A 57,671-nucleotide genomic window follows, 5' to 3' on the forward strand; every position below is an offset into this window, starting at 1 on the left:
GTACACGGCTGCAGTTGGTATTGATCCAAACCGTGTTCTACCAATCGTGTTGGATGTTGGCACGAACAATCAGGCTTTGATTGCAGATCCTATGTATATCGGTAACAAATTCGCACGTGTCCGAGGTGATCGTTATGATCAATTCATTGATTTATTCGTTCAAACTACAAGAAAGTTCTTTCCAGAGGTTCTCATTCACTGGGAGGACCTTGGCAACGTCAATGCGCGAAAAATTATGGACAAATATGGTGACAAAATCCTTACCTTCAACGATGACATCCAGGGGACAGGTGCTGTTACTCTTGCTGCTATGATGTCTGCTTTGAAAGTAACAGGAGAATCCCTGAAGGACCAACGCATTGTTGTCTTTGGACCAGGGGCTGCCGGCATCGGTAACGCAGACCAAATGGCAGATGCCATGGTTCTAGAAGGATTAACAAGAGAAGAAGCATTAGATCGTTTCTGGGCTGTAGACTATCGGGGTCTACTAACAGATGAAACAGCAGATGTTCTGCACTTCCAGAAGCCTTATGCAAGAAAAGTAGATGAAGTTAAGGACTGGGATAAGGATGAGAAAGGGATCATTTCATTAATGGAAGTAGTTCAAAGGGTAAAGCCAACAATCCTGATTGGTACTTCTGGACAAGCCGGCGCGTTCACTGAAGAAATTATTAAAGAAATGGCCAAGCACGTTGAGCGTCCCATCATCTTGCCTATGTCCAACCCTACTGCATTGACTGAAGCAGTGCCGGAAAATCTGATTAAGTGGACCGATGGCAAGGCTCTAATTGCAACAGGCAGCCCGTTTGCCAATGTGGAATACAAAGGTGTTTCTTATGAAATTGGACAATCAAATAACGCATTTGTCTTCCCAGGCCTAGGATTGGGAGCGATTGTTGCAAAAGCTGAAGTGATCTCAAAAGGAATGTTTGCAGCGGCTGCTAATGCGGTTGCAAGTATGTCTGACACCAGTAAAGTTGGAGCATCCCTTCTGCCATCAATTGAAAAGCTTCATGAAGTCTCAAAATACGTAGCCATTGAAGTAGCCCATGCTGCAATACATGAAGGAATTGCAAAGATAGATATTCAAGATGTTGAAAATGCGATTGAAGAAGCAATGTGGAAACCTGAGTATAAAGAAATAAAAAGGGAAGCTTTAGAAGTATAGAAGTTACGGGTAATGCTAATAACAGTTAGTCCTTAATAATAAAACAGAGTCTAAATATTGGATAAAAATAAAGATGGAGCAAAGTTTTACGTTGACTCCATCTTTATTTCGTTACAATTGCATTCTTTAACCAATTGTGGCGGGGGAAATTTTACTAATAAGAGAGACTGCAAACCTCTTTCCAGAGAGCTTTGCGGTCTCTTAGTATGTAATGGATAAACCTTATTCATACTATAATTATGCAGATAACCTGGAGGAGAATATGAAAAAGGGCAGATTTAGTTTACAAGCCATCATCATTTTTTTTGTATGCCTTGTTGTCGCTTTGTCACTAGGTATAACCGATTTGCTAATCAGTAAAAGAATTACCTCCAGTGTAGAAGAGACACAGAAAGAAAAGGTACTTAATATTGCAAAGATCGTTTCTCTTAACCCGCAAGTGATTGGGTCTCTTGAAGGGAAAACAAATTCGACAGTAGTAGAGGTTATTGCTAATCAAATAAAAGATTTAACGCATGTTAACTTTATTGTCGTCATGGATATGAAAGGAATTCGGCTTTCCCATCCAGATCCCAGTGAAATTGGAAAGAGATTCAGGGGAGGAGATGAAGGCCCAGTCCTTCGAGGGAAAGAGTATGTATCTAACTCAAAGGGGATTCTCGGCCCTTCCATGCGGGCATTTACACCTATAAAGAATTCAAAAGGGAAACAAGTCGGCGCTGTTGCTGTAGGAATTTCTTTGGAAAACGTAACGAAGGCTGTACATAAAGGCCGGATGGGGATGCTGATTGGAACAATAATTGGAATATTAATCGGGGTAACCGGTGCGGTGGGTTTGGCCAGGTTTATCAAAAAAATCCTATTGGGCCTTGAGCCGTTCGCTATTGCCAGGCTGCTTGAAGAGCGGAGTTCCATGCTCCAATCTGTGCGTGAGGGAATTATAGCCATTGACCAAGAAGGAAAAATTACCCTTGTAAATAGGGCAGCCCAAAAGCTTTTTAAAAAAGCTGGCCTAGAAGGGAATCCAAAGGGACTCAAAATAGAAGATTATTTGCCTGAGACACGCTTAACCCGTATTTTGAAATCTGGAGAAACTGAGGTTGATCAGGAACAGGATTTGCATGGGGTTACTATTTTGGTAAACAGGGTACCGGTAGTGGTGGATAATCAACCGGTTGGAGCAATTGCGACATTCCGTGATAAAACGGAAGTTCAGTTATTGGCCGAACAGCTCACAGGTGTGAAGAATTATGCGGATGCCCTCCGTGCCCATGCCCATGAATTCATGAATAAGATGCATGTTATTCTTGGCCTTGTCCGTACTGAACAATATGATACACTTGCGAACTATGTGAGTGAAACGGTTAACCACCGGGAAATGGAAATGGGTTTTGTAACCAAGAATGTCCAGGATCCGGTTCTAGCAGGATTTTTGATTGGCAAGCTAAGCTTTGCAAGAGAATCAGGTGCATCACTAACATTTGATTGCTCCAATAAGATTCCCCAACCTGTGAACCCGGGAATCACCCAAGAACTAATAACGATTATTGGAAATCTCGTCGATAATGCAATGGAAGCGATAGCGAACAGTCCTGTCAAAAAAGTTGACTTAAAGCTTGATTACGCAGAGGATATTTTAACAATCGAAGTGAAGGATACAGGTATGGGAATGACGAATGCAATGCAAAATAAAATATTCGATAAAGGCTTCTCCACGAAAGGAGATAACCGCGGGGTCGGACTGTATCTTTTAGCTCAGAGTATTGAAAGACTTGAAGGGGACCTAATCATTTCTTCTAAGCCGGGAAAAGGAACGAATTTTGCGGTGTATATACCTTATAAAGCAGAGGATGAAAAGGCATGATCAATGTAATGATAGTTGAAGATGACCCTATGGTGGCGGAAATCAATAAACGATACCTTTCTAGGATTGGTGGTTTCCGTTTGATTACAGTAGCCAATTCAGTTGATGATGCGATCCTTTTGCTTGGAAAGGAAGAGATACAGCTTATACTTCTGGATATTTTTATGCCGGGCAAACAGGGGTTAGAGCTATTAACGTACCTCCGGAAAAATGAACTTGAAATTGATGTAATCATTATTTCGGCAGCATCGGATCTAGAGCGAATCAAAAAGGCATTAAGGTATGGTGTTGTCGATTATTTAATAAAGCCTTTTGAATTTGAACGGTTCAACGCTGCTCTTGTCAGCTATCAGCAAAAGACACGGTTTACCGATAAACTGGAAGCAGTTAGCCAACAGGAGCTTGATAATTATCTTTTTCACAGAGATGAAGCTGCAATAGTTGAAGAGCTCCCAAAAGGGTTGACTAAAGATACCTTAAAGCAAGTATGGGAAGCGATTCAGGAATTGAAAGAGGTGCCATTTTCCACCGAAGAAGTGGCAAATGTTGTGGGCATTTCAAGGGTATCAGCGAGAAAGTATCTGAACTTCTTAAAGGATTTAGGGATCCTTGATGTCAAGGTTATATATGGGACCATTGGAAGACCTGTTTACCAGCATGAATATAACCAAATTAAAGAGTACTTAATAAAAAACTTTCTGTAAGTGTTTATACCAATTTTAGTGTAGAAGCCGGTGGATCTCGCTTATTTATAATTTGCTTAAATAGATTAAATATTAAAAAGAACATGGTAGCGTGGGTGCTTGCGCTACCATTTTAGAGATTAACCATAATTTTAGTTATAAGAGAGGTGGCTCATCCTAAACGTCAGATGAGCTTTACTTCTAATAAAAAATAGCGCTGATTAAATCAGCGCTGCTCTAAATTCATACGTTTTGTTTACTCAGATTTCGCTGAGCTGCCATATAGCTTCCAATTATATTTTGATAACCTGGAAGATTACTAGCAAGCAAATTACCAAAACCTTCGACATCATTGCGCCAATCGCGTTGTAATTCGCACGCTACACTAAACCAGTTCAAAAGTTGCACGCCACTATGTGCCATACGCGTATTGGCCGCATCTGCAACTTGTTTGCTGAAAGTTCCTGAAGCATCAGTAACAGCAAATACTTCATACCCAGCATTTATAGCGGAAAGTGCCGGGAAAGCAACGCACACATCTGTAACTACACCCGCGATAATAAGTTGTTTTTTTCCAGTTTCTTCGATTGCTTTTACAAAATCATCATTATCCCAAGCGTTAATTTGTCCAGGACGAGCTATTTTTGGCGCGTTAGGAAAAAGATCAACTAATTCTTGCATTAATGGTCCATTAGGTCCGTTTTCAAAGCTTGTTGTTAAAATAACCGGTAAATCAAAAAACTTAGCAGTGTGAGCAAGAGCTAAAACATTGTTCTTGAATTCGTCAACACCATAATCACGAACTAGTCCAGCCATAAGACCAGTTTGATGATCCACTAAAAGAACGACAGCATCATCTTTATTAATACGAGAATAGAGATCAGACATTATGTATTCCTCCTAAAAATTAAGTAATCGAACAAAGTTTAAAACTGGAATATTATCATAAAATTCTTCGTTTGTGCACGTCAGTCAGTTTCTCAAAAATCAGAAAAAAATGCACTCCTTCTATTAATCTAAAACAGGAGTTTTATCTATCCAATTTATAAATTGTTGTAAATAACGATGAAGATAACGTTTTGTTTTTTCGTCAGTAAGTACTTTATGATCAGAATCAATCTTTTCATGTACTTGGGAAATCAGCATTTTTTGAAATGGAAGAACATGAGCTTGCATAGTTTCTAGTATTTCTCTGATTTGTATTTGAGCATAAACAGTACCTAGTCCTCCAGGAGTTGCACCAATTAAACCAACCGGTTTTCTACTAAGAACAGCAGATTCCCGAGGTCTTGATGCCCAGTCCAATGCATTCTTTAATACGCCTGGAATTCCAGAATTGTACTCTGGACTTACAATAATAATACCATCAACGTCTTTGATAGCAGACTTAAATGATGTCACTGCTTCTGGAACATCTGTTTCTAAATCTTCATTGAATAAAGGTAGTTCATTAATCTCGATCCAACGAAATTGATGGGAATCAGCCATCTCTGTTAATGATTGAGCAATGATTCGATTATAAGAGTTTTTTCGTAAACTACCACAAATAAGGCCTATTGTTTTAACCATAAACGCCCTCCTTTTGTCAAAATCATCCTAATATTACCATAATATACCATAATGGAAAATGTGGCTTTATACCTAATCTTTTGACTATTTTATTTCGATAAGTGTTTATCACAAAAAATCTAGGAACTAAGGGCAACAAGCTTATTGTTATGAAAGACAATTACCTAACTGTTAAAGAAATTAAAGGGATTCATCTCCATCACCTGATGGTACCAAGAATGGCTTATACAAATAAACTGTAATTTAAAATAGTAATTGATTTGATGTATTTGGAATAATTTTACAATTTTAATAGAAGGGAATATAATCATCTTATAAACATTTTGCAAAAAAATATTTTAATGTTTTGGAGTAAAAAGTTTTTTTCATCAGAGAAGCAAGGACATAGGTTTAATAATGAAAATTCATAGGAGGAAAATTAGATGGCAAAATTTACTGTAGGTAATGAAAATCATGCTCCAATTGAACTTTATTATGAGGACCATGGTTCAGGGAAACCTGTAGTCTTAATACATGGTTGGCCTTTAAGTGGACGCTCTTGGGAGTATCAGGTGCCAGCTCTTATTGAAGCAGGTTACAGAGTAATAACATATGATCGTCGAGGCTTTGGAAAATCATCTCAGCCGTGGGAAGGATATGAATATGATACATTTGCTTCTGATTTACATAAACTGTTAGAACATTTAGATCTTCAAAATGTCACACTTGTTGGTTTTTCTATGGGTGGAGGCGAGGTAGCTCGATATATTAGTACGTATGGTACAGATCGTATTGAAAAGGCTGTTTTTGCTGGTGCAGTTCCTCCTTATTTATACAAAACAGAGGATCATCCAGAAGGAGCATTTGATGATGCAACAATTGAAGAATTCAAAAGTGGCGTGATAAACGACCGCCTAGCATTTCTTGACAAATTTACGAAGGGATTTTTCGCGGCGGGTAATCAAACAGATTTAGTTAGTGAGCCATTCCGTATATATAATCGGGATATTGCAGCTAGTGCCTCACCTAGGGGAACACTGGATTGTATAACGGCCTTTAGTAAGACTGATTTTAGAAAGGACTTGGAAAAGTTCAATATACCTACTCTTATTATTCACGGTGACTCTGATGCAACTGTACCTTTTGAGTTAAGTGGAAAACGTACATATGATTCCATTCCTAATAGTAAGTTGGCTTTAATAAAAGGTGGTCCGCATGGATTAAACGCAACTCATCCAAAAGAATTTAATGAAATGTTATTAACATTTTTAAATGACTAATTAAAATAGTTTTTATATAAACGAAAACAAGCAGGTCCGCGATTATTAAGGGCCTGTTTATTTTAACGTAAAAGAGACTATAGAATATTATATTTAAAAATTCTTTTAGCCTCTTTTCTACATATATAAGTTTTTGATTAAGTTGTTGGATCCACTTCCTCGATAGAATGTTCCTCTTTCATTACACGGTTTTATGTTTTTTAATATATAGATTTAATTTCTTAGTTAGCAACTTGAACTGCATCTAGAGTGTTATCAAAATTTCTTTGACTTAATAAATTTACATATTTATTTTACGAATATGTTTATCTACGATTACTTTCTTATTAAAATAATTTACAGCAACAACCCCAAAGATAATAAGAAAACTACCGATTATATGATAATAGTGGAATGATTCTTTGAGATACAAAACACCTACTAAAATTGTAATAAGTGTAGATAGATTTTGAAATACACTTATCTGAAAAGTTGGTAATTTTGATAAAGCATAATTTGAAAGAAAGGATGTACCTAAAGAAGAAAAAATCCCTAAATATAATATAGCAATTATAAAATCATTGTGTTTAAGAGGCTGGATAAATTGTTGAATTGTTCCGTTCCTTAAATGCAAATATAGAGTAATTCCATTAAATACAATAAACCCAATAAGAGTAATGAAATATGTGATCGTAAATAATGAATATTGCTGAATGAGTTTTTTTGTTAAAACATTATATATTGAATTTGCAAGCGCTGATAGTAAGATTAGCATACTACCTACAATACTAGTATTAATGTTCTTAACTCCATTCATATACATAATATACATGACCCCAAGTACGGAAATGAATATCGCAATTTTTTGTACAATTGTTGATGATTCATTTAATAGTAAGCTGGCTAGTATCAAAGTAAATATTGGAACTGTTGCCTGTATAACACCTGCTTCAGAGGAGGTTGTCTGCATTAGTCCAAAAATTTGCAATGAGAAAAATAGTACTGGATAAAATGTGGCAAGAAATGAAATTTTAATTAAATCACCTTTCTTAATCCTGATACTTTCTTTTTTACAGATTAAAATGATCGTGGCAACAAGCCAAGCAATTGTAAAACGATGTGCTAAGGTATCAAGTGGTGATGCTATTGTTAACGTTTGTTTTACAAAAAGAAATGATAACCCAATGATTAATGAACAAATAGTAATCGCTAAATAAGCTTTTCTATTATCTGTCATAATGTTTTCCCCCTATTAATCAGAACTGTTAATGCTAATTTTATGTAAAAAAGTAACCCTTATCGAGGTAAATAATTTGTATCTGTATCGGTACAGGAGGATCCAACCATAAGGGAGAAAGGAGCAGGTTTAAAAAGCCTGCTCCTTCTTATTAATGAAAAGTAATAATTTTATTTAAATCAAAACGATGATGTTCATAACCATCTGAGTCTGGGCGGCCAAATGGTACCATTGCAGCAAAAGCTACATGCTCGGGAAGACCTAACAGTTCTTTAACTTTCGCTTGATCAAAACCCAACATTGGCACGCTTGAATAACCAAGACCTTGAATTGCTAGTAAAAGAAAACCAAGTGCAATATTTGCCTGTGTTAGACCCCATGCTATTTGTTCTCCTTTACTCATCTTTTCAAATACAGATGTAAGATTAGCTACTTCAATTTGTTTTCGATCTTCAGAAATACCAGGATGAATTGTTTCGGATAAACGGCTAATCGAATTCTCCATATCAACTGAAATAATTACAACTGCTGGAGCAGAGGTTACTTGTCTCTGACCATAAGCTGCTTCTTGAAGTTTTTCCTTAAGTTGAATATCCTTGATAATATGAAAATGCCATGGTTGAATATTCCATGCACTAGGTGTTAATCTAACAAGGTTGAAAATTTCTTGGATTTCTTCGTCTTGAATTGTTTCTTGAATAAATTTTCGAATACTACGACGTGATTCGATTGAATCTTTCAATGAAAGAGTTTGTTTTGATTTTTGAATTCGCAAAATACATCTCTCCCTATACTAAATTTTGAACCGGCCAATGCTTATATTTTATGTGCATTTTAAAATTGTAACGTTTAAAAATTAGACATCTGTACCGATACAGGAAAAATACAGGATCCTTTAAAGGAGTTATATAATGCTCAAATATGAATATGTATATCAATCTTTACTTACTCAAATTCAATCTGGAGAGTTAAAAGCGGGATCAAAGATTCCATCAATACGAAACTTAGCGAAACAATTTTCTTGTAGTAATAGTAGTATCCTTACTGCACTTGAGAAATTAGAAAATCAACACCTTATTTATGCAAGACCCAAAAGTGGTTTTTATGTAGTTGAGCATAAGATGTTTAAACAACCATTTAAAACGAGTAAAATTGATTTTGCGACTTCAGCTCCTAATTGGCATTCGTTTCCGTATCAAGATTTCCAACATTGTTTAAATAAAGCAGCTGATACGTTTCAAGCGGACTTATTTCGATACGGTACCGATAAGGGCTTACCGTCTTTAATAAATGAGGTTGAAAAATTATTAAAATCATATCAAGTATTTGCTCAAAAAAAACAAATATTTATTACTTCAGGCGTTCAGCAAGCTCTTTTTTTACTGAGTACTATGCCTTTTTCAAATAATAAAACTAAGATTTTAGTAGAGCAGCCAAGTTATCATTTATACATTGACTTAGTAAAACTATATAAATTACCTGTAATAGGGATAAAGCGAACAATAGAGGGGATTAATCTACAAGAACTCGAACAAATTTTCCGTGAGGGTGATATAAAATTTTTTTACACTATGCCTAGATTTCAAAACCCATTAGGAACTTCCTTTAATAAAAAAGAAAAATTAGAAATCTTAAAATTAGCTTATAAATACAATGTTTATATAGTAGAGGATGATTATTTAGCAGATTTTGAATATATGAATAAAAATGATCCTATGTTTGCAAATGATCTGCATGGTCGTGTTATTTACTTGAAAAGTTTTTCAAAAATTATGTTCCCAGGTTTACGTATTGGTATAGCAGTTTTACCTGATTCGTTAATAGAAACTTTTCAGCAATTTAAAACAGTAATTGATATAGATAGTTCAATGATTTCACAAGCAGCTATAGAGTTGTATTTAAAAAGTGGTATGTTTGAACACTATCAAAAACAAGTCAGAGATAAATATCTAGCTCGTGCTCAAATACTTCAAACGTCTTTAAAAACTCATCTAATAAAATTTAAGTACGCAACCGACCTCGTAATGCACAGTCATATTGTTTTGCCCAAACAAGTTGATATGACTGCATTAATTAAACAATTAAATGAACAAAATATTCAGGTGAAATCTATTAAGCAAAACTATTTAGATAATTATTTTCAAGAAAAATTATTAAAAATCAACGTTTCCAATTGCGAACCTACAGATATTGAAAACGGAATAAAACAAATTGCTAGTTCATTAAATAACACTAACAATTACTTTGTATGAACAACGATACTTATCGGTTAAGTAACCTATTAAACTACAAAAAACACCAACTAGTAGACTGCCCCCCCTTTGTAGATGATTAATCATGTGTTTTACCACATTTTTAGTGAAGTATTAAGAAAACAAAAAAGAGATAGAATGTATCTATCTCTTTTTTGTTCTATTAATGATGATGATGATGATGAGCGGATGGTTCATTCTTTATTTGACAAATTATGGAATTATCGTGTTTATGAGCAGCAGTTTCTAATTGAATTGTGACATGCATAATACCTTTATGTTCGAGGTCATGTTCAATTTTACGTAAAATTATTTCGCTTTCTTCAATTGTTAATTGATCATCCACCACAGCGTGACAAGAAAGGGCATTTAGACCACTTGTAATCGTCCAAAGATGTAAATCATGTACGCTTTGAATCCCATCTGTTTTTTCTATTAATTGAATCACTTCGTTTAGATTGACTTCTTTTGGTGTTCCTTCCATCAACACATGAATAGAAGCTTTTGTGACATAATAACCACTTCTCAGTACTAAAGCGGCTACAATCACGCTCGCCAACGGATCTGCCCATCCCCACCCAAAGAAAATCATTAATAATGCAGCAATAATCGCACCAACTGAACCAAGCATATCACTTAAGACATGTAAATAAGCACCGCGCATATTTATATTTTCTTCGGTGTCTGCACCACGCATCATAATCCAGGCCACCAGTATATTGACTAATAAACCAATTACACTGATTATTAGCATATCCGTTGAGGCTATTTTAGGTGGATTTGTGAAACGATTGATCGACTCGTAGAAAATATAGAGTGCAATCAAAATTAACGTGACACCATTTAATACTGCTGCTAGAATTTCGAATCGTTTATAACCAAATGTTTTACTTTTGCTTGCGGCTTTTTCACCTAATTTAAATGCGACTAACGCGATTGCTAGGGAGATTGAATCACTTAACATATGACCAGCATCCGATAATAGTGCAAGACTATTCGTTATATAACCGCCAATTGCCTCAATAATCATATACCCTGTAATAATGATAAATGAAATTAGTAATACTTTTTTATTTGTACTATGAGTATGATCATGATTATGTCCCACCTTCATTCCCCCTATTTAAAACATTAGGTATGTGTAGCATGCTCAATTGACTGTTTTAATAAATTCATAATGTGTTCATCGTCATGAGAATAAAAGAGTGAAGTACCTTCACGTCTAAACTTGACTAGTCGTAAATTTTTTAAAAATCGCAATTGATGTGAAACTGTCGATTGACCCAAATCTAAAATGTCTGCAATCTCATTTACGGAATGTTCTTTCGTACATAATAAATTTAAGATCCGTATTCTAGTAGGGTCACTTAAAGCTTTAAATGTTTGAGATACCATGAACACTGTTTCTTCATCGAGATGTTGTTCGCATGGTTGAATATTTTCATTTGTCAATGAGAGATTCCTCCAGTTATCAGAAATGTTAAATACATGTATATATGAGCAAGTACTCATATATCTACTATCATTATATGAGCAAGTACTCATATATCTACTATCATTATATGAGCAAGTACTCATATATCTACTATCATTATATGAGCAAGTATTCATATAAGTCAATTGTTTTTCTATTGCTATCTTTGTTATCTCCACAAAATTTTATTACAGGAAGAATATTCCTTTACATCAAATGTAAAGTTGAACTGTATAACTTATTTTTATTTCTGTCCAAATAAAAAAGATAGCATATTAGTGCTGTCTTTTTAAAATTTATTATTGCTCGTGTTTCCAACTCGTTGGATGACCAGATGAAGGACAATTTGGGAATGTTTGCAATGTTTATCTTGCTTCTTTAGCTGGTAAAAATACATTTTTAAATTTTTTTTGTTAACAACTTGATAAGTATCGCTACTTAGTGTTACTATGTAATGGTACTAAGTAATACTGAATATCTGTAATACTAAATAGTAGGAAATGTTTATAAAATTTTTTTTATAAAATGGTTCACATTTTCTCTACTTAGTAATACAATATACTATTACTAAGTAACACTGAATATCAGTCACGCTAGATAGCTGAAAAGAGTTCATGTAAAAATTATCATTTGAAATCCTTGATCCATTGGCTATTTTAGATATTTTTTTTATCCAGTACTAAGTGAGACTGAATATCTGTATTACTAATTAGCTTGAAAAACGGTTTTATCTATTCAATATAGACCGAAAACTAATTTAACCAACGAATAGAGGAGGTGTAAGCAATGGAAAATTTAACAGAAATGCTCAAAGGTTCGTTAGAAGGTTGTGTACTGGAAATCATTAGTCGAGGTGATACTTACGGCTATGAAATTACTCGTCTCCTTAATGATCTAGGTTTTACAGAGGTTGTCGAAGGTACTGTCTACACAATTTTGATAAGGCTCGAAAAGAAAGAGTTAGTAAATATTGAGAAAAAACGTTCTGAAATGGGTCCACCTCGAAAGTTTTATTCGTTAACCGAAGCTGGACATGAGGAATTACAGCAATTTTGGAAAAAATGGGATTTTGTTTCATCAAAAATAAATATTCTAAAAGGGGAGAAGTAATATGAAGAAATTTATAGAGTTAATCATTGGCGATTTAGAAAGCAAGAAAGAATATAAAGCATTTATGAAAAAAGTAAATTCTCTACCGAGCGATTACGCTTTTGTGTTTAAAAAGATTCAAAAATACATGTGGAATTTCGGTTATGGATTTGGTGAAGAAATCATCAATTTATATGAACTGTTTGAAGCAAGTTCAGCAGAAGGCAAGCATGTACTAGATGTTACCGGTGAAGACGTGGCGGCATTTGCTGACGAATTAATGGCTCTTTCAAAATTAGATGGAGAATCAGCGAGTATATTTGGAGGGCAAGTAGATTTGAAAAAAGACATTGAGAGTAGAGTTGAGCAGCAAGTAAAAATTTGGACAAATAAAAAATAAATTAGGGGGCTAAAAATCATGATAAATTTTATCAAAAAGATACTTGATGACAAAAAAGAATACAAAGAAATGATGGCGCGTGTGGAAGCTTTGCCTGAAAACTACTCAGAAGCATACAAAACAATCTGTAACTATATGTGGAGTTTCGCCTCTGGAAGTGGCATGGATATGCTGAGAATCCAATATGATCTCATTGATTTGTTTGAAGATGGTGCGGCAAATGGCAAAGACGTATTGGAAGTGACAGGTGAAGACTTGACAGCATTCGCTAATGGGCTTACCGATCAAGCGAAAAGATGGGATGATAAGTTACGCAATAATTTGAACAAAAGCGTTCTAGATCGTGTGGGTAAGAAAAAATAAGCGCTGGATTAATTGTCATTCAATATAGAAAAAACAGTTGCAGGCGCTACTACGCTGTTTTAGAACGCGCCTTCAACTTCATATATGGGAGGGAAATAATTATGAGCAATACAGCAATTTCAGTGAAAGGGCTAAAAAAATCCTTCAAAGAAATTGAGGTTCTAAAAGGTGTAGATTTTGAAGTGGAAAAAGGCAGTGTCTTCGCTTTACTTGGGTCAAATGGTGCTGGTAAAACGACTATTATTAAAATTTTGACTACATTATTGCAAGCAGATACGGGTGAAATTGAAGTTTGTAATGCCAACCTTCAAACAAACCCACAACAAGTTCGTGAAAAAATTAGTCTAACCGGACAAAACGTTGCAGTAGATGATATTTTGACGGGACGTGAAAATCTCGATTTAGTAGCAAAACTTCGCCATTTACCTAATCGGAAAGAAGCTGTGGAAGAAAGTCTACGTCGCTTTGATTTAGTGGAAGCTGGAAATCGTGCTCTTGCTACTTATTCAGGCGGTATGAAACGACGCTTGGATTTAGCAATGACAGTACTTGGGTCACCTGAACTTGTTTTTCTTGATGAGCCTTCTGTTGGACTTGACCCTGAAGCACGTTTAGCTTTGTGGGAAGTGATTCGTGATATGGCAAAAGCTGGTATTACCGTTTTTCTCACTACCCAATATTTAGAAGAAGCTGAACAACTAGCTGACCGCATTGCGATTTTACATGAAGGAAAGATTCTCGTTCAAGGAACTTTGGAGGAATTAAAAGCAATTCTTCCACCTAAGAAAGTGGAATACGTGGAAAAACAGCCGAACCTTGAGGAAATTTTCCTCGCTGTTACCGGAAAGAAAGGAGAATTGTAATGAGTGGAAACCATTTTTTCAGCGATACAATTACAATGAGCAGTCGGGTGATGAAGCATTCACTAAGAAGTATTGACACAATTATTACAACAATTCTCATGCCGATTATGCTAATGCTTGCTTTTGTCTATATTTTCGGTAGTGCCATGACAATGGATAAAGTAGATTATGTGAATTTTATCGTTCCAGGTGTGTTGCTTATGTGTATTGGAATGGGGATTTCCTATACAGCAGTTCGGGTGAATACAGACATGACTAGAGGTATCTTTGATCGATTCCATTCCATGCCAATCGCCAAATCATCGATATTGGGAGGGCATGTCATCTCAACTTTAATATTAAACTTATTATCAGTTGCTGCGGTCATTCTCATTTCTTTTATCATGGGATTCCGTCCTCACGCTGATTTTGTTGAATGGCTATTAGCAGTTGGTATGATCCTGCTTACCGTATTTTCTTTCACTTGGATAGCAGTAGCATGCGGACTAATGTCAAAATCGTATGAAGGTGCGAGCGTGTTCTCTTATCTACTAATGGGCTTAATGTTTGTAAGTTCTGCCTTTGTCCCAACGAATAATATGGGTAGCAAACTTAGAGCATTTGCAGAAAATCAACCAATGACGCCAATCGCCGAAAGTGTGCGTTCCCTTTTAGCTGGACAGCCGGATTTTAGTGCGATCGTAACAGCAGTGCTATGGTTAGTGGGAATTGGGATTATGTTTTATATGATTTCGATGAAGGTATATAAAAAACGAATGAAATAAAAATAGCGTAGTACAGGTTGAGGAATTATTTCAGTCTGTACTTTTTTCTTGGTTTATATTTTCAAAGATATTTTAAAAAAAAGAGAAACCTTAGTTTCTCTTTAAAATAGGTGAAATTTGGTAAAAAGAAAATACATAGTACAATATATTAAAATTGAAGAAAAAGTATTTAGATTATCGACTATTTTTTAAAATCATTCTGTAATACAGGTTACTTTTTGAGATAGTTTTTAAAATTTAATTAGTTAAAGTTTCATATTCTTCATCTGAAATAGGTTCCAGCCACTCCGGTGTACCTGCAGTTATTGCAATATGTTCAAACCAACTATCCTTTGCAGCACCATGCCAGTGTTTCACACCGTCGTGAGTAACAATCACATCACCTGCCTTTAAGAATTGAGCTGGTTTACCTTCTTCTTGGTACCAACCTTCTCCGCCGGTTACTAATAAAATTTGAAATCCATCATGATGGATATGCCAATTATTTCTACAACCAGGTTCAAAGGTCACGTTCCCAACACCAACATTCACTTTAGGATCGGCAATTAAGGTTTTAAGATAACTTTGTCCTACAAAAAATTGTGCGTATGCTTCATTTTTTTCGCCAACAGGGAATATGACACCATTTTTTACTTCTTCATTTTTTATCATTTTTCTTCCTCGATTAAAAAAGATGCCACAAAAGCAATGCTTTTAGGACATCTCAAAAAATATAAGTAATAATTAAATCGTACACCCTACATAGTGCTAGTATCGATGACAAATCGATACTTCACATCAGAAGCTAGAACTCGCTTGTATGCTTCGTCAATTTGATCAGCTGAAATAACTTCAATATTAGGTACAATGTTATGTTCTCCACAGAAGTTTAACATCTCCTGAGTCTCACGAATTCCTCCAATCATTGAACCTGCAAATGAACGACGATGACCTATAAGTGAAAAAACACTAAGTGACAACGGCTCTGCTGGAGCACCGACATTTACTAGCGTACCATCCAAAGTGAGTAACCTTAAATAGGCATCCAAATTAATCTTTGCACTTACAGTGTTAATAATTAGGTCGAAAGTACCTGCAAGTTTTTCAAATGTTTCTGCATCGTTTGTAGAATAGTAATGGCTTGCTCCAAAATGTAAACCATCATCTTTTTTGTTCAATGTTTGTGATAGAACGGTTACCTCTGCACCCATTGCATGTGCAATTTTGACAGCCATATGACCAAGACCACCCATACCAATAACAGCTACCTTCTTACCAGGTGCTGCTCCCCAATGGTTTAATGGAGAATATGTAGTAATACCTGCACAAAGTAATGGTGCTGCAACATCAAGTTCAATATTATCTGGAATTCTAACTACGAAATCCTCAGTTACAACTATGTGGGTTGAGTAACCACCCTGAGTTGGCTCACCGTATTTGTCAACACCAGCATAAGTAGGGATATTTCCTTTAAGACAATACTGTTCTTCTCCTTTACGACAGTTTTCACAATCGCCACAAGAGTCTACCATACATCCAACGCCAACTCTGTCACCAATCTTATATTTTGTAACTTCTGCTCCTACATCGGTGATTACTCCTGCAATTTCATGCCCCGGTACAAGTGGGTAGTGCACATGACCCCATTCTCCATGTGCAGTATGGATGTCAGAATGGCATATTCCAGCATATTTAATTTCAATTAGAACATCATTTAAATCAAGATCACGTCGTTTAATCTCAGCAACTCGAAAGGATTTGTCAGGACCATCAACAGCTCGTGCTTTTGCAGTTATCATTATAAAACCTCCAAATTAATATTTTCTAAGAGAATAAATTAAACACTTGGGTTGAACTATTCAATCATTTTTTTCTCTTTCACCACCATGATATTCCCTCTAGTTAACTCTAGGTCAAGTGATTAAATGATATTTTTAAGAAAGAAAAAATTTTGTGTACTTAAAAATGACATCAAAAAAATAACGTGATAAAATCCATTCATAATAATAGAGTTAACTCGAGGTCTAGATCTAAATGAAAGGAAGATTAATATTGAAGACATATTCGATCGGTGAAGTAGCAAAAGAATTGAATCTTACAGTATATGCTTTGAGATACTACGACAAAGAAGGCTTAATGCCATTTGTAGAACGGACAACTAGTGGAATACGAGTGTTTAAAGAATCCGATATAGAAGCTTTAAAAGTAATTGAATGTTTGAAAGCGACTGGGATGCCTATTAAGGAAATTAAAAATTTCATTGAATGGTGTTCCGATGGAGACTCTACATTACAACAAAGATATGACATGTTTTTGGAAAGAAAAGCTAGTGTAGAAGCACAGATGGAAGAATTAAAAAGAACGATGAAAATAATCCAGCATAAATGTTCATATTACGAGACTGCTTTGGAAGCAGGAACGGAAGCTATTTTTAAAAGTAAAAAAATAGGGAATTTCGTTACTAAGTAACAGAAGCCCTCAATATTCATATTTGTGTATATGAATATTGGGGGGTAATTCAATTTATTGAAAACTTGCAAAATTTGAAAACTCCTCCTGTATTTTTCTTAAAAACAGATTTGCAGCAGCCGAAAAAACTTGATGTTTTTTCCAAACGATATTTAGGCCAGATTCTAGCCTTGGCTCTAGCGGTCTAAAACAAAGGTTACTATCACTAGATGTATTCACGATTTTATCAAGTACGATCGCATATCCAATACCTTCTTCAACCATAATCGCAGCATTATAAGCTAAGTTGTAAGTAGTCACAATATTTAGTTTATCAAATTCTTCCCTAAACCAATCCGCAAATTCATTTTTAGAAAATGTATTTTTCATTGCTTGTCTCGAACAGATTAATGGAATATTTAACAAATCCCTAGCTTGAATAGTATCTTTTAAGGCAAGAGGACTGTCTTTTCTCATAACAACTCCCCAAACATCTTTGGCTGGGATATTTATATAATTGTATCTTGATAAATCAGCGGGTTGAATTAGAATCCCAAAATCGATTAACCCTTTGTCTAGCCGTTCAGTCACATCGTCTTCGTTACCACTGTAAAGGTGATATCGTATACTTGGATAGCTAAACTGTAGAATTTTTACTACTCGTGCAATCTGTTTCATGGCTTCTGTTTCTCCACTACCTATGTAAACATCACCACTAATTGTTTCTTCCATTGAGCTAAATTCTGCCTCTAATTTATCTACCATATCAACGATTTCTTCTGCTCTTTTTCGCAGAATCATTCCTTCTTCTGTAAGAATTATACTGTGACTACTGCGAGTAAATAGTTTTTTCCTAACTCTTGTTCAAGATCCTTTATCTGTCTTGATAAGGTAGGCTGAGTAATATGCAAAAAATCTGCAGCACCCGTAATACTTCCTTCTCTTGCTACAGTAAGAAAATATCGCAATACTCTTAGTTCCATGCATCATTCCCCCTTAATAATGATACCAGTATATATAAACTTGATATGCCTAGCAAGCATATCAAGTTATAAGATATAAGCAATTGCTATATGAAAAAAGTACATTAGAATAGATTACAAAGAGTGAAATGAAATAGTAATCATTGCCAAGCTAAACATGTGTTTTAGTAACTTTTAAAATCTAAATTTGTAAACACTCTCGATTTTCTTCCATGATGGGTGTTTTTTAAATTACTAAGGGGGATTAGAGTGAGAGGTAATTACTTACTTTTATTTATACTATCGTTTGGTGTTTTCGGCATTTTAAACACTGAAATGGGGGTTATTGGGATATTACCAGATATTGCAGCGCAATATGATGTTAGTGTAACTCAAGCAGGGTTGTTAGTGAGTCTATTTGCATTTGCTGTTGCATTAGCTGGACCAACGATGCCGTTATTATTTTCGGGAATAGATCGCAAGAAAGTGATGTTACTTGTCCTTAGTATTTTCATAGCGGGGAATATGGTTTCAATATTTACAAATAGTTTTAACGTTCTTTTGCTAGCTCGTATAATTCCAGCATTTTTTCATCCGATCTATTGTTCTTTAGCTTTTACAGTAGCTGCTGCTTCAGTAAGTAAAGATGAAGCTACAAAAGCTGTCTCTAAAGTATTTATTGGGGTTTCTGCAGGGATGGTTGTAGGTGTACCGATTGTAAGTTTTATTGCAAGTGCAGCTAATTTGCAATTAGCAATGGCGTTCTTTGCTATTGTTAATATAATTGTATTTATTGCTACATTACTCTTTTTACCATCGATGCCTGTAAAGGAAAGACTTTCTTACGGAAGGCAATTAAGCGTTTTAAAAAAATCGATTACATTGCTTTCAATCGTGGGAGTTATTTTATTAAATTCAGCCGTATTTGGAGTATATAGTTATTTTGCTGAGTATTTAAAAGCAGTTACGAATATATCTCCGAAACTTATAAGTTTAATATTTTTCATATTTGGTAGCGCTAATATTATAGGTAACGTAGTAGCAGGGAAATTACTTACGAAAAATGCGAGTAAAACTGTAGTCATCTATCCATTTATATTAGCGATCGTTTATATCATTTTATTCTTTACAGGTGGTTTTACCGTATCTGTTTTGTTTATTACATTAGCATGGGGGATTTTAGCTGGTATTGGTGGGAATATCAATCAATATTGGATTACATCATCAGCACCCGAGGCCCCAGATTTTGGTAATGGTTTATTTTTGTCTGCTTGTAACATAGGAACAACAATTGGTGCAGCTGTAGGTGGGACATTTATAACTGAGTTAGGTACACGATATGTCATATTAGTGGGAATTTTATCATTGATACTTGGTTTGGTAAGTATTCTATTCAGAAATTATTTATCTAATTCAACTAAACAACTTTCCTTATAAGGGAGATACCTTTTTAATGGGAAAAACGATACAAGGAGGAGCTATATGTTACATGAAAAAAGAATTGCACTTGTAACTGGTGGAAATCGAGGAATTGGATATGAGTTTGTCAAACATTTGGCTTTGGATGGTTTTAAAGTAATTTTAACAAGTCGTGATTTTGAAAATGGACAATTAATAACCCAGAAATTTAATGATTTCAATCTAGACGTTTTCTTTATAGAGATGGATGTAAACAATCAAGAAAGCATCAACAATGCTGCCTATGTTGTTAGTCAGAAGTTTGGAAGATTAGATGTATTGATTAACAATGCTGGCGTGCTTTTTCATGAAGATAAAAATTTATTAAAAATGGAACCGACAATTCTCGAGAAAACGATGACAACCAACTTTTTCGGTGTGTACAATGTGATTCGTGCATTTATTCCTATTATGGAGAAACAAGGTTATGGAAGAATTATTAATGTTTCTTCAGAATATGGAGCGATGAGTGAAATGGCATTTCCAGAAGTAGGAGCGTATAAGCTATCTAAACTTGCCCTAAATGGATTGACAAGATTGTTAGCTGCAGAAATCAAAGGAGATATCAAAATGAATGCCGTCGATCCGGGATGGGTAAGTACTGATATGGGTGGACCATCTGCCCCAAGAACTCCTGAGCAAGCTGCAAAGTCTATTATTTGGCTAGCAACAATTGGAAACGATGGACCTAATGGAGAGTTTTTTAGAGATGGAGAAAGAATTGATTGGTAACGATTAATCTTTGTGATTGAAACATATTGAAAAAGAAGTGCATTATTCTATATTGTGAAAATGCACTTTTTTCAATATGTAGCTTGTAAGCAGTTAATATTTTCTTTTGTTGGTAAACCAAATGAACGAGATTTTCCAGAGACAGCATTTACTCTTTATTATTTAAAAAAAGTATCAGTAATATTATATTAATAAAGATGATAAAAACTAAATAAAACAGACTTTGTACTAAATATTTTATATTATAAAAAGATTGTCCTATATCTTCTTTACTTAATGGATATGACGTCTCTAATATACTAGGTATCTTTAAACTTCCTATAAGTATAATTAACATTAATAATATATATAAGTATTTTTTGTTCACTTTTAATAACCTCAATTATTAGTAAGTATACGTTTTTTTATATTCTACTCCATTAGCCTTTTTAGCCGTACCTGTGCCTTCCAAATCCCAATAAATTGAATACCAAGGCATTTTATGAAAATCGAATTTTTTAGTTTTGTAGACGGGGTATGCTTTTAATGCTAATTTAGCAACTTTTTTACCATTTACTGTATTAGGTACTTTCACTGAACCGGAAATTAAAACAGAGGTACTTTTGGTAACATCCCATCCTATTGAAGCAGTTAATGCTGAATTACTAGCACCATAGCTAGAACTGATTGTAGTTGCTACACTTTTAGTTTGTGAGATTCCAATCGTTACGCCTGGCTCACCGATTGCAGTGGCAATAGCACTGGATCCTGTAACATCACTACCATTACGAATGTTGTTTACTTTATACATATTAACACCTAGTCTAGCTTTAGGATTAATATACTCATAGGGAACAGAATCGTCTAATAGTTCTGATGCATTTAAAACGATTAAAGATTCTAATTCAGGATTTGCTAGATATTCATCAATTATGGTTTTCTGCTCACTATTAGTCATAGAATCATCTATTATTAATTCATTTCCCTCCTCAATATATTCATTAATAATTAGATTTTTACTAAGGGTGTCTTCATTTGCAAATACCGGTTTAATAATGCTAAAAGCTAATAGTAGTAACGAAAATATGTATAAAATTTTTATCATAAACATTCTCCTTTTCCTATTATTAAAATTCAATTAAATTTTAACGAAATAATATACTTGAATTATATGGAAGATGTGACAATATATCGAACCTTTTAACCCATTAAAAACAACACAAACAACAATTTAGAATAAGCGCACTACTGTAAGCAAAAATAAGTCCACCTAATTTTAGGTGGACAATTTTTTAATGTTATTGTTGTTTTGTTTCAAAGTGAAGTGGTGGCGGAACTAACCAACCTTTTGTTTTCATGATTTGTAGTAGTGCCGCACCATCTTTCGCTTTTTTAGCACCAAAACTAGCAAACATCATACCAATGTCTTCACGAATTGATTGGCTCATTAATGTTGCATCTGCTGTAACTCCAGCTGCTATTCCAGCAGCAACCATATAAGCGATTTGAGCATCTTGAAATCTAGCTCCAGCTGGAATTTGTTCCAAATCTGCTTCTGGTCGTTCTGATGGAGTAGGAGGTACTGCAATATCATTATGTAGAAGTACTTCTTCAATTTCTTTAATTGCAGGTTTCATTGAACTCTCAATTACTTGTTTTAAAAATGCTTTTAACTCTTCATCACCTGTATGGTTAATATAAACTTGGTAAGTATCTACGCCAGCTTTAGAAACTGCCAGGTGACTCCATAGACCATAAACTTCTCCATAATGTAAAGGTTCATTTTGTGGATTTCCACTTAATACTCCCATTATAAATTTACTTCCCTTCTCAAATAAATTCATACTAATCTCCTTTTAAAGAGGTAGGTACGAAAATTATTATTGAACCATTTGAGTATTTTATACTATTTATTTAAATGAGCTAATAGGCTTTCACTAAAAAGCTTTTACTGTGTGTTTTTTATTCAGAATGTACAGAATTTAGATTAGTTTTTTCCTTAGATCTATATACAAAATATATGTTTAAATTCTACATCTTTTTGAAATTGAATAGTGTTTATAAGATAATCTTTTTTCGAGATGAGGTGGTATCCTTTGGTTCGAGAAACCCCTTCGATGGAGGAAATGCTTAATATTATCCAAAATGGATTAGCTAAAACAGATTCACCAAAGCGAGTAACTATAATTGGTGGAGGTATATCTGGTTTAGTTAGTGCATCACTGTTGAAAGAAGCAGGGCATCAAGTTACGATTATCGAGGCTAATCGCAGAATTGGGGGAAGAATTTATACAAAGAGAGAACCATTTCTTGACTACCAGTATACTGAACTTGGTGCTATGCGTATCCCTTCATTCCACCATTTAACATTTGCATATATAAAAAAATTTAATTTAAAAGTAAATGAATTTATCAATAGTACGCCAAATGATTTAATTTACGTCAATAATATATTAACAAATGTTAAAAATTACGAAATGAATCCAGACATATTAAACTATCCTGTCGCTCCAAATGAAAAAGGAAAAACTGCTATAGAATTACTCACATATGCGATTGGTCCTTTAATTGAATTTATCCATCAAGATCCAATCAAAAATTGGGAAATTGTAATAATAAGTTTGATCACTATTCTATGGAAAACTTTTTAAAATTTAATCCTTTTGGAAATTCATTATCTTCTGGAGCAATTGATATGATCAATACAATGATCGGGATTGAAGGTTTTCCTGAACTTTCCTTTACTGCAATACTAAGAGAAGTACTTGTACTTTTAACACCTAACCTAAAATTATATGAAATTACAGGTGGAACAGACTTCCTTGTAAGATCATTTTTACCCCAATTGAAGGACAATATTATGCTTAATGAAAGAGTAAGGACAATTATACAAGAAGATACAAAGGTAATCATTTACTCAGAAAATGAAGTCCTTAATAGACAGAGTCAACATGAATGTGATTATATTATTTCAACAATCCCTTATTCTTTATTAAACTTTGTAGAAATTCTTCCTTATGAGTCTATTTCATATAATAAATGGAAGGTAATAAGAGAACTACATTATGCGGATTCAACAAAGATTGCTATACAGTTTAGAACGAGGTTTTGGAAAAGTTTGGTATATTTGGCGGGAAAATAGTAACTGATTTACCAATCAAGGCTTCCTATTTCCCTAGTCATGATTTTGGAAAAGAAACAGGGGTAATTTTAGCCAGTTATACTTGGGGGGACGATGCTGCAATTTGGGATAATATGAACAACCATACACGTATTGATAAAGCATTAGCTAACCTTTCAACCATTTTTGGTGATGTGGTTTATAAAGAATTTTTAGTAGGATATTCGCAGAGCTGGACGCAATTTTCATTTTCCGGTGGAGCATTTGTTATGTATAAACCGAATCAACAAAAAGAGCTGGGTCCCTATATCAGCTCACCTGAAGGAAGAATTCATTTTGGTGGATCACATGCATCATCTACTCCTGGGTGGATGCAAGGGGCAATTGAAGCAGGAGTCCGCACTGCTAATGAAATTAATAATTTATAAATAATGTAACGACTAAGCCAACGACTCGTTGGTTTTTTTTCGTTTAATTAGAGGTTCATGAGTAGGGAGAAAAAGGGGAATCCGAAATTTAGTAACTCAATTAAGGGTTCATTTTTAAATAATGTAGACTTATATCTATTTTAAATGTTAAAAGAAAAGGAAAATAGGAATTTGAATAGAATGGATAGGCTTTTATTTTGACATACTAAAAAATATGAAAAGAAATAAAAGGAGGGAAGCATAAGATGAGAAGTCAACTGGCAGTAATAAATGCGCTTAAGCAAGAATTTGAGGGAGCAAAAGATTTAATTGTCCATTCATTTGAATATTATGAACAACAAATTTGTTTGATCTATCTTCAAGATCTATGTGACGCGGATAAAATTAAAACTGATATCATCCAACCACTTATGCTTTGTGATAAAGAAAGTAAATTTCTGTTACACTTACTCTCCCAATCTAATTGTGAGTCGATTCAAAACAAAAGGTATTTAGGGGAATATATAATTTCTGGTAACGTGTTAATTTTCATATCGAATGGGATATATGCTTTTAATGCAATTCGTGCTATGGATACTGAATCTGTAGAAGCTTCAGTAGAAACATCAGTTCAAGGACCACAAAAAGCTTTTTCACATGACCTCAGTACAAATATAGCGATAATTCGTAAAAGATATCCTTCCAATAAATTAAGCATTGAGTATCAAACAGTTGGAACAATCTCAAAAACAAATATAGCAATACTTTATGATGTTAATTATGCAGATCAAAAGGTAATTGATGAATTAAAAAGTCGTCTTAAGAGGGTAAAGATGGATGTAATACAAGCAGCTGGTCAATTAGAAAGGATACTTTCTGATAAAAAGATTCATTTATTTCCTACCATGATGATAACAGAAAGACCTGATCGAACTGTTTCAAATCTTGCCCAAGGTAAGGTTATTATTGTTATGGATGGAACGCCATTTTCTTTGATTACGCCTACTGTATTTTTTGATTTTATAGCTTCAATGGATGACTTATATCATTCTTTCTGGATAAAAAAACTTTTGCAATCAATAAGATATATTGCCCTTATTATAACATTGGTGTTACCTGCTTTTTATATTGCAATTACCTCGTATAACCCGGAAATATTAAGGTCCCAACTTACTTTGACGATTGCAGGTAGTAGGGCAGGAGTTCCTTATCCATCATTTTTTGAAGTGCTTTTTATGATGTTAGCTGTTGAAATGTTAGTTGAAGCTAGTATTAGACTACCACGAGTAATTGGCCCAACTGCTACTACTGTTGGTGGACTTATACTTGGTCAAGCTGCACAACAAGCACAACTTGTAAGTTCCATCATGATTATTATTACTGCATTTGTTGCCATTTCTAATTTTACGGTCCCAATCAGTGCAATGAGTTTCGCAATTCGATGTATTAGATACCCACTGATTATATTAGCAACTCTATTTGGGTTGGTCGGATTAGTTGGAGGTATGCTTGTACTTATCTGTTATTTTGCTAATAAGCGAAGCTTTGGGACTCCTTTTTTAGCGATTGAATGGGGATCTTCCGATAAAATTGAAACGATAACTGAGAACCCAAAGGGGGGGCAAAGCTAGTTGACCCGTCACTTTTACTATACTGTACTGCTAACAATGATGTTGAATATTATTATCAATGTACCAATGATTTTAATTGGCGAGCGTTTTAATGGGTCTCTTATATCTATGGTGTTAAGTGTTTTGATTGGTGGAATATTTATTTATTTGTTTACGATCGGAATAAGTAAATTTCCTAATAAAGGATTGCCCGAAATTTTTAACAATAGACTACCTAAACTTGTTAAAAACATTTACTTAGCATTTTTAGGCGTAATGTGGTTGGCTGCAGGGGCATTTGTTTTAATTTCTTTCACATATATTACTGTACTGTATTTAAATACTGAGTTAAATATGGGATATGTTTTAGCTTTTTTTCTAATTATTGTTATTTATGGAGCAAATTGTTATACAGAATCAATCCTCAACGTTATTGAAATAATGGTACTAGTAGCTACTCCAGTTGTTTTTTTTATCGTTTATAAAGCTATGGCAAGCAATTATTTTTATTTCGTCCATATTAAAAGAATACTCCATTATTTTTGGCAAATGCCTAACTATAGTTCTATTTCAGCTGCTACTTATTTTTTTACAGGCTATATAAATCTAGCGATCATCAATCGTTATCTTGAAACGAAAAAGGTTGTTAAATTTCTGTGGATTTTACCTTTAATCGGATTCGTTGTAATTAGTTTTACATTTTTCGTCCCAATTGCTTTTTTAGGTGTTAAAGGGATTAATGATGTAGTGTTTCCTTGGGTCTTCATAACTGATTCTCTAAGAATGGAATATGGGTTTATCGAAAGAGTGCTATATTTGATGCTTTATATATTCCTTTTGTTGTCACTATTATTTAGCATATTAACATGGCATGTTGGTTTAAAACTATTTGAAGGAATGTTTTTTAATTATAATTTGAAACCCGCTAAAAAAAGGAAATTTTATGGATATATGATCTTTCTATTTTTTGGAGCCGTTACGATGACACTGCAGACATTTACGAACGAAAGAGAATTATTTGATCTGATTAAAATATGGCAAAATATCCGTTTTCCTGCTGAAGGCATATTAGTAGTGTTAATTTTTTTCTTATCACGGAGGCAAAGAGCATGAACCGTATTTTAACGTTGTTGTTAATTATGGAATTAAGTTTTATGTCTGGTTGCCAATTACTCGATGTTGATAAACGTTTTTTTGTCGTAGCGATAGGAATCGATCATACAGATGAAAATGGCGTCTACCTTGTGTCAGTGAAATTAGCCATCCCATCAGCACAAATTGGAGCGGGAAAGTCTAATTTTCAAATTATTTCTCAAAAATCAACTTCAGTTTCTGAGGCCATTAGAATAATCCAATCTTTAGTAGATAAAAAATTAGATTTTGCTCAATGTAGGGTAATCGTTATCGATAAAGAGCTACTAGTTGAAAACCAAATTGATTTGATGAAGTGGTTTATTAAACGGCCAGATATTCAAGGTGTTGCTTATGTAGCTGTAGGAGAACCTACTGCAAAAGAAGCTTTATCATGGAGGGTTAAATCAGAGAGATTAGCGGGTAACGCTGTTGTGTTAGCTTTTAATGAAGAATCAAATAGGTCACCATATGTAATGTCAGAGATACTTAATGATTATTATATGCGATTGATAGAAAACGGTATAGATCCATATTTACCTATTATTGAACCGTTCGATAGTTCCTTTAAAATTAATACTTCCGCAGTTTTTAAAGGAACAAAATTTAAAGCAGTATTAAATCGTGATGAAACAAGGATGCTTAATGAGCTCTTAAATCCCAAAGTAACAACATTAATTAATGTTGGAAAAGGAAAAAATCAATTTTACATAAGTGCTGAAAATACGAAAACTGACATGAAAATTGTTATGCCTAAAAATAAAAAGCCATATCTAGACGTTCATATAAAGGTAAAAGGATTTATTGAGGAATCTAATAAGACACTACATCAAAATAGAGAATTGAAAGAGTATGAGAAAAAAGCATCAATCATTATGAGCTCAAGAACAAAAAAATTTCTAGAACGTCTACAGGAATTAAATGTTGATCCACTTGGACTTGGGTTAAACTATCAAGCAAAATACGGAGTGACAAAAAAAGAAATAAATAAGTGGGAAGAAATTTATCCAAAAATTGAATTTCGAGTAAAATCAGAAGTGAAACTAAAGGGAACTGGTACTATGTATTAAATTCGATTTAATTTCAATTAAATAATTATAAAATTTTATTTTTTCTAATAAATACAACGAAGAAAGCGCTATCTCAATAAAGATGTTTAATTTCCCTTATTGACAATCTGTTTACTAGGATTTATGATTCAGTTAAAGAAATTACATAATTCAAACTTATCGAGAGTGACCGAGGGATCAGGCCCTATGACGTCCGGCAACCTCCTTATTTAGGAACGGTGCCACTTCCTGCAGAATGAAATCATTCTGATAGATAAGTCGAAAACAATTGTTTCCGATGCCTCTTTCTGAATGAAAGAGGCTTTTTTCTTTTTTTATTTATTTACGCGGAAGGTTAAACAAAACTGAATTTCACTATATATAAACCCAACTTAACCAATGCGAAAACTAGACAATTTTAATGATAAAGGAGAGAATAGAAATGAAATATGGTTTTTGGTTACCGATTTTTGGAGGATGGTTACGTAATGTGGATGACGAAAGAATGCCACCAACATTTGAATATGCTAAAGAGGTTATTCAATCAGCTGAAAGATGGGGATACTCGACTACTTTAATAGCTGAATTATATTTAAACGATATTAAAGGTCCGGAGCATGATTCACTTGAAGCTTGGTCAACAGCAGCGGCACTTGCTACAGTGACGGAAAAAATCGAAATTATGACTGCGATTCGTCCAGGTTTTCATAATCCTGCAGTAACAGCAAAAATGGCTGCTAATATTGATCAAATCAGTAACGGCCGTTTTACGCTAAACGTCGTTTCTGCATGGTGGGCAGAAGAAGCTCGTCAATATGGCGGTATTTTTACAGAACATGATGAGCGTTATGCTCGGACAGAGGAGTTTATTGATGTTCTTAAAGGCTTATGGACAGAAGAAACGTTCAATTATTCAGGTAAATATTACGACTTAAAGGATACAAAGCTTGCTCCAAAACCAGTTCAAAGACCAAATCCGATTCTATATGCAGGCGGAGAAAGTGAAAAAGGAAAGCAAACGATTGTAGAAAAGTGCGACGCATATGTGATGCACGGTGGAACAGTTGAAGAAATTAATCAGAAAGTAACAGATATGAAGGTGCGCCGTGAACAAACAGGAAATGCACCATTAAGTTCTTTCGGTATGGCCGCTTATATTATTTGTAGAGATACAGAAGAAGAGGCTTTGGCTGAGCTAGAAAAAATTACGACTGTGAAAGATTCAAGCGGGTATGCAGGCTTTAAAGACTTCACTACAAAATCACAATTAGAACAACAAATCCAATTACAAGATTACTCAGTTTCAAATCGTGGTCTTAGACCAAATCTAGTAGGAACACCAGAGCAAATTGCAGAACGAATTTTACAATATGAAGAAGCTGGCCTAGACTTATTATTATTACAATTTTCACCTCAACTTGAGGAAATGGAACGCTTTTCAAAACAAGTTATGCCATTAGTAGAACAAAAACGTAGTTTAATAAAGAACTAGAAAGGGGATTTAAAGATGAGCAAAGTATACGTAATTCATGAAAATAGTGAGTGGACTGTGCATTTAACAAAAAGATTAGAGGAGCTTGGAGTTCCTTATGAGGAATGGCATTTAGACGAAGGTACGGTAGATTTATCAACTGCACCACCAGAAGGGATCTTTTATAGCCGAATGAGTGCGTCCTCTCATACACGTGATCATCGTTTTGCAGCCGAGTTTACTGGTCAAGTATTAGCTTGGCTTGAAGCACATGGTCGTACGGTGTTGAATGGAACGAATGCCTTGAAGCTAGAAGTTAGTAAGGTTTTACAATATTTAGAGCTAAACAAGTATGCTGTGAAGACTCCTAAAACGATCGCAGCAGTTGGAAAACAAAACATTATTAAGGCAGCTAAAAACTTTGCTGGACAGTCATTTATTACGAAACATAATCGTGCTGGTAAAGGGTTAGGGGTTCAACTATTTCATAGTATCGAAGCTTTAAAAGCTTATGTGGAAGGACCTACCTTTGAAGAACCAGTTGATGGAATTACACTGATTCAGGAATACATTCAATCCCCTGAAAGCTACATCACTCGTTGTGAATTTGTAGGAGGAAACTTTGTTTATGCAGTTAAAGTTGATACTTCGGAAGGTTTTGAACTTTGCCCAGCTGATGCGTGCCAAATTGGTGATTTATTCTGCCCAGTAGGAGAAGAAGTAGAAGAGAAACCTAAGTTCCAAATCATTGAAGGCTTTGAGGACGAAATTATTGAGAAATATAAAGAGGTTCTAGCTAAAAATAATGTCCAAGTTGCCGGAATCGAATTTATCAGAAATGCTGAAGGTACAATTTTTACGTATGATATCAATACAAATACCAACTATAACTCAGATGCAGAAGAAAAAGCTGGAAAATTCGGAATGCTCGAATTAGCTTCATTTTTAAAGAAGACTTTGGAAGAAAAATACACTACAACAGTAACGGCTTAAGAAAATCTATTTAGAATAACGGTAAAAAGCTCAGACCTACACGCAACAAAGGTTTGGGCTTTTTTATGTTTAGTTTATTAAATTTTTTCTTGAACTAAGAGTAATAGGCAATTATTTGAGAGGAATATGCTAACGATTAAAATTAATATATTGATAATATAGGATTGTAAGTTGTTATTAAGTTTTGAGACTAAAAAAGGTCAAATGATTTCGTACCACTTGATTTTTAAAATATGCTTTTAAGATTCAAAAGGGGGATACAAATGAAAAAGACTTTTTATTTAATGAGACATGGTCAAACATTATTTAATAAAAGAAGGAAGATTCAAGGTTGGTGTGATTCACCTCTAACAGAATTAGGAATTAAACAAGCGGAGGCTGCTGCAAAGTATTTTAAAGAACAAAATATTATTTTCGATCATGCCTATTGTTCTACATCAGAAAGAGCGAGTGATACGTTAGAAATCGTGACAGAATTACCGTATACAAGATTAAAAGGATTAAAAGAATGGAATTTTGGAACGTTTGAAGGTGAAAGTGAAGATTTAAATCCACCACTACCTTATGGTGACTTTTTTGTTAAGTTTGGCGGAGAAGACCAAAAAGAATTGCAACAACGAATTGCTACTACATGTCAAAAAATAATGGATGAAGATAATGAAGTGGTATTAGCTGTTTCACACGGAGCAGCATTGAGAAATTTTATGAGGTACTGGGAACACAAAAGCTCTATCACACAACAAAATCGAATTGGAAATTGTTGCATTTTGAAGTTTGAATATGAGAAGAGGGAATTTAAATTAGTTGAGATTATCAATCATAATTTTAGTGATGTAGTCCAAGTATAGTTTTATAAGATTAATAGATTACATATTTTTGAAAGTGAGGAAATTAAAATGGAATATACAAAGCTTGGGAATACAGGATTAGAAATATCTAGACTTTGCCTTGGCTGTATGGGATTTGGAGATGCAAAACGTTGGATCCATCCATGGGTAATCGATGAGGAGAGCAGCCGTACAATTATTAAAAAAGCACTAGACCTAGGTATCAACTTTTTTGATACGGCGAATGTCTATTCAGATGGTACTAGTGAAGAATTTGTTGGTAGAGCTTTAAAAGATTATGCCAATCGAGATGAAATAGTACTAGCTACGAAGGTTTATTTCCCTATGCACAAAGGTCCGAATGGTTCCGGACTTTCCCGCAAGCATATTATGAGTGAAATTGATAAAAGTCTTAAACGCCTCGGAACAGATTATGTGGATTTATATCAAATCCATCGTTGGGATTATAACACACCAATCGAAGAAACAATGGAGGCACTTCATGATTTAGTGAAGGCTGGTAAGGTAAGGTATATCGGTGCTTCCGCTATGTATGCTTGGCAGTTTTTGAAGGCTTTACATGTTGCAGAGAAAAATGGATGGACCAAATTTGTCTCAATGCAAAATCATCTCAACCTCATATATCGTGAAGAGGAAAGGGAGATGCTGCCTCTTTGTAAGGAAGAAAAAATCGGCGTAATTCCATATAGCCCACTTGCATCAGGAAGATTGACACGTGATTGGTCAAATACGACGTTAAGATCTGAAACTGATGAAACTCAAAAATCTAAATATGGTGCAACTGAAAATACAGACAGACTTGTTGTGGAGCGAGTTGCAGAGATTGCTGAAAAACATGGAGTAACAAAATCAAATATTGCTCTTGCTTGGTTACTGCAGAAAGAACCAGTTAGTGCGCCTATAATTGGAGCTACTAAAACATCTCATCTTGAAGATTCAGTGGGGGCTTTGTCAGTTAAATTGTCGACTGAAGAAGTTGCGTATTTGCAAGAGCCTTATGTTCCACATCCGGTAGTTGGTGCTTTAGGCGCTAATTAATGTCAATTTTAGTATAATGTGTTGATCCCCTATTTTCCTTAAGTGTGAAAAGGGGATTTTTTAGGTGCTTTCACTATCAAAAGCTCTAGATTATAAAGGATGAATTAGTATATATATCGTGCATATTGCTTTTCTAAGACTTACTTGTACTGTAACTTTTGCCGTTTCCAACCTTTTAATTGGAAAATGGTTTTGTAAGAGCGCTACACTAAAAAACGATAGAAGTAGGAAATCATCACATGTTTTTTTTGTATCACAGTGATATATGTTGCAATATGCCGAAAAATCCTTCATATTTGTTAAAAAGGAGGTCTGTTATGCGAAGTGATATACAACCGAATGAACGAGCTTTTTCTTCCAAGGAAGTAGCAGAAGAACTGGGTATTGCAGCACCTACTGTTCGAAAGTATGGCCAAATCTTAGAGCGAAATGGATATGAGTTCTTGAAAGATGGAGATCGGCGTATATTTGTTCAATCTGATATTAGAGTGCTTATAGCGTTACGCGATTCAGAAAAGCCCCTGGAAGATACTGCAAAAGACCTCGTATTTCAACAAAAAGAAAGATTAGAAGGTTTCGATGAAACACAAATTGCGATATCCGATACATATGAAAATTTACCACATGACCCAAATCAATTAAAAGAGTTTTTAAGGTTTTTAGTCAGTGAACTCGCAGCTGCACGTGAAATGAATGTTCAATTGAAAAATGATATGTCAGAACTTAAAACGGCAGTTTCAAGGCTTCAACAAGACCATCATGATATAAGTGCAAATATTGGAAATTCATCCAACAAAACTAATACCAAAATTGAAAAATTAGCCGAACAACAAAAAATCCAATACGAGACATTACTGGAACAAGAAAAACAAAAAATGGATTTTTTACAAGAAGAAATACAAAACATCCGAGAAGAACAGAGAATAGAGTGGCAATCACAGGATAATTTTAATAAACGTTTAGAAGTTGTGATACAGAAGCCTAAAGAAAAATGGGGATGGCTTTTCTCTTTATTTAGAAAATAAAGGATCTATTAAAATTTTTTTTTGCTAATCTTGTAAAAATTTGATTAAAACTTTTGAAAATGAACACTTTAATAAGTACTTTCAGGTCGATACTTCCACAAGGATGTATCGGCCTTTTTGTTTCGTATCGTTGGCCGATACAAATAGCAATTAATTTAAAAGTCTTTTTAATAGGAAAAATTCGTACGCGATACAAAAAAGTCTCTGAACGATACAGCAGATGTCCTTTGAAATAAAAAAAGTAACATATAACTGAACGAATGTATCACTATGCGATATCCGATCGGTATCGGATTTTTAGAGATATAAGTTAATTGGGTAGTTAGATTATTATGATAATGAACTCTTACTCACCAGTAGAATGAAAATTCAACTGATATATGTTTATTTCAGCTTAAAATAATACTTTGGATATTGGATTTTATATCAATTTTTTACAAATTCCCGGGAAATATCTACAAATTTCTTGGATATAAGAAATAAATTCTTAGTGTGATACTATGTCCGTTATGACTAGTAGAGATCTATTAATAAAACCTCATCATAACAATGCAAGGAGATAGATTTTTAAAAGGGAATACCAAATCTTTTTTTGGGATTTTTATTTTTAATAAAAGGAGTAAGAAATTAAATTTAAAGGCTATGTTTTATTTAATTGTTGATTTTTGAACTAGAAAAGGTTGTCTAAATAGACAACCTCCTAATAAGGATAAGTTTTCCTTCTCATTCCGACATCATTAATTTGAACGTCGACACTTATTGTAACTTTTGCTTTTTTAAATGTATCATTCCAATTACCCTCATATTTTTTATAAATTTTTGGATTAACCATGTATAATTTTTCACCAAATCCAAATGCATCTCCACCGAGTTTTTTTACTTCAGAAATCCCTTTTTCTATTGATTGTTTTATAACATTTTCAGCTGATCTTTCATATTTATTGAGAGTTTTTGCTTTATCAAAATTGGCATTACAAAAAACCTCGTCAATATGGCCAATTGATTTGATATTTATATTTATAATTGGAATATTACCCTTGATTTTAATTTCCGTTTTAGATTTTACCCGAGTAAGCTCCATCGAATCATAATCTTTTTTATTGCATGGTATTTGCACATTTGTTTCTTTGATCAGATTATCAATAATTTGTATTGATTTTGCCGGTGGTCCATCTAACCAACCAACTAATTTTCCGTCTCTAAAAATCCCAATGCCATTTATCTTATCATAACTAGAATTGACCTTATAAGCATTTTCAAGTGTTTGTGATGTTTCACTTTCATTTTCTAAGCTCACGCCATTTATTACTGGTTCTCTTCCACTACTAGAAATTGCAGAAATTGCCTCACGCATTAATGTTTCTTGATTTTCGCCTAAAAGGGCTGATGTATTTTTAATCTTGCCAACAATTGATTTTGCAGATATTTTATCAAGTGCTGCTATGTTATTCATTATTTCATCAACACTTTTATTTCTTGCAATAATAACTGGAATATTTACACGAATTTTAGAATCCCTTTCAAATACATCGAAAATATAATTCAATGATTTTTCTTTTGCTAATGTTTCTCCTATTATGACAAGAGCAACATGAGAATATATATTTTGTCGAGATCCTTTCTTAGACACATTTCGTACAGCTTCTGAAATGGTTTTACCTTTTTCATCTATCGCAATTACTGGAACACCTTGAGAACCTGACTGTGTTGCACTTGCAATTGCACTAGGATTAAAAATTTGAGTGATTACATGATATTTTTTTTCTTTTGGAAAGTAATCAATTCCCATTGCAACGACAATCGATACTTGATTTAATTCTTTATAGTTAGAGCAACCACCTAAAAGCATACTTACAATAAGAAATGAAATAAAAAATTTCTTTTTCACATTTTTTCTCCAATATCTTGGCCTTTTTGTAATTATAAAATTTAAAAAGCAATATTCCACAAAGAGTTCTGTTTCATATTATACTTTTCCATTTTTTTGCAATTCAATGTACCATTTTCCAAAATTCGAAGCATTAAATTTTCCCGTAACTAAATTTTTTTAAAAATTTTCTGCAATCCTGCTGTACTAATTGGATAGAATTTGAGATTGATTATTTAAGTAAATAAAATGATCTTAATGAGAAAAGACCCTTTTTAAAAAATGTAATTGAGTCTAAAATAAATGAATTGAGTAGATTTTAAAATAAATCAGTTGTTTTTAGATTTGAAGAATGGCTAATAGGTTGGTTTATTCGTGTTTTTTTTGTTGGCATGAATTTTGCTTAAGAATAGTGAGAAGAGGAGAAAGTTATTTCCGATTTTAGATGGGCAGAAATAGGAGGTGTTTTAGAAGATTTTAATTTCTTATTCATTTTCACTATTTAGATTGTATGTTGAGTAAGAGCAATATGTTTAGTTCTGTGGCGATTTTTGAGATTATCAGAAATTGTAAATGTTTATAAAGGTTTATTCTATTTTAGTAGTTCTATTTTTTCTCTTATTACGTTTTGTTTTTTCTGAATATTCTAAAATAAAGGTGGGGCATTTATGGATTCTACTAATGAAAAAGGTCAGTTACAACGTTCCATGAAAAGTCGGCATTTGTTCATGATTTCACTCGGAGGAGTAATCGGTACAGGTTTATTTTTAGGGTCAGGTCTAACGATTAATCAAGCTGGTCCAGGGGGAGCGGTTGTTGCCTATTTATTCGGTGGATTGGTGATGTATCTTGTAATGGTTTGTTTAGGTGAACTATCTATTACAATGCCAGTTACAGGTTCATTTAAGACTTATGCTACAAAGTACATAGGTCCTGGTACTGGGTTTACGATTGGCTGGATGTATTGGCTGAGTTGGGCAACAACAGTTGGATTAGAATTCACTGCGGCCGGAATATTGATGCAAAGATGGTTTCCACATGTACCTGTTTGGATCTGGTGTCTTGTGTTTATCGTTCTTTTGTTAGGTTTAAATATTCTTAGTGTAAAAGGTTATGCAGAGGCAGAGTTTTGGTTTGCGGGAATTAAAGTATTTGCAGTTATAGCTTTTATACTGATTGGAGCAGCAACTATATTTGGGTTTGGTCATAAAGGGAGTTCAGCACCTTTGTTTACTAATTTTACAAAAGATGGTGGGCTTTTCCCGCATGGGTTTTCAGCTATATTTTCAACTATGATGGCAGTAGTATTTGCATTTCAGGGTGCAGAAGTTGTTGGAATTGCAGCTGGTGAAAGTGAAGCACCAGAAAAGACTCTTCCGAAAGCAATAAGAAGTATCATTTTTCGTGTTCTAATTTTTTATGTGTTAGCCATTTTAGTTTTAGCTGCTTTGATTCCGTGGAGACATGCAGGAGTAGTAGAAAGTCCATTTGTTGCAGTATTTGATAGCGTAGGGATTCCGTACGCAGCTGATATTATGAATCTAGTTATTTTAACGGCTTTGCTATCTGTAGGTAATTCGGGATTATATGTATGTTCTCGGATGCTTTGGTCACTTTCCAAAAGCGGAATGGCACCTAAAGCTTTAGGTAAAGTAAATTCTCGTGGTGTCCCGTTTAATGCAGTATTGTTTAGTCTTCTTTTTGCATTAGTATCATTACTTACTAGTGTAGTATCTGCACAAACAGTTTTTGTCGTTCTGCTGTCTGTAACTGGACTAGCTGGTACATTCAGTTGGATGGCAATTGCCTTGTCGCAATATAACTTTAGAAGACAATTTATTAAAAATGGTGGAAATGTTAAGGACTTAAAGTACAAAGTTCCACTATTCCCATTAATACCTATTCTATGTCTTGTTTTATGTGGAATATCCATAGTATTTATGGCTTTTGATCCTACTCAACGCTCTTCCTTAATGGGTGGTTTAGGCTTTATGGGTGTAAGTTATCTTTATTACTTTTTACGTCATGGAAAAAATAAAGGTAAGATTGGCATGAAGAAAAAACACGGAGATATACCGACTCAACAGAGTATTTGATCAGTATACAAACAACTTTTAGATACTAACACAAGTAATCCAATATAAGACATGATCTAAAAAGGAGGCTATTAAGAATGAAAAAACCTTACCTAGTTGTAGAGTGGAATGATAGTGAAACAGATGCAAAAGGGTGGTTAGTGGTACATAACTTTGTCAAAGGGTATGCTGGTGGTGGGACAAGAATGCATCCAACAGTGACAAGGGAAGAAGTAGAACGTTTGGCAGAGGCAATGGCTTATAAATATATGGCTTCAGAAAGTATCACTACAGGTGGATGTAAAGCTGGTATTGCTTATGATTATAAAGCCCCGGATGCATATGACGTATTAAGAAGATTTTTGATTGCGATGATGCCATATGTAGAAGCAGGAGTTTCTTTAGGTAGTGATTTAGGTACGAAGTATGAGGACGTACTAAGAGTATTTGATGAATTCAATGTAGGAATACCTTTAACAAAATCGATGAAGGAGGATGCAAGTGTTCAAAATGGAATAAAAGATTTTAATAATCTGCTTTCTACTAAAATAGATTGTTTCCTTTTAAATGATGCTGTAACAGGCTACGGTGTTGCATTTTGCGCGGATGAAGCATGGAAGTTTAAAGGTGTAAATAAAGAAGCGAAAGTAGTTATCCAAGGATTTGGCTGTGTAGGAGCAAGCTGTGCGTTGAAATTATCACAGTTAGGCTATAAAATCGTCGGCATATCGGATGCAAATCTACTAGTTACGTGTGAAGAAGGATTAGATGTTCAGAAATTAATTGACCACAAAAATTCACATGGAGAAATGAGTCGAGAGTTTTTTGAACCGAACTATGTGGTAAGAAGTAACACTGAATGGCTTGATGTAAAATGTGACATCTTGATTCCGGCAGCTTTAGAGGATGTTATTAATGTATCAAACGCTAATCAAGTAAAAGGTAGTTTAATTGTAGAGGCTGCAAATATTCCAATCTCTGCTGAAGGTGATCAGATCATCAAACGAAGAGGGTTTGATGTGGTAAATGACTTTGTGGCGAACTTAGGAGCAATTAGATTTTATGATGCAGTTATTTTTGGATTAGTGAAACCTGAACCTCAGGCAGTTATTGATGATATTGAAAGATTAAGCAGAAAGAATACTTTTAACTTATTTACAGAAGCTAAAAAGCAAAAACGATATCAAAGAGATATTGCTTGTGAATTGTTTGAGCCCACAGTTAGAGATTTAATAGAGTGTTAAAAGAAGTTAAATAATACTTAAAACCCACAAAGATTTCTTTGTGGGTTTTTAACATTTATAAGCTACTTCGATAGCTCTTTTTATTTATGAACTAGATTAATAGATTCACTTTTGTAGCAAATATTTTTATGAGTTAAAAATGACGGTTTTGAGTGGGTTTTACTTTTATTTTTCACTAATTAGATTCGTAAATATAGCAAAGGTTTAATAATAATAGGATTTTCTAAGTTGGCATGAGTTTTGCATTATAAAGAGTATAACGGAAATGAAGGTTAATATACCTTGAGTTTTCTAAATACATGCAAAAGCACAGTGATAAACATTTTAATTACCTAATGGAAACTAGTAAATTAGCGAAAGAAAAGCAGATGAAGAGGTGATCAAATTGCCAGGGGCATTACATGGTATCAAAATTATCGATTTAACTAGAGTGCTAGCTGGCCCCTTTTGTACGATGATCCTTGGGGATCTTGGGGCTGAGGTAATCAAAATTGAAAGTATTAGCGGTGGGGATGAGACAAGGGGTTGGGGGCCCCCTTTTGTAGAAGGAGAAAGTGCATATTATTTATGTGCTAATCGAAATAAACAAGGGATTACTTTGAATTTGAAGGATGATAAGGGCAAAGAGGTTTTAAAAAAACTTATTTCAGAAGCGGATGTTGTTGTCCAAAACTTTAAACCAGGAACTTTATCAAAACTAGGTTTTTCCTTTGAAGAAATGAAAGTGATGAAGAAAGATATTATTCTTGCATCAATTAGTGGATTTGGTAGCAAAGGACCTAACTCTTCTCTTCCTGGATATGATTATATCATTCAGGCTATGTCTGGATTGATGAGCATTACTGGAGAGAAGGATGGCGAACCAACAAAAGTGGGTGTAGCTATTTCAGACGTATTAACAGGGTTATTTACATGTATTGGGATTCTTGCTTCATTACAGCATCGAAATCGTACAGGGGAAGGACAAGAAATTGACATCTCGCTATTTGACTCTCAATTAGCTGCTTTAGTAAATGTGGCTAGCAATTATTTATGTAGTGGTGCTATTCCGGAGAGATTAGGAAATTATCACCCTAATATTGTTCCGTATCAAGTTTTTTCAGCAAGTGATGGTGAGATGGTGATCGCCGTCGGTAATGATCATCAGTTTAATCGATTTGCGTTACTTACTGAAGAACCGATTTTATTAGATGAATTATATAGAACGAATGCTGGCCGATTGCAGTATAGAAAAGAGATTGAGGAAATAATCTCAAATAAAATAAAAACAAAATGTAAAAATGAGTGGAAAGTTCTCTTGGATAAAATTGGTATTCCAAATGGACCGATTTATAACGTAAGTGAAGCCCTGCAGTCTGAACAAGCTAGATCAAGGGATATGGTGCTAGAAGTAAATCATCCATTCATCAATGATCTAAAGTTAGTTGGTTCACCATTAAAATTATCAAAAACTCCAGTTGAAGTAGTAAGACATCCTCCTTTACATGGAGAACATACTGAAGAAGTAATGAGCAAACTTGGTTATTCTCAATTAGAAATAGAAGAAATGAAACGTAATAATACAATTTGAGGAGGAAATAAAATGAATTTTTCATTAACAGAAGAGCAAAAAAGTGTAAGAAAGGTAGTTAGATCATTTGTAGATCGTGAAATTATTCCATTTATTAAGGAATGGGATGAAAAAGGACATTTTGAAGTAAATATTCTAAAACGACTTTCTGAGTTGGAACTAATGGGTGTATGTATTCCTGAACAATATGGTGGAGTTGGAATGGACTATAATACTTTAGCAATCGTATGTGAGGAACTAGAGCGCGGAGATACAGCTTTCCGTACGGCTGTTTCAGTACATACGGGATTAAATAGTATGACATTACTACAATGGGGAACTGAAGAACAAAAGAAAAAGTATCTTGTTCCTCAAGCGCGAGGGAATAAAATTGGTGCTTTCGGGTTAACTGAGCCAAATGCAGGATCTGATGTAGTAGCAATGGCGACAACAGCTGTAAAAGATGGTGATAGTTATATCTTAAACGGATCAAAAACGTGGATTTCTCTATGTGATGTCGCTGATCATTTCTTAATTTTTGCAAAAACAAATCATGACTTAAAACACCACGGAATTTCTTGTTTTATCGTAGAACGTACTTTTGAAGGTGTTTCTACAAAAGCAATTAAAGGAAAAATGGGAATTAGAGCTGGAAACACTGGTGAAGTATTTTTAGATGATGTAAGAGTACCAGCAGAGAACTTATTAGGCTTTGAAGGTGAAGGGTTTAAAATTGCGATGTCTGCGCTTGATAATGGACGATTTACAGTTGCAGCTGGTGCATGTGGATTAATTCAGGCATCACTTGAAGCAAGCGTAAAATATTGTCATGAGCGAAAAACATTTGGTAAAGAAATCGGAAAACATCAATTAGTACAACAAATGATTGCTAAAATGTCTTCAAATCTAGAAATCTCTCGTCTTCTAGTCTATAAAGCTGGCTGGTTAAAAAATAGTGGAAAACGTAACACTAGAGAAACGTCACTAGCAAAATGGATCTCTTGTAATGCAGCAAACGAGGCAGCTAATGATGCTGTACAAATTCATGGTGCATATGGGTTTTCAAATGAGTTCCCAGTAGAGCGTTATTTAAGAAACTCAAAAGCACCAGTCATTTATGAAGGAACAAGAGAGGTTCATACAATTATGCAGGCTGAATATGACCTAGGTTATAGGGAAGATAAAGTTTTAAGAAAAATGCTTCCAGCTTGGCCATTCGAAGAGGTTAACGTAGAAACTGTTAAATCTTAATAAAAAATTTGAGTAGAAAATAGAACACTGGTAAAGGTTTCAATGTAATCGCATAGCAGAAGGGAGTGTTTCGTAATGAAAATTAGCGGTGGAAAAGCAGTAGTCAATGTTATGGCAAAAGAAGGGGTAAATAAAGTTTTTTGTGTACCCGGTGAGAGTTATCTAGGAGTTATGGATGCGTTATATGAACATCCAGAAATTAGTTTGATTTCTGCCCGACATGAAGGTGGAGCTTCATTTATGGCGGAAGGTTATGCAAAAGCATCGGGTGAAGTAGGTGTGTGTATGGCAACTCGTGGTGTTGGAGCTTCAAACTTGGCGATTGGAATTCATACTGCCAGCCAAGATTCCACTCCACTAGTTGCACTTATTGGACAAGTAGAGCGTCCTTTTAAAGAAAAGGAAGCATTTCAAGAGGTTAATCTTGTAGGGATGTTTAGTCATTTATGCAAATGGACAGTGGAGATTGACCGAGTAGAACGAATTCCAGAGCTTTTACATCGTGCATTTCATATTGCCCGTTCGGGTCGTCCTGGTCCTGTGTTAGTTGCATTACCTCATGACATGCTAGAAGATACAGAAGAAATGGTAGAAATTCCAGTCTATCAGACTCAGCCGGCTCGTCCACATAAAGAGAGCGTTCAGCAAGTATTAGAAATGATTCAAAATGCCAAACGACCGATTCTTATAGCTGGTGGGGGAGTCATTCGTTCAAATGCTGTTCCTTTATTAGTTAAATTTGCTGAAACAGTTCAAATACCTGTCGTGACTGCATTCCGTCGTTTCGATGCGTTTCCAAATTCACATCCTTGTTATGCAGGCTGGCTTGGTTTTGGAACACCAAAGTATTTACTTGAAGCGATCGACAATGCAGACTTGGTGATTGCATTAGGTACAAGATTCTCCCAAGTAGGGACGCAAGATTATTCATTGCTTTCAGGAAAAGGAAAACTGATTCACATTGATATTTCGGAGGATGTATTCGGAAAAGTTTATGCGCCTTCTTTGGCAGTTACAGCAGATGTGAAAGCCTTTTTAGCGGAAGCATTATCAATTGCTTTATCTACGCCATTAAATTCAGATGAACTGCGTGTAGAAAAACTTCATAACGAATACATGAGCTTTTCTAAGGTGAAGGAAGATTACACGGATGAATTTGTAGACATGGATGGTTTTATGCATGATATCGTCTCGCATCTACCAAAAGATACGATTATTACGAATGATGCAGGAAACTTCTTTGGGTGGCTTTCTCGATATTATCGCTTTGAGCATGAAAATACATATGTCGGACCAACATCTGGAGCGATGGGGTATGGGCTACCGGCTGCTATTGGAGCAAAGCTAGCCCAGCCACATAAAACAGTTGTTTCCTTCTCAGGTGATGGAGGCTTCATGATGACGCTTCAGGAAATCGAGACAGCGGTACGTTATAACATTCCTGTCATTTCAATTGTAGTAAACAACAATATGTATGGAACAATTCGAACACATCAGGAAAAGCATTTTCCAGATCGAGTAATCGGTACGGAGCTGTCTAATCCAAACTTTGCTGAGTTAGCAGGCTTATTCGGTGCATACGGTCAGAAGGTCGAAAAAAATACTGATTTTGCTCCGGCACTTGAGAGGGCCTTATCATCAGGGCGTCCAGCTGTTATCGAAGTTGTAACAAATCCACGGATTTTATCTGCTAGTCAAGATAAATCTAAAATGAATTTACTTTATAGCAAATAATGGGCTCTTTATTTAATTAGTGAAAAAAATCTAATTGGGGGAAACGATATGCGTTATGCAAACTATATTAATGGACAATGGAAACAACCTACGTTAGGTGAATATCGGGAAAATTACAGTCCACATAATGGAGAGTCTTTAGGAGAGTTTCCTTCAAGTACAGAAGAGGATGCACGACAAGCCATTCTTGCAGCCAAAACAGCCTTTCAATCTTGGAGGAAACTTTCGTACCAACAAAGGGCTTCTTACCTCCAAAAAGCAGCAGATCTATTAAAAGCAAAAGTCCATGAAGTAGGACGTGATTTAACACTAGAAGAAGGGAAAACACTTGCTGAAGGTATTGGAGAAACACAGCGTGCCATCAGTATCCTTGAATACTTTGCTGGAGAAGCAAGACAACCAATCGGAGAAGTGATTCCTTCTGGTAATACAAATACATTCTTATATACGACTCGAACGCCAATTGGGCCAATTGGATTAATTACACCTTGGAATTTTCCAATAGCAATTCCTGTATGGAAAATGGCTCCTGCACTTGTTTACGGAAATACGGTCGTTATTAAACCAGCGGATCTAACTCCAAAATCTGTTTACCATGTTATAAAAGCGCTTGATGAGGCTGGTATTCCGGCAGGGGTTGTAAACTGTGTATTTGGTAGAGGATCTGTCGTTGGAACAGAATTAGTAGAACATCCTTATATTAAAGCTATTTCATTTACTGGATCCAATCAGGTTGGAAATCAGATTCAGCAGAAGGCGACAGCAAAAGGAAAGAAAGTACAAATGGAATTAGGTGGGAAGAATCCACTGATCGTACTTACTGATGCAGATATAGAAAAAGCAATTGAAATTGCCGTGAGCGGTGCTTTCAGATCTACTGGTCAAAAGTGTACAGCAACGAGCAGGGTAATTGTAGAAGAACCGATTTATGAAGCATTTCGGGACCGACTTGTAGAACGGACAAAAACATTAAAAGTCGGAAATCCACTTCATGACGATACATTTGTAGGTCCAGCTGTTTCTCAATCACAACTCGACGGTGTACTTGCCATGATTGAAGCTGGAAAGGACGAGGCAACTCTATTATGCGGTGGAGAAGTTCCTGCCGATGAAGAACTAAAAAATGGTTTCTATGTACAACCAACAATCTTTGAAAATGTCTCCCCGGATGCTCGTATTGCCCATGAAGAAATATTCGGACCCGTAATAGCGCTTTTTAAAGTAAAAAACTATGAGGAAGCAGTAGGGATGGCAAATGATACTGAATATGGGTTAAGTGCAGCAATTTGTACAAACAATTTTACAATCGCACAGCGTTTCGTTGAAGACATTGAAGTTGGTCTTGTACATGTAAACAATGAAACAGCAGGATCAGAGCCACAAGTACCATTTGGCGGCATCAAAAACTCAAGTACTGGATCCCGCGAACAAGGAAAGACAGCAATAGATTTTTATACACAAGTCAAAACAGTTTATATGGATCAAATGTAATCAATCAGCTTGAAAATAAAAGAGGCTGCCTCATAAGTCAGGGGAACTGACGAATAGGCGCCTTTTTTGTGAAAATAACTAATTTTATATAAACTATTTGAACCCTTTGTGAGCATTATTGATAAATAGCGAATATGATTGACCACTACTTGCTCATGAACCCGTTATGAGTAAGTTAATTTGAGCGAATCGCATTTTTGCTTACTCATGAACCTCAATGCAAAAATACCCGACTATTCACCGGGTATTTTTATATTTTCACATTTATTTATAGAAGTCTAAATCACTACAATACTTACGAACTAGTCTAGCTGCCTTTGACTGGCTGATTTCTAAGTCATCTGCTACTTTTCTTGTATTCCTATATTTTGTATAGGAATTTATCACTATGTTTTTCTCAACTTCTTCTAGAGAAGCTAGGAGCGAGCAGTCACTTATTTCTTCATTAACTGGACTCTCTTTTTTATTTTCAATTAATAGGTCAGTTAAGTCTTGCATTTTTATAATGCCATCACTTGTGACGACGAGGCTTTCAAGCATATTTTCTAATTGTCGAATATTCCCAGGCCATGAATAGTTATAAAAAGTATTCAAAGCTTCTTCAGAAATGATCGTATTCATTTGGTGTTTTCTATTAAACTCAGAAAGAAAATGGTAGGTTAGTGGAATGATATCTTCTTTTCTTTCCCGTAGTGGTGGTATTTTTAAATTAACTACGTGTAGGCGATAATATAAGTCTTCTCTAAATTCCTTATTCTGTACCATTTCATATAAGTTTCGATTAGTAGCAGAAAGGATACGGATATTTACTTTTTTTGGTTGTTTGCCTCCAACAGGCATAAATTCAAATTCTTGAATTACTTTTAGAAGCTTTGCTTGAACTTTAGGTGATATATCGCCAATCTCATCTAAAAATACCGTTCCTCCGTCTGCAAGCTCTAAAAGTCCTTGTTTGCCACCTTTTGTTGCGCCAGTAAATGCTCCATCTTTGTATCCGAAAAGTTCTGATTCTAGTAGTTCTTCCGGAATCGTTGCACAGTTTAAAGATAAAAAAGGAGCTTTATTTCGGCTGCTTTTCTGATGGATATATTTTGCAATTACTCCTTTTCCTGTGCCGGATTCTCCTTGAATTAATACCGTTGCATCTACTTTAGCAACCTTTTCACAAACTTTAACAATATTACTCATTTCCTTATTATTCGTAATGATATTATTTTTATAAATTGCAGCTTGATCCGCTTCATTTATTTCCTGTTCATCAGGTATGTATAAGTCTTTATAGCTTGCATCTTGTGAAGTGGTGATAATTAGCTCAATTTCCTGCTGATCATTTAATAACGGAATGGCTGTTGTAATAATTTCCTTTCCAACATAACTTATTTGTTTCATGATGACCGTTTTCTTTTCTTTAAATAAACGTGGAAGAATAAGAGGCTTCCAATATCCTTTTGAAATTAATTCATCGTTTGATTTTCCTACGACATCTTTGAGTTTAATCCCGTAATGTCTTTCACAAGCCTTGTTTATATACACGATTCGGGCATCTCTATCAAGTACATAAAATTCATTAGGAGAATTGTCCAATATTTTTTGTAGGATCTCATTACTGAACTCAAGTTTTAGTTTGTCATTTGTTGTATTTGGCAAAACGTAACCCCCTCTTAAAACATTTTTAATCTAGCAAAATAGTAAGTTGAGTTAAAATTGACTGAATTGAGTAAATTATAAGATAATTACTTTGATTTGGAAATAGATAAATAGTGTTATCTCCTTACGGTAAAGCGAAATCTAAAATTGGCATAAATCTTGCATGAGTTAATGAATAAAGGATGGAATTTCGTTTCAAATGAAATCCAAATAAAAGGAGGAATCATTATTATGTCTACAAAGGAAACAGCACAACCTTTACAAACTTCATTGCCGTATAAAACATATGTCAGCCAAGAGATATTCGATACAGAAAGAAAAAAGATTTTTAGTAAAAATTGGATCTTCGTAGGTCATACAAGTCAGGTTAAAAAAGTCGGTGACTTTTTCACTTTTGAGGTTGCTGGTGAATCTATTTTAGTTACGCATGCTAATGATGGTAATATCCGCGCGTTTTATAATATTTGCCCTCATCGTGGTACAAAAGTGGAGCAAAGTGAAACAGGAAATAAAAAAATCCTACAATGTATTTATCATGGTTGGACTTTTAATTTGGATGGACATGTTAATCGAGCACCAAACTTTAAAAATATTGATTTAGGAGAATATAACTGCTTAAAGTCGGTCCAATTAGAAATACAGCGCTCTATGATTTTTGTAAACTTGGATCGAGAAGCTGCGCCTTTTTCTGTTGAATATGGGGAGTTGGTAAACGAACTAAGCCGTTATTCTTTCCTTGATTCATTACAATTAGTAAAAGAAAACCGTCGTTTAATTAAAGCAAATTGGAAAGCTGTAGTTGATAATTTCTTAGAGTGCGATCATTGTCCAGTTGCGCATCCATCATTCTCGAAAACATTTGATTTATCGAATTACAGCATTGTTCCTTGTGATAAATTCTCTTACCAATGTTCAAATGTTAAAAATCAAGATGATAGCTTAACACGTTTCTACTGGATTTGGCCAAATATGATGATGAGTGTATTTCCTGGAGGAGGAAATATGACGACAACGCAACTGATTCCAATTGATGCCAACCAAACACTAGCAGTCTATCGTTATTTCTTTTTTAATGAAGAAATCTCGAAAGAAGAAGAGGAATTGATTAAATTTGTTGATCAAGTGCGTGAAGAAGATTTTGATTTAGTGGAATTATTGCAATCTGGTTTACATTCAAAAGCATTTGAAAATGGTATTTTTTCTCCAACTGAGAACGCAATGCAACACTTCCACGAAATGATTAAAGAAGTGATCGACTTATAATCTAGTTAATTGAGAATGGTAGAAAAAGACTATGATTTAAAAAGCTAAGTATTTGAATTCATAATGAAAAAATTAAATGGAACATACTTAGCTTTTCTTTTTTATTTTCTATTTTGAAAACGTTTTAATTTTATGGTTTATCTAGTCGTACAAAATAAGGAGGGAATCAAATGAAAAAATTACTGTATGGATTAAGTGCGATCCCAGCTATTGGTTCACTCACAGTTATTAATAAGGTTGAGCCATTTGTACTTGGAATGCCATTTGTATTATTTTGGACGATATTATGGGTTTTTCTTACAGCTATATTTTTATTAATAGTAAATAAACTTGATCCTGCTAATAAAGGGGGCGATTAATAGTGAATTCAGCCTTAATCGTAATTCTTGGCTTTCTCGCTTTATCAATTTGGTTAGGTTTACAAGCACGTAAAGGTAAAGAGATGACTTTTGAGCAGTGGTCAATTGGTGGACGAGGTTTTGGTTCTCTTTTTGTTTTTCTATTGCTAGCAGGAGAAATGTTTACGACATTTACTTTTATGGGAGCATCGGGAAGTGCCTACTCTTTTGGAATGCCAGCAGTATATGCATTTAATGCATTCTATTTTATTGTAGCTTATTGGTTATTACCTCCTGTTTGGAAGTATGCAAAAGAAAATAATGTTGTGTCACAGGCTGATTTTTATACGAAAAAGTATAATAGTTCAGCACTTGGTGTACTTGTTTCAGTTATTAGTATCATTTCAATTATTCCGTATTTAACGATGCAGTTAAAAGGTTTAGGTATTATTGTTTCTGAGGCTTCTTATGGGAAAATCCCACAGAGTATTGCTATTACGATTGCCGTTTTTACGATAACAATTTATGTAACGGTTTCGGGCATTCATGGTTCAGCTTGGACGGCTGTTATTAAAGACTTTCTAATTTTATTTGTTGTAATCTTCTTAGGGATCTATTTTCCAGTACATTATTATGGTGGTTTCCAGCCGATGTTTGAGGCAATCCAAACTGCTAAACCCGATTTGATGATATTTCCAGAAAAAGGTTTAAGTGTTTCTTGGTTTATTACAACTAGTATCATGTTAGCACTCTCCTTTTATATGTTTCCTCATATGCTTATGGGAGTTTTCTCTTCAAAGAGTGCAAAAGCTCTTCGCCAAAATGCTGCATTTATGCCAATCTATCAAATTATTATCGTCTTTTCTTTATTTGTTGGATTCGCTGCTATTTTAAAAACTCCAACTTTAAAAGGTGGAGATGTAGATTTAGCTTTATTTAAACTCGCAAAGATTTCATTTGATCCTTGGTTTGTTGGAATCATTGGTGCCTCAGGCGCTTTAGCTGCACTTATACCAAGTTCATTAGTGTTAACATCTGCAACTACAATCTTAACTAAGAATGTTTATAAGGTTATGAAGCCAAATACAACAGATGATCAGCTTATAAAATTAACTCGAGTTCTAGTTCCAATTATTGCACTAGTGACACTTTATTTTACTTTAAATGGTGGCGATACAATTATGACACTGTATATTATGGCGTACAGCTTTATGGCACAATTGTTCCCAGCATTGTATTTTAGTCTTTGGAAAAAGAATCCAGTAACAGTTCAAGGTGCGTCAGCCGGAATCATCATTGGTGTAGCGGCTGTTACTTATTCAACAACTACTGGTACAACGTTAGCAACTCTGTTTCCATCGTTTCCTCATGTTATCCAAGATATTGATGTTGGTTTAGTTGTAATGGTTATTAATTTTACTGTAACGCTAGTAGTAAGTAGAGTTACAAGAAAACCTAAAATGATTATCGAAAAGAACGATCGGATGCTTACTAACTTCCGAGAAAATGTATAAAGGTGAAAAACAAATTATTTATTTTAGGAGAAAGGAAGTGGTTCAATTATGACTGACTTTAAACACCTATTTTCAAAAGTGACGATTGGAAATACTGAGCTTAAAAATAGAATTTTATCGACAGCACATCAAACAAATTATGTAGAAAATGGCATTCCTACTCCTGAAATGACTGCATATCATATTGCACGTGCGAAGGGTGGGGCTGGACTAATTATTCTTGAAGCAGCAGCAGTTCATTCATCTGGCATGCTAACTTCACATACGATCGCAGGATTTGATGAAAAAGTGGTACCAGCATATGCAGAAATTGCAAAGCAACTTCATCAATATGGCACGAAAGTTTTTAGTCAATTATTTCATGGAGGTAGAGAGGTCGTATCTAGCGATTACCGTAATGCTGCTTGGGCACCGTCTTCAGAACCAAGTTTTCGATTTGGAATAATGCCGAGACCGATGAATATCGATGAAATTAAAGATGTCATAGAGGGATATGCTTACTCAGCTTTATTAGCTAAAAAAGCTGGTCTCGACGGTGTAGAAGTTTGTTGCTCCCATGGTTATTTACCAGCTCAATTTTGGTCTAGCCATACGAACCATCGAACAGACGAATATGGTGGTACCTTTGAGAACCGAATGCGTTTTATAGTAGAAATAGTACAACGAATCTGGGAAAAAGTGGGTGAAGATTTTACTGTAGGAATTCGAATGAGTGCAGATGAAATGACAATGGATGGAACGAATGTAACAGATGCGGTAAAAATCGTCGAGCACTTAGTTGAAAATGTTAGAGTAGATTTTATAAATGTAACATCCGGCGATTCAAGTACATATGCAGGTTCGACTCATATAGTTCCACCTTCTCCAATTAAGCATTCCTATAATTCTCCACATTCATTTAAAATTCGGATGGCAGGTGCAGTTCCAGTTTTTGTTGGCTCGCGGATCATAGACCCAATGGAGGCAGATCGAATCGTTGGTTCCGGAAAAGCGGATGTTGTTGGTATGACACGAGCTTTAATCGTTGATCCTGAATTACCGAATAAAGCAATGAGAGGGGACCTACATTCAATTGATGCATGTTTAGGCTGTATACAAGCTTGTATAGGTCACTATTCTAAAGGCCTTCCAATTGGATGTGTTCAAAATCCGATGGCCGGCAAAGAAAAAGAATTATTACCGCTTGTCCAAGGTGTAAAAGTAAAACAAAAAGTGCTTGTCATTGGTGCAGGCCCAGCTGGATTACATGCTGCTTTAACTGCTGATGGTGAAGGACATGAAGTAATATTAGCTGAACAAAGTAATGAGATTGGCGGATTGCTAAGAAAAATGAGAAAGGCTCCAATGCGACATGAAGTAGCTGAAACGATGTTGGACAATTATACAAGAAAGCTATCAAATAGTAAGATAAATGTCCAACTTGGAAAGAAAATTACCCTTGAGAAAATAGAAGAAATAAAACCTGATGTCATTATTTGTGCAGTTGGATCCAGACCATATTTTCCACATGTAGAGGGCATCGGTAATCCGAGAATCATAACAGTTGATGACCTATTTGGCAGAAACTCTATCCAGATTGGAAAGCGTGTATTGGTATTCGATTTAATTGGCGATTGGCCAGGAATAGAGGCAGCTATACACTTGAAGGAGAAAAATCACGATGTTTCCTTGTTTTCCGCTAAGGTTCATATTGGAAAAGAACTACATTCATATTTAGTAAATGAATATCTAAAAAGACTCTATCAATTAAAGGTTGATGTTCGCCCGCATTTTGATTTTGGTGGTATTCATAATGATCAAGTTAAATTGAGAAATCTTTTTACGCATGAGACTGAATTGATTGACGACTGGGATACGATTGTACTTGCAATGGGACGAGTGCCTAATTCTGAGCTTTATGAACAAGTGAAAGACATGGCACCAGTTGTTCGACAAATCGGGGATTGTTTAGCACCTCGTACAATTGAAGAAGCTACTTATGAAGGATTAACATCGGCTCTAGAAATAGGTGTTGTTTCTTCTGAAGTTCAAGTTCATGTATAGCTTACACAGATAATAAAAAGGAACCTAATCGTAATTTGAAAATTTTACGATTAAATTAATTAATTCTCTATAAAAAGGCTAATCTAAAAGGTAACTATTATCTGATAGATTAGCCTTTTTAAATTTCATTCTAATTGTAATTTTTACCAAGATACAAGCGGAAGTTCATTTCTATTTGTCTATTTGTTTACCTGTTATTGGTCACATGTTAATTTATGGCCTGTGAGATTGCAAAAACAGAAATATGTAAAGTCTTCGAGTCATTGATAGTGATTTAGCTTTCGAAACATCAACAAGATAGGCTAAATGATCTGAATTCATTTACGTGTTCATTAAGAAATGGTTAACTTAGTTTAAGTATAATTAAATATATTTTAACTTATTTTAATTTTATAATAGTCTTTGGGTTTGATTTTTAATCACAGCCTAATAAAAGATATAAGGGGAATTTTAATGGGGAGAAAGAATCGTACAATTTCGAAAGCGTTGTCATTTTCATTGGCATTATCTTTAGTAGGTATGTCAGTTGTGAGTACGCAGGCCTATGCAGCACCAAAAGAGGATGTACCTGTAAACGTACTTGCATCGAATAAGAATAAAGCTGATAAGGATTTAGTGAATTTCCGAATTATGGAAACGACAGATATCCATACAAATTTACTAAACTATGATTACTACAAGGATGCAGCATATGAAAAAGTTGGGTTAGCTAAGACTGCAACTTTAGTAAAGGAAGCTCGAAATGAAGTTCAAAATAATGTTTTAGTCGATAATGGGGATTTAATACAAGGTACACCACTTGGAACTTATGAAGCAAAAATTGACCCATTAAAAAAGGGAGAAGTTCATCCTGTATTTAAAGCAATGAACATAATGGGTTATGATATTGCAACTTTAGGTAATCATGAATTTAACTATGGATTAGACTTTTTAAACGAAGCATATAATGATGCTGATTTTCCGTACATTAATGCAAACGTTTACGTAGATGATCACGATAAAAATCCTAATAATGATAAGAACAAATTTAATCCTTATAAAATTATTAAGAAAAAAGTGATTGATGAACAAGGGAAGAAGCAAGAAATTAAAATCGGCTTTATTGGATTTGTACCACCTCAAATTAGTGAGTGGGATAAGGTAAATCTTGATGGAAAAGTTATCACTAAAAATATAGTTGAAACAGCTAAAAAATTCATACCTGAAATGAGAAAAGACGGTGCAGACGTAATTGTTGCAATGACTCATTCAGGGTTTAATGTGAATAAAGAAAATACAGAAGATGTAATTTATTCATTAAGTGAAGTACCTGGTATTGATGCAATTACGTTTTCTCATACACATAAGGTATTTCCAGCAAAATCAGAGGCTACACTGGATCCGTTATTTTTAGGGGCTGACAAAAAGCCATTACCAGGTGTTGATAATGCGAATGGAACAATTAATGGCGTACCTGCAGTTCAAGCGGGATACGGTGGTGGTTCATTAGGATTAATTGACCTAACACTTAAAAAAGAAAAAGGAAAATGGTCAGTCGTAAATTCTAAGTCTTCAACTAGAGAAATTTGGGCTGATGTGAAGAATCCAACTACAGGTAAAACAATAACAAAAAGTACTGTAGTTGCGGATCAAGATATCGTAAATGCTGTAAAACCAAATCATGATGCAACTGTTAAATATGTAAATACACCAATTGGAACAACTACTGATGATATTCATAGTTATTTTTCATTGTTACAAGATGATCCATCAATTCAAGTTGTTACAAACGCACAAAAATGGTTTGTAGAAAAATATATTGCTGAAAAGAAACCAGAATATAAAGAATTACCAATTTTATCTGTAGGAGCTCCATTTAAAGCTGGCCGCAATGGTGTAGCTGAATATACTGAGATTAAAAAAGGCGACCTTACAATTAGAAGTGCAGGCGATCTTTATCTTTATGATAATACGTTAAAAGCAATTAAAGTAAAAGGTTCCGTTGTTAAAGAATGGATTGAAATGACTGCTGGTAAATACAATCAAATTGATCCAAATAAAACAGAAGAACAAGCATTATTAAATCCAGCTTTCCCTGTTTATAACTTTGACGTAATTGACGGAGTTAACTATCAAATTGATGTAACAAAGCCTGCAAAGTATGATCTAAACGGAAATCTTGTTAATAGTAATTCAAGTCGAGTAATCAATTTAACTTATAATGGACAACCAATTGATCTAGATCAAGAATTCATCGTTGTAACAAATAACTACCGTGCAGGTGGCGGTGGTAATTTCCCAGGTGTTAAAGGAAGCGAACTTGTTGTAGATTCTGCTGATGAAAATCGTCAAATCTTAATGGATTACATTTCTGAATCAAAAACAATTACACCAACTGCAGATAATAATTGGTCGATTGCACCAATTAGTGGGAAAGTAAATGTAACGTTTACGTCTTCACCAAGAGCGGAAGAATTTATAAAGCCTAATAGTAATATTGCGTTTACAAATAAAACGGATAATGCAGGCTTTGGAATTTTTAAATTAGATTTAGGCACTGCTCCTAAAGAGAATATTAAAGTTCAATTATTAGGCTTAAATGATCTACATGGTCAGCTTGATACGGATACAAAAGTTATGCTGAATGGACAAGAAGTTTTAGCTGGAAGCATGGAATACACAGCTGCTGCAATGAAACAACATGAAGCAACTAATCCGAATACATTACTAGTTCACGCTGGTGATATGATTGGTGGTAGCCCACTGATTTCTGCGTTGTTCCAAGATGAACCAACAGTTGAAGTGATGGAAGCAATGGGTTTTGATGTAGGAACAGTAGGAAATCACGAGTTTGATGAAGGTATAGCTGAATTAAAGCGTATGATTAATGGTGGAGAACATCCTAAAGGTACAAAAGGCTATGACGGAATGAACTTTCCAGTGATTGCTGCCAATGCATATGATTCTGCAACAGGAGAATTAATTACTCAGCCATACACAATTAAAGAAGTGGGCGGTAAAAAGATTGGTTTCATCGGAGTAGTGACGCAAGAAACTCCTAATATGATTGTTCGAAAAGGAAATGAAACGCTTGAAATTCGTGATGAAGTTGAAGCAATTAACCATTATACGGATATTCTAAAAAAACAAGGAATTAAAGCAATCGTAGTATTAGCACATAACCCTACTCTTCAAACAGGTAAAGCAGATTTATATGATGCAACTGATATTGCTGAAAAAGTTGATGATGAAGTAGATGTTATTTTTGCTGCTCACAATCATGTATTTAATAATAAAGAAGTTGATAATAAGTTAATCGTACAAGCTTATTCATATGGTTCTGCATTTTCTGATGTAGATTTAGAATTAGATGCAGTAACAGGTGATGTTGTTAAGAAGGAAGCAGAAGTAGTAACAGTTTATCAAAAAGACTATACACCAGATCCGACAGTTTCAGCGATCATGAAAAAATATGAAGATTTAATTATGCCAATTAAAGCTGAGATTATTGGTGACTCAATGCAATCTTTACCAAAAGGATATCCATCTTCTGATACTTATGGCGATTTTGCACTAGGTAACTTAATTGCAGATGGAATGAAAGCATCAATGAATGCTGACTTCGCAATGATGAACGGTGGCGGAGTTCGATCACAACTTGACGCTGGTCAAGTTACATTTGGTGATTTATTCGCAATTCAGCCCTTTGGTAATGTATTAAATAAAGTAATGCTTAGTGGTCAAGATATTGAAACAGTATTAAATAATCAAATTACCGATAAGGGCTTAGATTTCCACATCGCTGGATTTAAATATACTTGGGATTCATCAACTAGAAAAGTAGTAGACATCCTTTTACCAAACGGTAGTAAAATTGATCCGAACAAAGAATATTCAGTTGTAGTTAACAATTATATGTACGGAAATGTAAAATATGGTATTGGCGAACGTTCGACTGATTTAGAAGTAGGACCAGAAGATTTACAAGCGACTGTAGATTATGTTAAATCACTTCCAAGACCTTTCAATTATGAAGTTGAAGGAAGAATTCAAAAAGTAAATTAACATATCAAGCGACGAATTATTTTCAACTATTTAAATATGTAAACTAAATAAAAATCTCATTCTGATTTATTAGAATGAGATTTTTTATTTAGATTCAATCCACTTTTTAACTTTTCATCCAAACATATTGGGGTACTGATAACCAGGAGCAGATACAACAAGGGAAATTTTTCCTTGTTTTTATTATAAGATAGCAATGGAAATTTCTTTCTAGTAAAAAAGTAAGGGTCTCAATATAGTTCACAAGTACTTTTCTTAAAACTGAATATTCATAATATATTGTCAAAAATAGTTTCGTATATTAATATAAACTGTAAGCGAATACATATGTCGTTGCCAATTCTTTCCTAATCGGTTAGAGTTTTGCACGGAATACCTGTTTTGCGGGAGGAAATAATTTGTACAATAAAGACACTATTTACATTATTGGTGATGCAAAGACTTCATCCAATAATCCGATTATGCAGAAATATAATGCATTTTTTATTGGTTTGGTAGTCGATCGGACAAGCCATTTAATTGTTGATGCCGATTGTTCAGCTACAATTTCTTTAACTTCATCCTTTGTGCAGCAATTATTTGTTGGACAATCAATGCTAAACGTGGATGGGGTAATACAGGAAATTAATACGCGTTATTTTGGTTCTTCTCAGAAAGCTCTAGCAGTAGCCTTTAAAAATGCACATATAAAATACACTCAAATAATTGAATCTTAAACGCTGCTTTATCTATTTTTCGTAGATGAAATCCAGCTATTAGCAGGGGAAAATCCCTTACTAATAGCTGGATTTTTTATTTAACAAGATTTTAAATCAGGAAGTTTACTAGGAACTCAATTTAATCTAATAGGAAAGGACAAAAACGATGATTATTCAATCCATACAAGTGCAAACAGAAGTTTTCCCTTTAAAAAAGCCATTTAAAACAGCTCTAAGGACAGCTACTGAAATAGAGAATATTTTTGTATATGCCCAGCTAGAGGATGGGATTGTCGGAGTAGGGGCTGCAGCACCAACATTGGCTATTACAGGAGAATCAAAAGAAAGTATTGAAGCGATTTTAAAGACTGTCCTTACACCACTACTATTAGGAAGAGATATTCGAAGTATTAATGAACTCTCTCTACTGATTGAACGCTCTTGCGTGGCAAATACAAGTGCGAAGGCAGCTATGGAAATTGCACTGTATGATGCATTATGCCAACATCTTAAACTTCCACTCTATCAATATCTTGGGGGTAAGACAAATCAATTAAAAAACGATATGACCGTTAGTGTGGGAACAGTAGATGAAATGTGTCATGATGCGATGGAAATAATCAAGGACGGCTTTTCGATTTTGAAAATAAAAGTCGGAAAAGACTGGACGAGGGATATTGAACGAATTATGGCAATCCGTGAAAAAGTCGGTAATGATGTCACGATTCGAGTTGATGCCAACCAAGGATGGACTCCAAGACAAGCTGTTGCGATTATCCGAGAATTAGAAGAGCTGAATTCTAAAATCGAGTTAATTGAGCAACCCGTACATGCAGGTGACATTGATGGACTAAAATTTGTTAAGCAAAATGTCCATACACCAATCATGGCCGATGAAAGTCTGTTTTCTCCGCAAGACGCAATACGACTAATTAAAGAGGATGCAGTTGATTTTCTAAATATTAAGTTAATGAAGACTGGTGGAATTAGAAGAGCACTGCAAATAGCAGATATTGCTGAAAGAGCTAATATTCCTTGCATGATTGGAAGTATGATGGAAACTTCGGTCTCAGTACTTGCGGCAGCACATATAGCTACCGCCCATCCGAATATTCAAAAAATCGATTTGGATGCTCCACTTTGGTTAAAGAATCAAGATTTTGATGGAATCGAGTTTATTGGGGATGAAGTCCATTTTTCATCTCTACCTGGCTTAGGGCTTCACCGAAGATTATCAAAGAGTCTTCGTTAAAATATGGAGAGGGGATTTACGATGAAAAAGACAAAAAATTTAATTTTAAGTTTATGTGTTGCAGGTACATTACTTTCCACGATGACAGGCCAAACTTTAGCAAAATCGCAAGAAGAGCTTACTCCAGGTGAGACAGCCTACGTCGATGTGTCTGTTTCGACTCAATGGACAACAAATGGTAGATTCCAAGTTAGAGATATTGATGCGCCATCTTTAAGCAATCCAGTTGATCCGCGTCAATGGTCAGCCAATATGGAAGATACGGAAGTTCGACGCTGGTTAACAAGTTATCTTGAAACACAAGCAGTATACGGTACAAAAGTAACCATTTTAGAGGAATCAGGAGACTGGGTGAAGGTTGCTGTAGAAGGACAAACTACTCCACGTAACTCTTTAGGGTATCCTGGTTGGATGCCAAAAAGACAATTAACAACGGATGATCGTTT

Annotated in this window: 50 protein-coding genes, 1 pseudogene and 1 riboswitch (1 of these 52 running past the window's edge); of the genes and pseudogenes, 38 read left to right on the forward strand and 13 right to left on the reverse strand. The window is 34.7% G+C overall.

Going from position 1 to position 57,671, the window contains the following annotated elements:
- The 3 genes from maeA to ACFWM3_RS19470 all read left to right on the forward strand — a co-directional run.
- On the forward strand, positions 1-1,168 hold a 1,168-nt coding region (maeA, locus tag ACFWM3_RS19460), incomplete at its 5' end, for an oxaloacetate-decarboxylating malate dehydrogenase (RefSeq protein WP_390312586.1).
- A gap of 262 nt (positions 1,169-1,430) precedes the next feature.
- Complete coding sequence (gene dcuS / locus ACFWM3_RS19465) at positions 1,431-3,032, forward strand: DcuS/MalK family sensor histidine kinase (RefSeq protein WP_056473750.1); 1,602 nt, start codon at positions 1,431-1,433, stop codon at positions 3,030-3,032.
- Entirely contained in the window at positions 3,029-3,736 is a 708-nt protein-coding gene (locus tag ACFWM3_RS19470) for a response regulator (RefSeq protein WP_056473752.1), read from the forward strand. The genes dcuS and ACFWM3_RS19470 overlap by 4 nt, the downstream gene beginning before the upstream one ends.
- A gap of 222 nt (positions 3,737-3,958) precedes the next feature.
- Here ACFWM3_RS19470 and ycaC read toward each other — a convergent pair whose 3' ends face one another.
- On the reverse strand, positions 3,959-4,603 hold the full coding sequence (ycaC, locus tag ACFWM3_RS19475; RefSeq protein ID WP_390312587.1) for an isochorismate family cysteine hydrolase YcaC: 645 nt from the start codon (positions 4,601-4,603) through the stop codon (positions 3,959-3,961).
- A 123-nt stretch (positions 4,604-4,726) separates the two neighbouring features.
- On the reverse strand, positions 4,727-5,284 hold the full coding sequence (locus ACFWM3_RS19480) for an NADPH-dependent FMN reductase (protein WP_390312589.1): 558 nt from the start codon (positions 5,282-5,284) through the stop codon (positions 4,727-4,729).
- A gap of 422 nt (positions 5,285-5,706) precedes the next feature.
- Here ACFWM3_RS19480 and ACFWM3_RS19485 point away from each other — a divergent pair, with 422 nt between their 5' ends.
- On the forward strand, positions 5,707-6,543 hold the full coding sequence (locus ACFWM3_RS19485; protein ID WP_390312591.1) for an alpha/beta fold hydrolase: 837 nt from the start codon (positions 5,707-5,709) through the stop codon (positions 6,541-6,543).
- Between the two features lie 280 nt (positions 6,544-6,823).
- Here ACFWM3_RS19485 and ACFWM3_RS19490 read toward each other — a convergent pair whose 3' ends face one another.
- Positions 6,824-7,759, reverse strand: a complete 936-nt coding sequence (locus ACFWM3_RS19490; RefSeq protein ID WP_390312592.1) for a DMT family transporter — start codon at positions 7,757-7,759, stop codon at positions 6,824-6,826.
- 151 nt (positions 7,760-7,910) lie between these two features.
- On the reverse strand, positions 7,911-8,534 hold the full coding sequence (locus ACFWM3_RS19495) for a nitroreductase family protein (RefSeq protein ID WP_390312593.1): 624 nt from the start codon (positions 8,532-8,534) through the stop codon (positions 7,911-7,913).
- Between the two features lie 136 nt (positions 8,535-8,670).
- Between ACFWM3_RS19495 and ACFWM3_RS19500 the strand changes: the two genes are divergently transcribed.
- Positions 8,671-10,011 (forward strand): aminotransferase-like domain-containing protein, encoded by a 1,341-nt coding sequence (locus tag ACFWM3_RS19500; protein ID WP_390312595.1) that lies wholly within the window; start codon positions 8,671-8,673, stop codon positions 10,009-10,011.
- A 163-nt stretch (positions 10,012-10,174) separates the two neighbouring features.
- On the opposite strand, the gene ACFWM3_RS19505 is transcribed toward ACFWM3_RS19500, so the two are convergent.
- Both ACFWM3_RS19505 and ACFWM3_RS19510 read right to left on the reverse strand, forming a co-directional pair.
- A complete protein-coding gene (locus ACFWM3_RS19505) occupies positions 10,175-11,125 on the reverse strand; it encodes a cation diffusion facilitator family transporter (protein ID WP_390312596.1) in 951 nt (316 codons plus the stop codon).
- Positions 11,126-11,142: 17 nt separating this feature from the next.
- Positions 11,143-11,406, reverse strand: a complete 264-nt coding sequence (locus ACFWM3_RS19510; protein WP_390312664.1) for an ArsR/SmtB family transcription factor — start codon at positions 11,404-11,406, stop codon at positions 11,143-11,145.
- A gap of 865 nt (positions 11,407-12,271) precedes the next feature.
- Between ACFWM3_RS19510 and ACFWM3_RS19515 the strand changes: the two genes are divergently transcribed.
- From ACFWM3_RS19515 to ACFWM3_RS19535, 5 genes are all read left to right on the forward strand, one after another.
- The gene (locus tag ACFWM3_RS19515; protein WP_129689528.1) at positions 12,272-12,595 is read left to right on the forward strand and encodes a PadR family transcriptional regulator; all 324 of its coding nucleotides are present in this window, start codon (positions 12,272-12,274) and stop codon (positions 12,593-12,595) included.
- Between the two features lies 1 nt (position 12,596).
- A complete protein-coding gene (locus ACFWM3_RS19520; protein WP_056473784.1) occupies positions 12,597-12,974 on the forward strand; it encodes a DUF1048 domain-containing protein in 378 nt (125 codons plus the stop codon).
- An 18-nt stretch (positions 12,975-12,992) separates the two neighbouring features.
- Positions 12,993-13,337 (forward strand): DUF1048 domain-containing protein, encoded by a 345-nt coding sequence (locus ACFWM3_RS19525; protein ID WP_390312598.1) that lies wholly within the window; start codon positions 12,993-12,995, stop codon positions 13,335-13,337.
- Positions 13,338-13,438: 101 nt separating this feature from the next.
- Entirely contained in the window at positions 13,439-14,200 is a 762-nt protein-coding gene (locus ACFWM3_RS19530; protein WP_390312600.1) for an ABC transporter ATP-binding protein, read from the forward strand.
- Positions 14,200-14,964 carry an ABC transporter permease gene (locus ACFWM3_RS19535; protein WP_390312601.1) on the forward strand — a complete coding sequence of 255 codons (765 nt, stop codon included), beginning with the start codon at positions 14,200-14,202 and terminating at the stop codon, positions 14,962-14,964. Before ACFWM3_RS19530 ends, ACFWM3_RS19535 begins: the two co-directional genes overlap by 1 nt.
- 237 nt (positions 14,965-15,201) lie before the next feature.
- On the opposite strand, the gene ACFWM3_RS19540 is transcribed toward ACFWM3_RS19535, so the two are convergent.
- A complete protein-coding gene (locus ACFWM3_RS19540) occupies positions 15,202-15,615 on the reverse strand; it encodes a cupin domain-containing protein (RefSeq protein WP_172795428.1) in 414 nt (137 codons plus the stop codon).
- Between the two features lie 86 nt (positions 15,616-15,701).
- Positions 15,702-16,742: an NAD(P)-dependent alcohol dehydrogenase gene (locus ACFWM3_RS19545; RefSeq protein WP_390312603.1), complete on the reverse strand. Its 1,041-nt coding sequence runs from the start codon at positions 16,740-16,742 to the stop codon at positions 15,702-15,704.
- 253 nt (positions 16,743-16,995) lie between these two features.
- Between ACFWM3_RS19545 and ACFWM3_RS19550 the strand changes: the two genes are divergently transcribed.
- Positions 16,996-17,412, forward strand: coding sequence for a MerR family transcriptional regulator (locus tag ACFWM3_RS19550; RefSeq protein ID WP_390312604.1), 417 nt, complete (start codon positions 16,996-16,998; stop codon positions 17,410-17,412).
- Between the two features lie 54 nt (positions 17,413-17,466).
- On the opposite strand, the pseudogene ACFWM3_RS19555 reads toward ACFWM3_RS19550, so the two are convergent.
- A pseudogene (locus tag ACFWM3_RS19555) lies at positions 17,467-18,374 on the reverse strand (LysR family transcriptional regulator).
- 243 nt (positions 18,375-18,617) lie between these two features.
- Here ACFWM3_RS19555 and ACFWM3_RS19560 point away from each other — a divergent pair.
- Positions 18,618-19,790, forward strand: a complete 1,173-nt coding sequence (locus ACFWM3_RS19560) for an MFS transporter (RefSeq protein ID WP_390312666.1) — start codon at positions 18,618-18,620, stop codon at positions 19,788-19,790.
- Between the two features lie 45 nt (positions 19,791-19,835).
- Positions 19,836-20,543 carry an SDR family oxidoreductase gene (locus ACFWM3_RS19565; RefSeq protein WP_390312605.1) on the forward strand — a complete coding sequence of 236 codons (708 nt, stop codon included), beginning with the start codon at positions 19,836-19,838 and terminating at the stop codon, positions 20,541-20,543.
- Between the two features lie 385 nt (positions 20,544-20,928).
- Here ACFWM3_RS19565 and ACFWM3_RS19570 read toward each other — a convergent pair whose 3' ends face one another.
- Positions 20,929-21,627: a hypothetical protein gene (locus ACFWM3_RS19570; RefSeq protein WP_390312606.1), complete on the reverse strand. Its 699-nt coding sequence runs from the start codon at positions 21,625-21,627 to the stop codon at positions 20,929-20,931.
- Positions 21,628-21,820: 193 nt separating this feature from the next.
- On the reverse strand, positions 21,821-22,366 hold the full coding sequence (locus tag ACFWM3_RS19575; RefSeq protein WP_390312608.1) for a DUF3231 family protein: 546 nt from the start codon (positions 22,364-22,366) through the stop codon (positions 21,821-21,823).
- A gap of 252 nt (positions 22,367-22,618) precedes the next feature.
- Between ACFWM3_RS19575 and ACFWM3_RS19580 the strand changes: the two genes are divergently transcribed.
- The 11 genes from ACFWM3_RS19580 (at position 22,619) to ACFWM3_RS19630 (ending at position 33,215) form a co-directional block, all read left to right on the forward strand.
- On the forward strand, positions 22,619-23,173 hold the full coding sequence (locus ACFWM3_RS19580) for a flavin monoamine oxidase family protein (protein ID WP_390312609.1): 555 nt from the start codon (positions 22,619-22,621) through the stop codon (positions 23,171-23,173).
- Positions 23,158-23,664 carry an FAD-dependent oxidoreductase gene (locus ACFWM3_RS19585; protein ID WP_390312610.1) on the forward strand — a complete coding sequence of 169 codons (507 nt, stop codon included), beginning with the start codon at positions 23,158-23,160 and terminating at the stop codon, positions 23,662-23,664. Before ACFWM3_RS19580 ends, ACFWM3_RS19585 begins: the two co-directional genes overlap by 16 nt.
- Complete coding sequence (locus ACFWM3_RS19590) at positions 23,631-24,071, forward strand: flavin monoamine oxidase family protein (RefSeq protein ID WP_390312612.1); 441 nt, start codon at positions 23,631-23,633, stop codon at positions 24,069-24,071. Before ACFWM3_RS19585 ends, ACFWM3_RS19590 begins: the two co-directional genes overlap by 34 nt.
- 245 nt (positions 24,072-24,316) lie before the next feature.
- A complete protein-coding gene (locus ACFWM3_RS19595) occupies positions 24,317-25,681 on the forward strand; it encodes a spore germination protein (protein ID WP_390312613.1) in 1,365 nt (454 codons plus the stop codon).
- Positions 25,682-26,773 (forward strand): GerAB/ArcD/ProY family transporter, encoded by a 1,092-nt coding sequence (locus ACFWM3_RS19600; RefSeq protein WP_390312615.1) that lies wholly within the window; start codon positions 25,682-25,684, stop codon positions 26,771-26,773.
- A complete protein-coding gene (locus ACFWM3_RS19605; RefSeq protein WP_390312616.1) occupies positions 26,770-27,861 on the forward strand; it encodes a Ger(x)C family spore germination protein in 1,092 nt (363 codons plus the stop codon). The genes ACFWM3_RS19600 and ACFWM3_RS19605 overlap by 4 nt, the downstream gene beginning before the upstream one ends.
- A 153-nt stretch (positions 27,862-28,014) precedes the next feature.
- Positions 28,015-28,121: riboswitch (SAM riboswitch) on the forward strand.
- Between the two features lie 161 nt (positions 28,122-28,282).
- The gene (locus ACFWM3_RS19610; RefSeq protein WP_390312618.1) at positions 28,283-29,332 is read left to right on the forward strand and encodes an LLM class flavin-dependent oxidoreductase; all 1,050 of its coding nucleotides are present in this window, start codon (positions 28,283-28,285) and stop codon (positions 29,330-29,332) included.
- Positions 29,333-29,347: 15 nt separating this feature from the next.
- On the forward strand, positions 29,348-30,304 hold the full coding sequence (locus ACFWM3_RS19615; protein WP_390312620.1) for an ATP-grasp domain-containing protein: 957 nt from the start codon (positions 29,348-29,350) through the stop codon (positions 30,302-30,304).
- A 263-nt stretch (positions 30,305-30,567) separates the two neighbouring features.
- On the forward strand, positions 30,568-31,152 hold the full coding sequence (locus ACFWM3_RS19620; protein WP_390312621.1) for a histidine phosphatase family protein: 585 nt from the start codon (positions 30,568-30,570) through the stop codon (positions 31,150-31,152).
- Between the two features lie 48 nt (positions 31,153-31,200).
- Positions 31,201-32,190, forward strand: coding sequence for an aldo/keto reductase (locus ACFWM3_RS19625; protein WP_390312623.1), 990 nt, complete (start codon positions 31,201-31,203; stop codon positions 32,188-32,190).
- A gap of 317 nt (positions 32,191-32,507) precedes the next feature.
- Entirely contained in the window at positions 32,508-33,215 is a 708-nt protein-coding gene (locus tag ACFWM3_RS19630; protein WP_390312625.1) for a hypothetical protein, read from the forward strand.
- Positions 33,216-33,915: 700 nt separating this feature from the next.
- Here the strand turns inward: ACFWM3_RS19630 and ACFWM3_RS19635 are convergent.
- Complete coding sequence (locus ACFWM3_RS19635; RefSeq protein ID WP_390312626.1) at positions 33,916-35,103, reverse strand: Ger(x)C family spore germination protein; 1,188 nt, start codon at positions 35,101-35,103, stop codon at positions 33,916-33,918.
- Positions 35,104-35,750: 647 nt separating this feature from the next.
- On the opposite strand from ACFWM3_RS19635, the gene ACFWM3_RS19640 reads away from it, so the two are divergent.
- From ACFWM3_RS19640 to ACFWM3_RS19665, 6 genes are all read left to right on the forward strand, one after another.
- A complete protein-coding gene (locus ACFWM3_RS19640) occupies positions 35,751-37,178 on the forward strand; it encodes an amino acid permease (protein WP_056473821.1) in 1,428 nt (475 codons plus the stop codon).
- Positions 37,179-37,255: 77 nt separating this feature from the next.
- Positions 37,256-38,401, forward strand: a complete 1,146-nt coding sequence (locus ACFWM3_RS19645) for a Glu/Leu/Phe/Val family dehydrogenase (RefSeq protein WP_390312627.1) — start codon at positions 37,256-37,258, stop codon at positions 38,399-38,401.
- A 385-nt stretch (positions 38,402-38,786) separates the two neighbouring features.
- Positions 38,787-39,971, forward strand: a complete 1,185-nt coding sequence (locus ACFWM3_RS19650) for a CaiB/BaiF CoA transferase family protein (protein ID WP_390312629.1) — start codon at positions 38,787-38,789, stop codon at positions 39,969-39,971.
- A 12-nt stretch (positions 39,972-39,983) separates the two neighbouring features.
- The gene (locus ACFWM3_RS19655) at positions 39,984-41,201 is read left to right on the forward strand and encodes an acyl-CoA dehydrogenase family protein (RefSeq protein WP_056473826.1); all 1,218 of its coding nucleotides are present in this window, start codon (positions 39,984-39,986) and stop codon (positions 41,199-41,201) included.
- A 75-nt stretch (positions 41,202-41,276) separates the two neighbouring features.
- On the forward strand, positions 41,277-42,935 hold the full coding sequence (locus tag ACFWM3_RS19660) for a thiamine pyrophosphate-dependent enzyme (protein WP_390312630.1): 1,659 nt from the start codon (positions 41,277-41,279) through the stop codon (positions 42,933-42,935).
- 48 nt (positions 42,936-42,983) lie between these two features.
- A complete protein-coding gene (locus ACFWM3_RS19665) occupies positions 42,984-44,426 on the forward strand; it encodes an aldehyde dehydrogenase family protein (RefSeq protein WP_390312631.1) in 1,443 nt (480 codons plus the stop codon).
- 264 nt (positions 44,427-44,690) lie between these two features.
- On the opposite strand, the gene ACFWM3_RS19670 is transcribed toward ACFWM3_RS19665, so the two are convergent.
- On the reverse strand, positions 44,691-46,073 hold the full coding sequence (locus ACFWM3_RS19670; protein ID WP_390312633.1) for a sigma-54 interaction domain-containing protein: 1,383 nt from the start codon (positions 46,071-46,073) through the stop codon (positions 44,691-44,693).
- A 231-nt stretch (positions 46,074-46,304) separates the two neighbouring features.
- Between ACFWM3_RS19670 and ACFWM3_RS19675 the strand changes: the two genes are divergently transcribed.
- From ACFWM3_RS19675 to ACFWM3_RS19710, 8 genes are all read left to right on the forward strand, one after another.
- Positions 46,305-47,336: an aromatic ring-hydroxylating oxygenase subunit alpha gene (locus ACFWM3_RS19675; protein WP_390312634.1), complete on the forward strand. Its 1,032-nt coding sequence runs from the start codon at positions 46,305-46,307 to the stop codon at positions 47,334-47,336.
- 170 nt (positions 47,337-47,506) lie between these two features.
- A complete protein-coding gene (locus ACFWM3_RS19680) occupies positions 47,507-47,695 on the forward strand; it encodes a DUF3311 domain-containing protein (RefSeq protein ID WP_390312636.1) in 189 nt (62 codons plus the stop codon).
- Between the two features lie 2 nt (positions 47,696-47,697).
- Positions 47,698-49,188, forward strand: a complete 1,491-nt coding sequence (locus ACFWM3_RS19685; protein ID WP_390312637.1) for a sodium:solute symporter family protein — start codon at positions 47,698-47,700, stop codon at positions 49,186-49,188.
- A gap of 48 nt (positions 49,189-49,236) precedes the next feature.
- Positions 49,237-51,231: an oxidoreductase gene (locus tag ACFWM3_RS19690; protein ID WP_390312639.1), complete on the forward strand. Its 1,995-nt coding sequence runs from the start codon at positions 49,237-49,239 to the stop codon at positions 51,229-51,231.
- A gap of 453 nt (positions 51,232-51,684) precedes the next feature.
- Entirely contained in the window at positions 51,685-55,275 is a 3,591-nt protein-coding gene (locus tag ACFWM3_RS19695; RefSeq protein ID WP_390312640.1) for a bifunctional 2',3'-cyclic-nucleotide 2'-phosphodiesterase/3'-nucleotidase, read from the forward strand.
- Between the two features lie 398 nt (positions 55,276-55,673).
- Entirely contained in the window at positions 55,674-55,991 is a 318-nt protein-coding gene (locus ACFWM3_RS19700) for a DUF3870 domain-containing protein (protein WP_390312642.1), read from the forward strand.
- 148 nt (positions 55,992-56,139) lie between these two features.
- Positions 56,140-57,225: a dipeptide epimerase gene (locus ACFWM3_RS19705; protein WP_390312644.1), complete on the forward strand. Its 1,086-nt coding sequence runs from the start codon at positions 56,140-56,142 to the stop codon at positions 57,223-57,225.
- A 21-nt stretch (positions 57,226-57,246) separates the two neighbouring features.
- Positions 57,247-57,671, forward strand: partial view of a C40 family peptidase gene (locus ACFWM3_RS19710; protein WP_390312645.1) — the 5' end (the start) only. Its footprint extends 607 nt past the window's final position; only the first 425 of its 1,032 coding nucleotides appear in the window; it begins with the start codon at positions 57,247-57,249; the stop codon falls past the right edge of the window.

The organism is Gottfriedia sp. NPDC058432, assembly GCF_042721555.1.
Taxonomy (GTDB): Bacteria; Bacillota; Bacilli; order Bacillales; family Bacillaceae_G; genus Gottfriedia.

Coding starts and splice junctions, on each gene's coding strand:
- ACFWM3_RS19665 (WP_390312631.1), top strand. CDS start 42,984: ATGCGTTATGCAAACTATATTAATGGACAATGGAAACAACCTACGTTA.
- ACFWM3_RS19675 (WP_390312634.1), top strand. CDS start 46,305: ATGTCTACAAAGGAAACAGCACAACCTTTACAAACTTCATTGCCGTAT.
- ACFWM3_RS19575 (WP_390312608.1), bottom strand. CDS start 22,366: ATGAATTTATTTGAGAAGGGAAGTAAATTTATAATGGGAGTATTAAGT.
- ACFWM3_RS19630 (WP_390312625.1), top strand. CDS start 32,508: ATGCGAAGTGATATACAACCGAATGAACGAGCTTTTTCTTCCAAGGAA.
- ACFWM3_RS19545 (WP_390312603.1), bottom strand. CDS start 16,742: ATGATAACTGCAAAAGCACGAGCTGTTGATGGTCCTGACAAATCCTTT.
- ACFWM3_RS19655 (WP_056473826.1), top strand. CDS start 39,984: ATGAATTTTTCATTAACAGAAGAGCAAAAAAGTGTAAGAAAGGTAGTT.
- ACFWM3_RS19565 (WP_390312605.1), top strand. CDS start 19,836: ATGTTACATGAAAAAAGAATTGCACTTGTAACTGGTGGAAATCGAGGA.
- ACFWM3_RS19515 (WP_129689528.1), top strand. CDS start 12,272: ATGGAAAATTTAACAGAAATGCTCAAAGGTTCGTTAGAAGGTTGTGTA.
- ACFWM3_RS19645 (WP_390312627.1), top strand. CDS start 37,256: ATGAAAAAACCTTACCTAGTTGTAGAGTGGAATGATAGTGAAACAGAT.
- ACFWM3_RS19535 (WP_390312601.1), top strand. CDS start 14,200: ATGAGTGGAAACCATTTTTTCAGCGATACAATTACAATGAGCAGTCGG.
- ACFWM3_RS19525 (WP_390312598.1), top strand. CDS start 12,993: ATGATAAATTTTATCAAAAAGATACTTGATGACAAAAAAGAATACAAA.
- ACFWM3_RS19530 (WP_390312600.1), top strand. CDS start 13,439: ATGAGCAATACAGCAATTTCAGTGAAAGGGCTAAAAAAATCCTTCAAA.
- ACFWM3_RS19480 (WP_390312589.1), bottom strand. CDS start 5,284: ATGGTTAAAACAATAGGCCTTATTTGTGGTAGTTTACGAAAAAACTCT.
- ACFWM3_RS19595 (WP_390312613.1), top strand. CDS start 24,317: ATGAGAAGTCAACTGGCAGTAATAAATGCGCTTAAGCAAGAATTTGAG.
- ACFWM3_RS19490 (WP_390312592.1), bottom strand. CDS start 7,759: ATGACAGATAATAGAAAAGCTTATTTAGCGATTACTATTTGTTCATTA.
- ACFWM3_RS19615 (WP_390312620.1), top strand. CDS start 29,348: ATGAGCAAAGTATACGTAATTCATGAAAATAGTGAGTGGACTGTGCAT.
- ACFWM3_RS19585 (WP_390312610.1), top strand. CDS start 23,158: ATGGAAAACTTTTTAAAATTTAATCCTTTTGGAAATTCATTATCTTCT.
- ACFWM3_RS19660 (WP_390312630.1), top strand. CDS start 41,277: ATGAAAATTAGCGGTGGAAAAGCAGTAGTCAATGTTATGGCAAAAGAA.
- ACFWM3_RS19620 (WP_390312621.1), top strand. CDS start 30,568: ATGAAAAAGACTTTTTATTTAATGAGACATGGTCAAACATTATTTAAT.
- ACFWM3_RS19605 (WP_390312616.1), top strand. CDS start 26,770: ATGAACCGTATTTTAACGTTGTTGTTAATTATGGAATTAAGTTTTATG.
- ACFWM3_RS19625 (WP_390312623.1), top strand. CDS start 31,201: ATGGAATATACAAAGCTTGGGAATACAGGATTAGAAATATCTAGACTT.
- ACFWM3_RS19540 (WP_172795428.1), bottom strand. CDS start 15,615: ATGATAAAAAATGAAGAAGTAAAAAATGGTGTCATATTCCCTGTTGGC.
- dcuS (WP_056473750.1), top strand. CDS start 1,431: ATGAAAAAGGGCAGATTTAGTTTACAAGCCATCATCATTTTTTTTGTA.
- ACFWM3_RS19520 (WP_056473784.1), top strand. CDS start 12,597: ATGAAGAAATTTATAGAGTTAATCATTGGCGATTTAGAAAGCAAGAAA.
- ACFWM3_RS19485 (WP_390312591.1), top strand. CDS start 5,707: ATGGCAAAATTTACTGTAGGTAATGAAAATCATGCTCCAATTGAACTT.
- ACFWM3_RS19640 (WP_056473821.1), top strand. CDS start 35,751: ATGGATTCTACTAATGAAAAAGGTCAGTTACAACGTTCCATGAAAAGT.
- ACFWM3_RS19690 (WP_390312639.1), top strand. CDS start 49,237: ATGACTGACTTTAAACACCTATTTTCAAAAGTGACGATTGGAAATACT.
- ycaC (WP_390312587.1), bottom strand. CDS start 4,603: ATGTCTGATCTCTATTCTCGTATTAATAAAGATGATGCTGTCGTTCTT.
- ACFWM3_RS19570 (WP_390312606.1), bottom strand. CDS start 21,627: ATGATAAAAATTTTATACATATTTTCGTTACTACTATTAGCTTTTAGC.
- ACFWM3_RS19610 (WP_390312618.1), top strand. CDS start 28,283: ATGAAATATGGTTTTTGGTTACCGATTTTTGGAGGATGGTTACGTAAT.
- ACFWM3_RS19505 (WP_390312596.1), bottom strand. CDS start 11,125: ATGAAGGTGGGACATAATCATGATCATACTCATAGTACAAATAAAAAA.
- ACFWM3_RS19695 (WP_390312640.1), top strand. CDS start 51,685: ATGGGGAGAAAGAATCGTACAATTTCGAAAGCGTTGTCATTTTCATTG.
- ACFWM3_RS19500 (WP_390312595.1), top strand. CDS start 8,671: ATGCTCAAATATGAATATGTATATCAATCTTTACTTACTCAAATTCAA.
- ACFWM3_RS19705 (WP_390312644.1), top strand. CDS start 56,140: ATGATTATTCAATCCATACAAGTGCAAACAGAAGTTTTCCCTTTAAAA.
- ACFWM3_RS19470 (WP_056473752.1), top strand. CDS start 3,029: ATGATCAATGTAATGATAGTTGAAGATGACCCTATGGTGGCGGAAATC.
- ACFWM3_RS19680 (WP_390312636.1), top strand. CDS start 47,507: ATGAAAAAATTACTGTATGGATTAAGTGCGATCCCAGCTATTGGTTCA.
- ACFWM3_RS19510 (WP_390312664.1), bottom strand. CDS start 11,406: ATGGTATCTCAAACATTTAAAGCTTTAAGTGACCCTACTAGAATACGG.